41 protein-coding genes, 3 pseudogenes and 1 riboswitch (1 of these 45 running past the window's edge) are annotated in these 57,671 nt (G+C 71.1%); of the genes and pseudogenes, 21 read left to right on the forward strand and 23 right to left on the reverse strand.

Translation table 11 applies throughout. The features are described from left to right. The first annotated feature begins 88 nt into the window (after nucleotides 1-88). A complete protein-coding gene (locus AC3EN4_RS28590) occupies nucleotides 89-1,012 on the forward strand; it encodes an NAD(+)/NADH kinase (protein WP_435209368.1) in 924 nt (307 codons plus the stop codon). 125 nt (nucleotides 1,013-1,137) lie between these two features. On the opposite strand, the gene pgm is transcribed toward AC3EN4_RS28590, so the two are convergent. Then, entirely contained in the window at nucleotides 1,138-2,784 is a 1,647-nt protein-coding gene (pgm, locus tag AC3EN4_RS28595; protein WP_435209316.1) for a phosphoglucomutase (alpha-D-glucose-1,6-bisphosphate-dependent), read from the reverse strand. A 31-nt stretch (nucleotides 2,785-2,815) separates the two neighbouring features. Further along, a complete protein-coding gene (gene glgC / locus AC3EN4_RS28600) occupies nucleotides 2,816-4,048 on the reverse strand; it encodes a glucose-1-phosphate adenylyltransferase (protein ID WP_278138510.1) in 1,233 nt (410 codons plus the stop codon). Nucleotides 4,049-4,120: 72 nt separating this feature from the next. On the opposite strand from glgC, the gene glgA reads away from it, so the two are divergent. Further along, nucleotides 4,121-5,326 (forward strand): glycogen synthase, encoded by a 1,206-nt coding sequence (gene glgA / locus AC3EN4_RS28605; RefSeq protein WP_435209318.1) that lies wholly within the window; start codon nucleotides 4,121-4,123, stop codon nucleotides 5,324-5,326. Between the two features lie 4 nt (nucleotides 5,327-5,330). Beyond that, the gene (locus tag AC3EN4_RS28610) at nucleotides 5,331-5,837 is read left to right on the forward strand and encodes a hypothetical protein (protein WP_435209320.1); all 507 of its coding nucleotides are present in this window, start codon (nucleotides 5,331-5,333) and stop codon (nucleotides 5,835-5,837) included. Nucleotides 5,838-6,025: 188 nt separating this feature from the next. Here AC3EN4_RS28610 and AC3EN4_RS28615 read toward each other — a convergent pair whose 3' ends face one another. Further along, nucleotides 6,026-6,433 (reverse strand): type II toxin-antitoxin system VapC family toxin, encoded by a 408-nt coding sequence (locus tag AC3EN4_RS28615; protein WP_435209322.1) that lies wholly within the window; start codon nucleotides 6,431-6,433, stop codon nucleotides 6,026-6,028. A gap of 37 nt (nucleotides 6,434-6,470) precedes the next feature. After that, nucleotides 6,471-6,710, reverse strand: a complete 240-nt coding sequence (locus AC3EN4_RS28620) for an AbrB/MazE/SpoVT family DNA-binding domain-containing protein (protein WP_151492799.1) — start codon at nucleotides 6,708-6,710, stop codon at nucleotides 6,471-6,473. Between the two features lie 135 nt (nucleotides 6,711-6,845). Between AC3EN4_RS28620 and AC3EN4_RS28625 the strand changes: the two are divergent. The 4 genes and pseudogenes from AC3EN4_RS28625 to AC3EN4_RS28640 form a co-directional block, all read left to right on the forward strand. After that, a pseudogene (locus AC3EN4_RS28625) lies at nucleotides 6,846-8,894 on the forward strand (alpha-1,4-glucan--maltose-1-phosphate maltosyltransferase); the annotation flags it as partial. Between the two features lie 347 nt (nucleotides 8,895-9,241). After that, a complete protein-coding gene (gene glgB, locus AC3EN4_RS28630) occupies nucleotides 9,242-11,344 on the forward strand; it encodes a 1,4-alpha-glucan branching protein GlgB (protein WP_435209324.1) in 2,103 nt (700 codons plus the stop codon). Nucleotides 11,345-11,404: 60 nt separating this feature from the next. Continuing rightward, complete coding sequence (locus tag AC3EN4_RS28635; protein WP_435209326.1) at nucleotides 11,405-11,797, forward strand: hypothetical protein; 393 nt, start codon at nucleotides 11,405-11,407, stop codon at nucleotides 11,795-11,797. 284 nt (nucleotides 11,798-12,081) lie between these two features. Then, a pseudogene (locus AC3EN4_RS28640) lies at nucleotides 12,082-12,303 on the forward strand (1,4-alpha-glucan branching protein GlgB); the annotation flags it as partial. Here AC3EN4_RS28640 and AC3EN4_RS28645 read toward each other — a convergent pair. Next, nucleotides 12,263-12,948: pseudogene (locus AC3EN4_RS28645) on the reverse strand (transposase family protein); the annotation flags it as partial. The pseudogenes AC3EN4_RS28640 and AC3EN4_RS28645 sit on opposite strands and share 41 nt — an antisense overlap. A gap of 845 nt (nucleotides 12,949-13,793) precedes the next feature. Further along, nucleotides 13,794-20,159, reverse strand: coding sequence for an RHS repeat domain-containing protein (locus AC3EN4_RS28650; protein WP_435209327.1), 6,366 nt, complete (start codon nucleotides 20,157-20,159; stop codon nucleotides 13,794-13,796). 341 nt (nucleotides 20,160-20,500) lie between these two features. Between AC3EN4_RS28650 and AC3EN4_RS28655 the strand changes: the two genes are divergently transcribed. Beyond that, a complete protein-coding gene (locus AC3EN4_RS28655) occupies nucleotides 20,501-24,946 on the forward strand; it encodes a LamG-like jellyroll fold domain-containing protein (RefSeq protein ID WP_435209329.1) in 4,446 nt (1,481 codons plus the stop codon). A 70-nt stretch (nucleotides 24,947-25,016) separates the two neighbouring features. Here the strand turns inward: AC3EN4_RS28655 and AC3EN4_RS28660 are convergent, their stop codons facing one another. Continuing rightward, nucleotides 25,017-26,057, reverse strand: a complete 1,041-nt coding sequence (locus AC3EN4_RS28660) for an App1 family protein phosphatidate phosphatase (RefSeq protein ID WP_422740644.1) — start codon at nucleotides 26,055-26,057, stop codon at nucleotides 25,017-25,019. Nucleotides 26,058-26,253: 196 nt separating this feature from the next. Between AC3EN4_RS28660 and AC3EN4_RS28665 the strand changes: the two genes are divergently transcribed. From AC3EN4_RS28665 to AC3EN4_RS28680, 4 genes are all read left to right on the forward strand, one after another. Beyond that, nucleotides 26,254-27,897 (forward strand): ArnT family glycosyltransferase, encoded by a 1,644-nt coding sequence (locus tag AC3EN4_RS28665; protein ID WP_435209370.1) that lies wholly within the window; start codon nucleotides 26,254-26,256, stop codon nucleotides 27,895-27,897. A gap of 52 nt (nucleotides 27,898-27,949) precedes the next feature. Continuing rightward, nucleotides 27,950-28,747, forward strand: coding sequence for a peroxide stress protein YaaA (yaaA, locus tag AC3EN4_RS28670; protein WP_435209331.1), 798 nt, complete (start codon nucleotides 27,950-27,952; stop codon nucleotides 28,745-28,747). Nucleotides 28,748-28,854: 107 nt separating this feature from the next. Beyond that, entirely contained in the window at nucleotides 28,855-29,547 is a 693-nt protein-coding gene (locus AC3EN4_RS28675) for a hypothetical protein (protein ID WP_435209333.1), read from the forward strand. Between the two features lie 73 nt (nucleotides 29,548-29,620). Further along, nucleotides 29,621-30,574 (forward strand): TAXI family TRAP transporter solute-binding subunit, encoded by a 954-nt coding sequence (locus AC3EN4_RS28680; RefSeq protein ID WP_435209334.1) that lies wholly within the window; start codon nucleotides 29,621-29,623, stop codon nucleotides 30,572-30,574. 75 nt (nucleotides 30,575-30,649) lie between these two features. Here the strand turns inward: AC3EN4_RS28680 and AC3EN4_RS28685 are convergent, their stop codons facing one another. From AC3EN4_RS28685 to AC3EN4_RS28695, 3 genes are all read right to left on the reverse strand, one after another. Further along, the gene (locus AC3EN4_RS28685; protein WP_435209335.1) at nucleotides 30,650-32,077 is read right to left on the reverse strand and encodes a sensor histidine kinase; all 1,428 of its coding nucleotides are present in this window, start codon (nucleotides 32,075-32,077) and stop codon (nucleotides 30,650-30,652) included. Between the two features lie 9 nt (nucleotides 32,078-32,086). Then, nucleotides 32,087-32,743, reverse strand: coding sequence for a response regulator transcription factor (locus AC3EN4_RS28690; protein ID WP_422739361.1), 657 nt, complete (start codon nucleotides 32,741-32,743; stop codon nucleotides 32,087-32,089). An 83-nt stretch (nucleotides 32,744-32,826) separates the two neighbouring features. Next, the gene (locus AC3EN4_RS28695) at nucleotides 32,827-33,138 is read right to left on the reverse strand and encodes a hypothetical protein (RefSeq protein ID WP_354862099.1); all 312 of its coding nucleotides are present in this window, start codon (nucleotides 33,136-33,138) and stop codon (nucleotides 32,827-32,829) included. A gap of 96 nt (nucleotides 33,139-33,234) precedes the next feature. On the opposite strand from AC3EN4_RS28695, the gene AC3EN4_RS28700 reads away from it, so the two are divergent. Continuing rightward, a complete protein-coding gene (locus AC3EN4_RS28700; RefSeq protein WP_435209336.1) occupies nucleotides 33,235-33,573 on the forward strand; it encodes a DUF952 domain-containing protein in 339 nt (112 codons plus the stop codon). 79 nt (nucleotides 33,574-33,652) lie between these two features. On the opposite strand, the gene AC3EN4_RS28705 is transcribed toward AC3EN4_RS28700, so the two are convergent. The 3 genes from AC3EN4_RS28705 to AC3EN4_RS28715 all read right to left on the reverse strand — a co-directional run bounded on the left by AC3EN4_RS28705 (nucleotide 33,653) and on the right by AC3EN4_RS28715 (nucleotide 38,526). Next, the gene (locus tag AC3EN4_RS28705; protein WP_435209337.1) at nucleotides 33,653-35,410 is read right to left on the reverse strand and encodes a CDP-glycerol glycerophosphotransferase family protein; all 1,758 of its coding nucleotides are present in this window, start codon (nucleotides 35,408-35,410) and stop codon (nucleotides 33,653-33,655) included. 269 nt (nucleotides 35,411-35,679) lie between these two features. Then, a complete protein-coding gene (locus AC3EN4_RS28710) occupies nucleotides 35,680-37,791 on the reverse strand; it encodes a DUF6077 domain-containing protein (protein WP_435209338.1) in 2,112 nt (703 codons plus the stop codon). Between the two features lie 135 nt (nucleotides 37,792-37,926). Then, complete coding sequence (locus AC3EN4_RS28715) at nucleotides 37,927-38,526, reverse strand: TetR/AcrR family transcriptional regulator (RefSeq protein WP_435209371.1); 600 nt, start codon at nucleotides 38,524-38,526, stop codon at nucleotides 37,927-37,929. A 217-nt stretch (nucleotides 38,527-38,743) separates the two neighbouring features. Here AC3EN4_RS28715 and AC3EN4_RS28720 point away from each other — a divergent pair, with 217 nt between their 5' ends. The 4 genes from AC3EN4_RS28720 to AC3EN4_RS28735 all read left to right on the forward strand — a co-directional run bounded on the left by AC3EN4_RS28720 (nucleotide 38,744) and on the right by AC3EN4_RS28735 (nucleotide 43,818). Continuing rightward, on the forward strand, nucleotides 38,744-39,637 hold the full coding sequence (locus tag AC3EN4_RS28720) for an ABC transporter permease (RefSeq protein ID WP_435209340.1): 894 nt from the start codon (nucleotides 38,744-38,746) through the stop codon (nucleotides 39,635-39,637). Nucleotides 39,638-39,641: 4 nt separating this feature from the next. Further along, a complete protein-coding gene (locus AC3EN4_RS28725; RefSeq protein ID WP_435209373.1) occupies nucleotides 39,642-40,451 on the forward strand; it encodes an ABC transporter ATP-binding protein in 810 nt (269 codons plus the stop codon). Between the two features lie 145 nt (nucleotides 40,452-40,596). Next, on the forward strand, nucleotides 40,597-42,105 hold the full coding sequence (locus tag AC3EN4_RS28730; protein ID WP_435209342.1) for a D-ribitol-5-phosphate cytidylyltransferase: 1,509 nt from the start codon (nucleotides 40,597-40,599) through the stop codon (nucleotides 42,103-42,105). Between the two features lie 42 nt (nucleotides 42,106-42,147). Next, a complete protein-coding gene (locus AC3EN4_RS28735) occupies nucleotides 42,148-43,818 on the forward strand; it encodes a CDP-glycerol glycerophosphotransferase family protein (protein WP_422739355.1) in 1,671 nt (556 codons plus the stop codon). 4 nt (nucleotides 43,819-43,822) lie between these two features. Here AC3EN4_RS28735 and AC3EN4_RS28740 read toward each other — a convergent pair whose 3' ends face one another. The 5 genes from AC3EN4_RS28740 to AC3EN4_RS28760 all read right to left on the reverse strand — a co-directional run bounded on the left by AC3EN4_RS28740 (nucleotide 43,823) and on the right by AC3EN4_RS28760 (nucleotide 49,227). Next, a complete protein-coding gene (locus AC3EN4_RS28740; RefSeq protein WP_435209343.1) occupies nucleotides 43,823-44,569 on the reverse strand; it encodes an alpha/beta fold hydrolase in 747 nt (248 codons plus the stop codon). A gap of 125 nt (nucleotides 44,570-44,694) precedes the next feature. Then, nucleotides 44,695-45,543 (reverse strand): C39 family peptidase, encoded by an 849-nt coding sequence (locus AC3EN4_RS28745; protein WP_435209344.1) that lies wholly within the window; start codon nucleotides 45,541-45,543, stop codon nucleotides 44,695-44,697. Between the two features lie 231 nt (nucleotides 45,544-45,774). Then, a riboswitch (cyclic di-AMP (ydaO/yuaA leader) is annotated at nucleotides 45,775-45,915 on the reverse strand. Nucleotides 45,916-46,200: 285 nt separating this feature from the next. After that, nucleotides 46,201-46,971 carry a hypothetical protein gene (locus AC3EN4_RS28750; protein ID WP_435209345.1) on the reverse strand — a complete coding sequence of 257 codons (771 nt, stop codon included), beginning with the start codon at nucleotides 46,969-46,971 and terminating at the stop codon, nucleotides 46,201-46,203. A gap of 220 nt (nucleotides 46,972-47,191) precedes the next feature. Next, a complete protein-coding gene (locus AC3EN4_RS28755; protein WP_435209347.1) occupies nucleotides 47,192-47,842 on the reverse strand; it encodes a hypothetical protein in 651 nt (216 codons plus the stop codon). Nucleotides 47,843-48,042: 200 nt separating this feature from the next. Next, complete coding sequence (locus AC3EN4_RS28760) at nucleotides 48,043-49,227, reverse strand: acyltransferase family protein (RefSeq protein WP_435209348.1); 1,185 nt, start codon at nucleotides 49,225-49,227, stop codon at nucleotides 48,043-48,045. Nucleotides 49,228-49,474: 247 nt separating this feature from the next. On the opposite strand from AC3EN4_RS28760, the gene AC3EN4_RS28765 reads away from it, so the two are divergent. Further along, on the forward strand, nucleotides 49,475-50,638 hold the full coding sequence (locus AC3EN4_RS28765) for a glycosyltransferase family 2 protein (RefSeq protein WP_435209350.1): 1,164 nt from the start codon (nucleotides 49,475-49,477) through the stop codon (nucleotides 50,636-50,638). A gap of 100 nt (nucleotides 50,639-50,738) precedes the next feature. Then, nucleotides 50,739-51,791 carry a pseudaminic acid synthase gene (gene pseI, locus AC3EN4_RS28770; RefSeq protein ID WP_435209352.1) on the forward strand — a complete coding sequence of 351 codons (1,053 nt, stop codon included), beginning with the start codon at nucleotides 50,739-50,741 and terminating at the stop codon, nucleotides 51,789-51,791. Nucleotides 51,792-52,040: 249 nt separating this feature from the next. On the opposite strand, the gene AC3EN4_RS28775 is transcribed toward pseI, so the two are convergent. The 4 genes from AC3EN4_RS28775 to AC3EN4_RS28790 are packed head-to-tail and all read right to left on the reverse strand — an operon-like array spanning nucleotide 52,041 to nucleotide 54,714. Beyond that, nucleotides 52,041-52,472, reverse strand: a complete 432-nt coding sequence (locus tag AC3EN4_RS28775; RefSeq protein ID WP_435209353.1) for a hypothetical protein — start codon at nucleotides 52,470-52,472, stop codon at nucleotides 52,041-52,043. Beyond that, nucleotides 52,456-53,211 (reverse strand): SDR family NAD(P)-dependent oxidoreductase, encoded by a 756-nt coding sequence (locus AC3EN4_RS28780; RefSeq protein WP_435209354.1) that lies wholly within the window; start codon nucleotides 53,209-53,211, stop codon nucleotides 52,456-52,458. The genes AC3EN4_RS28775 and AC3EN4_RS28780 overlap by 17 nt, the downstream gene beginning before the upstream one ends. Beyond that, entirely contained in the window at nucleotides 53,204-54,466 is a 1,263-nt protein-coding gene (locus tag AC3EN4_RS28785; RefSeq protein WP_435209356.1) for an AMP-binding protein, read from the reverse strand. Before AC3EN4_RS28785 ends, AC3EN4_RS28780 begins: the two co-directional genes overlap by 8 nt. Beyond that, nucleotides 54,463-54,714, reverse strand: coding sequence for a phosphopantetheine-binding protein (locus AC3EN4_RS28790; protein ID WP_421475597.1), 252 nt, complete (start codon nucleotides 54,712-54,714; stop codon nucleotides 54,463-54,465). Before AC3EN4_RS28790 ends, AC3EN4_RS28785 begins: the two co-directional genes overlap by 4 nt. Nucleotides 54,715-54,849: 135 nt before the next feature. Here AC3EN4_RS28790 and AC3EN4_RS28795 point away from each other — a divergent pair, with 135 nt between their 5' ends. Beyond that, nucleotides 54,850-55,323 carry a GNAT family N-acetyltransferase gene (locus AC3EN4_RS28795; RefSeq protein WP_435209358.1) on the forward strand — a complete coding sequence of 158 codons (474 nt, stop codon included), beginning with the start codon at nucleotides 54,850-54,852 and terminating at the stop codon, nucleotides 55,321-55,323. A 98-nt stretch (nucleotides 55,324-55,421) separates the two neighbouring features. On the opposite strand, the gene AC3EN4_RS28800 is transcribed toward AC3EN4_RS28795, so the two are convergent. After that, nucleotides 55,422-57,155: a hypothetical protein gene (locus AC3EN4_RS28800; RefSeq protein ID WP_435209360.1), complete on the reverse strand. Its 1,734-nt coding sequence runs from the start codon at nucleotides 57,153-57,155 to the stop codon at nucleotides 55,422-55,424. A 353-nt stretch (nucleotides 57,156-57,508) separates the two neighbouring features. On the opposite strand from AC3EN4_RS28800, the gene pseB reads away from it, so the two are divergent. Then, nucleotides 57,509-57,671, forward strand: partial view of a UDP-N-acetylglucosamine 4,6-dehydratase (inverting) gene (gene pseB / locus AC3EN4_RS28805; protein ID WP_355050345.1) — the 5' portion only. It continues 821 nt past the right edge of the window; the window shows 163 of its 984 coding nt (coding positions 1-163); its start codon is at nucleotides 57,509-57,511; its stop codon lies off the right edge, out of view.

Consider the following 57,671-nt stretch of genomic DNA (forward strand, 5'->3'; position numbering starts at 1 on the left):
CCCCCCCCCCCCCCCCCCCCCCCCCCCACCTTCGGGTGTACGCCGGACGCGTCCGACACCTGTGTGGTGAGCTGTACGGGTGTCGGGGCTGGGTCTGGTACTGCACCCCACCCGGGATGTCACCGAGGTGGTCGGGGTCATCGAACGGTGGGCCACGCGCCACCACAAGACGCTCTACGTGCGCGCCCAGGACAAGCACCGGGTGCCGGCCACCGTCGAGCCCCTGCCCGACAAGGAGGTGGCCGCCCGCGCCGACGCGCTGATCAGCATCGGCGGCGACGGCACCATGCTGGGCGCGCTGCGCTCCGCCATCCTGGACCCGAAGCCGGTGCTCGGCGTCCACCTGGGTCGGCTCGGCTTCCTGGTCGAGATCGAGCCGCCGGAGCTGCCCGAAGCGCTGGGCCGGCTGCTGTCGAAGGATTTCACCGTCGAGTCGCACGCCTGCCTCGCCTGCGACGTGTGCGGCGACGACGTGGTGGCCTTCAACGACATCGCGTTGGTGCGCCAGCCGGGCGCCGGCTTCGTCAGCGTCACGCTCGCCATTGACGGCCAGCAGTACGGCTACTACCGCAGCGACGCCGTGGTGGTCAGCACCCCGATCGGCTCGACGGCGTACAGCTACGCCGCCGGCGGTCCGCTGATCTCCCCGGCGGCGGACTCGGTGGTGATCACGCCGGCAGCGCCGATGGCCGGCATCTCGCGGGCGGTGGTGCTCTCCCCGGACGAGAAGATCCGGTTGGAGCTACAGCCCAACTCGTCGCCGGTGGTGGTGGAGATGGACGGGCTGGTGTTCCGCGACGCGGCGACGGAGGGGGCGGTGGACATCTCGTACCGCCGCGACGCCGGTCTGGTGGTCCGCTTCGACCCGCTGCGTTACCAGGAGCGCAACCAGTTGAAGATGACGCTGCTCGACCTGCCGTTCCTCCCCGAGCAACTGCGCGAACTGCTCCCCGAAGAGCTACGCCGACGAGGCCAGCAACTGCCCCCACCAGCCGACCCCCCACCCTGCTGAAGACCACCCATCCTGCTGCCCCCGCCCCCCGCCCTCACCGCCGTTGATCAAGAGGTATGCGTCATGCCGTCCGGCGTGTCGTGACGCAAACCTCTTGATCAGCTGGAGTGGAGGGGGCCGGGGGGTTAGGGGGTTTGGGTTAGGGCTTGGTCCACCAGGGTTTTGGCTTCTTCCTGGATCTTCTTGAGGTGGTCGGGACCTTGGAAGGACTCGGCGTAGATCTTGTAGACGTCCTCCGTGCCCGAGGGCCTGGCGGCGAACCAGCCGGACTTGGTGCTGACCTTCAGGCCGCCGATCGGGGCGTTGTTGCCAGGGGCGGTGGTCAGGGTGGCGGTGATCGGTTCGCCGGCCAGCTCGGTGGCGGTGACCTGGTCCGGGGAGAGCTTGGCCAGCACCGCCTTCTGCTCGCGGGTCGCCGGGGCGTCGATGCGCGCGTACGCGGGCGCGCCGAAGCGCTCGGCCAGCTCCGCCCAGTGCTCGCTCGGGCTACGCCCGGTGGTGGCCAGGATCTCGGAGGCGAGCAGGCAGAGCAGGATGCCGTCCTTGTCGGTGGTCCAGGTCGAGCCGTCGCGGCGCAGGAACGACGCCCCGGCGCTCTCCTCGCCGCCGAAGCCGACCGCCCCGTCCAGCAGGCCGGGCACGAACCACTTGAACCCGACCGGCACCTCCAGCAGCGGCCGGCCCAGGTCGGCGGCCACCCGGTCGATCATCGAGGACGACACCAGGGTCTTGCCGACGGCGGCGGCCGGACCCCAGTCGGCGCGGGTCCGGAACAGGTGGCCGATCGCCACCGCCAGGAAGTGGTTCGGGTTCATCAGGCCGCCGTCGGGGGTGACGATGCCATGCCGGTCGGCGTCCGCGTCGTTGCCCGTGGAGATCTGGTAGTCGGCCCGCGCCGCGATCAGCGACGCCATCGCGTTCGGCGAGGAGCAGTCCATCCGGATCTTGCCGTCGCCGTCCAGGGTCATGAACCGCCAGGTCGGGTCGACCGTCGGGTTGACCACCGTCAGGTCGAGCCGGTGCCGCTCGGCGATCTCCCCCCAGTACGCCACGCTCGCCCCGCCCAGCGGGTCCGCGCCGATCCGGATGCCGGCGTCGCGGATGGCGTCGATGTCGATCGCCGCCGGCAGGTCGTCGACGTAGTGGGCGAGGAAGTCGTACTCCCCGGTGGTGTCGGCGGCGCGGGCCCGCGCGTACGTGATCCGCCGGACCTCCTTGAGCCCGGCGGCCAGGATGGCGTTGGCCCGGTCCTGGATCCACCGGGTGACGTCGGTGTCGGCGGGCCCACCGTTGGTGGGGTTGTACTTGAAACCGCCGTCGTCCGGCGGGTTGTGCGACGGGGTGATGACGATGCCGTCGGCGAGACCGCTGGTACGACCCCGGTTGTGGGTGAGGATCGCGTGCGACAGCGCCGGCGTGGGGGTGTAGCCGTCCCGGCTGTCCACCAGCACGGTCACGCCGTTGGCGGCGAGGACCTCGAGGGCGTCCACGGCGGCCGGCGCGGAGAGCGCGTGGGTGTCCCGAGCGAGAAAGAGCGGCCCGTCGAGGCCCTGCTCCCGCCGGTAGTCGCAGAGCGCCTGGGTGACCGCGACGATGTGGTCGGAGTTGAACGCGTTGCGCAGGCTGGAGCCCCGGTGACCGGAGGTGCCGAAGGAGACCTGCTGCGCCGGGTCCGCGGGGTCCGGATGCTCGGCGTAGTAGGCGGTGACCAGGCGCGGCACGTCGACCAGGTCGGCGGGCTCGGCGGGCTGGCCGGCACGGGGATGGGTCACTGCGGGATCCTCCTCGAAGAGTGCCTGTCGGTCACGGCTCGACCTTCTGGCCCTTGCCGATGACCACGATGCCGTTGTCGGAGACGGTGTAACGCTGGCGGTCCTTCTCCAGGTCGACGCCGATCTCGACGCCCTCGGGGACGAACACGTTCTTGTCCAGGATCGCCCGTCGGACCACCGCGTGTCGGCCGATCTCCACGCCCTCCATCAGCACCGAGCCCTCGACGTGCGCCCAGGAGTGCACCCGCACCTTCGGCGAGACGATCGAGTTCTCCACGAGCGAGCCGGAGATCACCACGCCCGGGGAGACCATCGAGCCGACCGCCCGGCCGACCCGCTCACCCCACTGGTGGACGAACTTGGCCGGCGGCCACGGCGGCTGCTCGGTGTAGATCGGCCAGTCGAAGTTGTAGAGGTTGAACACCGGGTGCACGTTGATCAGATCCATGTGCGCGTCGTAGAACGAGTCGAGCGTCCCCACGTCACGCCAGTAGCCCCGGTCCCGGTCGGTGCTGCCCGGCACCTCGTTGTCCCGGAAGTCGTAGACGTTCGCCTCGCCCCGCTCGACGAGCATGGGGATGATGCTGCCGCCCATGTCGTGCTTGCTGCTCTTGTCGGCGGCGTCGCGTTCGACCGCCTCGCAGAGCGCCCGGGTGGTGAAGACGTAGTTGCCCATCGAGGCGTAGATCTCGTCCGGCGCGTCGGGCAGGCCGACCGCGTCGGTGGGCTTCTCGCGGAACGCGCGGATCTTCCGGCCGTCCTCGCCGACCTCGATGACGCCGAACTGGTCGGCCATCGACAGCGGCTGGCGGATGCCGGCGACGGTGACCGCGGCGCCGGAGGCGATGTGGTCCTCCACCATCTGCCGGGGGTCCATCCGGTAGATGTGGTCGGCGCCGAAGACGATCACGTAGTCGGGCTGCTCGTCGTTGATGAGGTTGAAGCTCTGGTAGATGGCGTCGGCCGAGCCGGCGAACCACCACGGACCACGGCGCTGCTGCGCCGGCACCGGGGTGACGTAGTTGCCGAGCAGCGTGGACATCCGCCAGGTCTTGGTGATGTGTCGGTCGAGGGAGTGGGACTTGTACTGGGTCAACACGACGATCTTGAGATAGCCGGCGTTGGCCAGGTTGGAGAGGACGAAGTCGACCATGCGGTACATCCCGCCGAACGGGACGGCCGGCTTGGCCCGGTCCGTGGTGAGTGGCATCAGGCGCTTGCCCTCCCCACCCGCCAGGACGATCGCGAGCACCTTGGCAGCCATGCCCCGACGCTATCCACCCGCGTGCCACTTCACCACTCGTACGGGGAGTCTTCTGCACTAGGGTGCGGGGTCATGACGGAACCCACCCCGCTGCGCGTCGACCTGCTCACCCGCGAGTACCCGCCGGAGGTCTACGGCGGCGCGGGCGTGCACGTCGAGTACCTGGCCCGGGAGCTGCGTCGCCTCGCCGACGTCCGGGTGCACTGCTTCGGCCTGCCGCGTACCGAGCCGGGTGTCACGGCGTACGCCGATCCGCCGGGCCTGACCGGCGCGAACGCCGCGCTGCGGACGATGGGCGTGGACCTGGAGATGGCCGCCGGTACCGCCGGCACCGACGTGGTGCACAGCCACACCTGGTACGGGAACCTGGCCGGGCACACCGCGAAGCTGCTGCACGGGGTCCCGCACGTGGTGACCGCGCACAGCCTGGAGCCGCTGCGGCCGTGGAAAGCCGAGCAGCTGGGCGGCGGCTACGCGCTCTCCTCGTGGATCGAGCGCACCGCGATGGAGGCCGCCGACGCGGTGATCGCGGTCAGCGCGGGCATGCGCAGCGACGTGCTGGCCGCGTACCCGCAGATCGACCCGTCGAAGGTCCGGGTGGTCTACAACGGCATCGACACCGTGCAGTACGCCCCGGACTCCGGCACCGACGTGCTCGACCGACTCGGCATCGACCCGGCGCTGCCCAGCGTGGTCTACGTGGGAAGGATCACCCGCCAGAAGGGCCTGCCCTACCTGCTGCGGGCCGCCCGGGAGCTGCCCGCCGACACGCAGCTCGTGCTGCTGGCCGGCGCGCCCGACACGGCGGAGATCGCCACCGAGGTCGAGGAGCTGGTGGCCGAGCTGCGGGCCAACCGCTCCGGCGTCGTCTGGGTGGCCGAGATGCTGCCCAAGCCCGAGGTGATCCAGGTGCTCACCCACGCCACGGTCTTCGTCTGCCCGTCGGTGTACGAGCCGATGGGCATCGTCAACCTGGAGGCGATGGCCTGCGAGACGGCCGTGGTGGCGACCGCCACCGGCGGCATCCCCGAGGTGGTGGCGGACGGCGAGACGGGCCTGCTGGTGCCGATCGAGCAGGCCACCGACGGGTCGGGCACGCCGCTGAAGCCGGAGACGTTCGTGGCCGACCTGGCGGCGGCGATCAACACGCTGCTCGCCGACCCGGCGCGTACCGAGCGGTTCGGTCTGGCCGGCCGGCGGCGCGCGGTGGAGCACTTCTCCTGGGACGCCATCGCCCGGCAGACCCTGGACATCTACCGCTCGGTCATCGCGGGCTGAGGACATGCGGTACGACGAACTCGAAGCCGCGATCCTTGAGTTGGTCATCGCGGCGGGCGAGGACAACCTGCGCGCGTTCGGCCTCGACACGGTCACCCGACTGACCCGCGAGGACCTGCTCGACACCGCCGTCGACGACGAGCTGACCGGGGACGCGTGGGCGGCGCTCGCCACTGCCCGCGAGACCGTCCGGACGGCCGACGCGGCGGAACTGCGCGCGCTGCTGGTACGGATCGACGAGGGCGTCCTCGCCGACGGCGACCTGGATCAGGGGCTCCTGACGGCCTTCACCGCGCTGGAGCACTGGACCACCTACCTGGAGGAGAACCGGCGCGGCGAGATCTACGAGCTGGCCATCCGCTCGATCGAGGAGGTCGACTTCCAGGTCTCGGTCGACCTGGACGACGTCCTCGCCACCCCGGAGATGACCGCCGAGTACGCCCGGATCGAGCGCCTGCTCACCGCCGGCCGCAGACCGCCGTCCCCGGAGGGAATGCGACGGGCGCGGTAACCACCGCGCCTGATCCGGAGAGCGCTGAAGGCCCCCGGCCTCAGGCTGACGCGCCCCCCGGGGGGGGAATCCCTTCAAGGTCACGCTCGAACCAGGATCTAGTGGCATCGGTGACGCACCGATGCCACTACAACCAGGATGTTGCGCGATGTTGCGGCCTGCGGACCGTCCCAACCTGCAGAGCGGTGTTAGTCGTCCGGCGTGATCAGCGTCAAGGTTGGGAAGTACGTGCGGTAGCGCGCTCCGTCACGGGTCAAGAGGTGGTATCGGCAGACGGCAGCGTGTGCACCGATGTAGAAGTCGGCCACCGGCGAGCGCTTGGTGCCGCCGAGCTTCCGGTACCGCGCATATGCCTTGCCCGCAAGAAAGCCGGCCAGGTAGGGCAATTCCTCGCGGAGGAATTCCCCGGCCGGCAGTGCCTCGTCCAGTTCCTCGATGCGGGCGAAACGGACCGACACTTCCGCGTACACGATGGGGTTGATCACTAGGTGGCCCGCGTCGCGGGTCTCGGCGAGGGCGGTGGCAGACCACTGGGCCCACTTAGGGTCGTCGGTGAAGACGTCCAGCAGCACGTTGGTATCGACCAGGGTTGTCACTACGCCGGTTGGACGCGATGGCACTGCGCGCAGCCTCTCATTCGCCACGCAGCAGCTCCATCAGTTCCTCGGTGGACATGTGCTCGGTCTCCTTGGCGCTGCCCCGCCCGCGCATGTGTCGGACGAGGCGTTGACCTCGGGTTTCGGCGCCCTGCACGCGCACTATGCGCAGGGCCCCTCCCTCCTCGACCACGTCGACCTCATCGCCCTCATGCAGGTTGTAACGGGCTCGCAGCGCGGCCGGGATGGTCACCTGGCCCTTGCTGTTCAGCCGCATGCTCGGTACCTCCGTCACGTAATACCAACGATACGTGACACCCCTCGTTACGCGGCGCGTCCTGGCGAGCCGCGCCAGGGACTGACCGGGGTGCTTGGCCGCGCGCGAGCCGATCTCGCACAGTAGGTTGGCGGGGTGACAGGACGGTTCCCGATCGAAGACGTCTCCCCCGTCGTCTCGTGCGGGCGGTACCCGGCCAAGGCGGTCGTCGACGAGCCGGTTCCGGTGTCGGCGCGCGCCTACCGGGAGGGGCACGACGCGCTGGGTTGCAACGTGGTGTGGGCCGGACCGGACGGCGAGCAACGGCCGTTCACGCGGATGCGCCCCGGCGAGCCGGGCCAGGACCGCTGGCACGCCACCATCGTCCCGGACGCCGTCGGCGCGTGGACGTTCGCCGTCGAGGCGTTCCAGGACCCGTACCTGACCTGGCAGAACGCGGTCACCAAGAAGATCGCCGCCGGGCAGGGCGCGGTCGACCTCGCCAACGACCTGGCCGAGGGCGCCCGGGTGCTGGCCGCCGCCCGGGACCTCGTACCGGCCGCCGACCGGGCCCGCGTCGCCGACGCGTTGACCGCCCTCGCCGACACCGACCTGTCGCTGGGGCAGCGCGTCGGGCCGGCGCTGGCGCTGGCCGACCTGCTCTGGGAGCACCCGGTGCGTGAGTTGGTGACGGTCTCTGACGCGTACTCCCTCTGGGTTGACCGCAAGCGGGCCCTCTTCTCGGCCTGGTACGAGTTCTTCCCGCGCTCCGAAGGAGCGGCGGGTGGTCGCTCCGGGACCTTCGCCACCGCGACCGAGCGGCTGCCGGGTGTCGCCGCGATGGGCTTCGACGTGCTCTACCTGCCGCCGATCCACCCGATCGGCCGGATCAACCGCAAGGGCCGCAACAACGCGCTCACCGCCGGACCGACCGACGTGGGCTCGCCGTGGGCCATCGGCGCCGCCGAGGGCGGCCACGACACCATCCACCCCGATCTGGGTACGCCGGCGGACTTCCGGGCCTTCATCGAGGCGGCCGCGGCGCAGGGCCTGGAGGTGGCGATGGACCTGGCGTTGCAGTGCGCGCCGGACCACCCCTGGGTGACCGAGCACCCGGAGTGGTTCACCACCCGGGCCGACGGCAGCATCGCGTACGCGGAGAACCCGCCGAAGAAGTACCAGGACATCTACCCGATCAACTTCGACAACGACCCGGAGGGCATCCGGGCCGAGGTGCTGCGGGTGGTGCTGCACTGGGTGGGCGAGGGCATCCGGATCTTCCGGGTGGACAACCCGCACACCAAGCCGTTCGACTTCTGGCACTGGCTGATCGCCGAGGTCAAGAAGGTCGACAAGGACGTGCTGTTCCTGGCCGAGGCGTTCACCCGGCCGGCGATCATGCACGGGCTCGGCAAGATCGGCTTCACGCAGTCGTACACCTATTTCACCTGGCGCACGACGGCCGCGCAGATGCGGGAGTACTGCGAGGAGCTGGTCGAGTCGGCCGACTACATGCGGCCGAACTTCTGGCCGAACACGCCGGACATCCTGCACGAATCGTTGCAGCACGGCGGCCCGCCGATGTTCAAGATCCGGGCGGTGCTGGCCGCGCTGCTGTCCCCCTCCTGGGGCCTGTACGCGGGCTACGAGCTGTTCGAGCACGTGGCCCGCCCGGGCGCCGAGGAGTACCTGGACAACGAGAAGTACGAGCTGCGCCCGCGCGACTGGGCCGCCGCCGAGGCGCAGGGCCGCTCTCTGGCGCCGTTCCTGACCACCCTCAACCGGGTACGCCGCGACAACCCGGCCCTGCACCAGCTCCGCAACCTGCGCTTCCACGAGATCGACAACCCGGCGCTGCTGTGCTGGTCGAAGCACGACCCGGAGACCGGCAACACGGTCATCGTGGTCTGCTCGTTCGACTCGCGTGAGGTGCAGTGGGGCAACACGACGCTCGACATGCCGGCGCTCGGGTTCGACTGGCACGAACGCTTCACCGTGTACGACGAGCTGACCGGCGCCAGCTACGACTGGGGGCAGCGCAACGCGGTACGCCTCGACCCGTACCTGCAACCGGCGCACGTGCTGACCGTCCGCCGCCCGACGCCGCCCGCCGTACCCGAGCCGGCCGGTGTCGAACCGGCGGACCTCACCGTCGCCGACGTCCCGGACGAGATCTCCGGCGGCACCTCACCGACGACTCCGGCACCGACATCCGCCACGGGCACGGCGGCGGGCGCTGGCTCGACGGCCGACGCTGGACCGACGGCCGACGCTGGCTCGACGCCGCCCCCGGTTACGGCCCCGGCGGCCCCGGCCAGCGCGCCGCCGCCCCGGGCCAGCGCTGCGCCGCCTCCGGTCGCCGCGCCCGTGAACCCGGCCAGCAGGCCGGCGGCCCCGGCCAGCGGGGTGGCGACGCCGGCCACGCTGGCGTTCCGTGCGGCGGCCCGTGCGGCTGCCGCCAACTCCTCGGGCGGTCGCCCGTCCGCGCCCCGCCCGGCTGCCACCCGCCCGCCCGCCTCCGCACCGACCGACGCCGCCCCGAAGGACGACCGATGGACCAGCTGATCACCGGTGTGACGCACGACCCGCACGCGCTGCTCGGGGCACACCCCGCCGACGGGTCGACCACGATCCGCACGATGCGCCGGGGCGCGGGCGACGTGGCACTGCTCGTCGGCGACGAGCGGCATCCAATGAAGCGGGTGCACGACCTGGGCGTCTTCGAGGCGCAGGTCGAGGGCACCGTGCTCGACTACCGGGTGGAGGTCGACGGCACGGCGCACGACGACCCGTACCGCTACCCGCCCACCCTCGGCGAGCTGGACCTGCACCTCATCGGCGAGGGTCGGCACGAGCGGCTGTGGGACGCGCTCGGCGCGCGGGTCTTCGACGAGGGCGTGGCGTTCAGCGTCTGGGCGCCGAACGCCCAGGGCGTGCGCGTGATCGGTGACTTCACCGGCTGGGGTGCCGACGACGGCTGGCCGATGCGGTCGCTCGGCTCCAGCGGCGTGTGGGAGCTGTTCGTGCCCAACGCCCGGGTCGGGGCCCGCTACAAGTACCGGGTGCTCGGCGCCGACGGGCAGTGGCGGGACAAGGCCGATCCCCTGGCGGCGTACGCGGAGGTGCCGCCGGCCACCGCCTCGGTGGTGCACCACTCGACGTACCGGTGGAACGACGCCGACTGGTTGGCCCGGCGGGCCGGGCGGCAGCCGCACCAGGAGCCGATGAGCGTGTACGAGGTGCACCTCGGCTCGTGGCGGCCCGGCCTCGGCTACCGTGAGCTGGCCGACCAGCTCACCGCGTACGTCACCGAACTGGGCTTCACGCATGTGGAGTTCCTGCCCGTGATGGAGCACCCGTTCGGCGGTTCCTGGGGCTACCAGGTGACCGGCTACTACGCCCCGACCTCCCGGTTCGGCGACCCGGACGAGTTCCGGCACCTGGTCGACGCCCTGCACGCCGCCGGCATCGGCGTGATCCTCGACTGGGTGCCCGCCCACTTCCCGAAGGACGAGTGGGCCCTCGCCCGCTTCGACGGCACCCCGCTCTACGAGCACCCCGACCCGCGGCGCGGGGAGCACCCCGACTGGGGCACGTACGTCTTCGACTTCGGCCGCCGCGAGGTGCGCAACTTCCTGGTCGCCAACGCGCTCTACTGGTGCGACCAGTTCCACGTCGACGGGCTGCGGGTCGACGCGGTCGCCTCGATGCTCTACCTGGACTACTCCCGCGAGGAGGGCCAGTGGGCCCCCAACCAGTACGGCGGTCGGGAGAACCTGGAGGCCATCGCGCTCATGCAGGAGGTGAACGCGACGGTCTACAAGCACCACGCCGGGGTCGTGATGATCGCCGAGGAGTCGACCGCCTGGCCGGGGGTCACCCGGTCCACCGCCGACGGCGGGCTGGGCTTCGGGTTCAAGTGGAACATGGGCTGGATGCACGACACCCTGCTCTACACGTCCAAGGACCCGATCTACCGCCAGCACCATCACCACCAGCTCACCTTCTCCCTGGCGTACGCCTGGAGCGAGAACTACGTGCTGCCGATCAGCCATGACGAGGTGGTGCACGGCAAGGGCTCGCTGGCCGGCAAGATGCCCGGCGACACCTGGCAGCGCCTGGCGAACGTCCGGGCACTGCTGGCGTACATGTGGGCGCACCCCGGCAAGCAGCTGCTGTTCATGGGCTCCGAGTTGGCCGACGACCGGGAGTGGAGCGAGGAGCGCGGCCTCGACTGGTACCTGCTGCACGACCCGGCCCGCGCCGGCGTGCAGCGGCTCGTCGGTGACCTGAACCGCGTCTACCGGGGCACCCCGGCGCTGTGGGCGCAGGACACCGAACCGGCCGGCTTCCGGTGGATCGCGGGCGACGACGTCGCCAACAACACCGTCTCCTTCGTCCGGATCGCCCCGGACGGCTCGACGCTGGTGTGCGTGGCGAACTTCTCGGCCCAGCCGCTGCACGACTACCGGATCGGGCTTCCGGCCGGCGGTACGTGGACCGAGGCGCTCAACACCGACGCCCACCACTACGGCGGGTCCGGGGTGGGCAACCTGGGCGCGGTGCACGCCGAGGACGTGCCGTGGCACGGGATGGTGGCGTCGGCGGCCCTCCAGGTGCCCCCACTGGGCGTCATCTGGCTCCGCCAGAGCTGACTGTCACCGCCAGCCAGGGCTTACGGCTGATCGGCGCGGACCTGTACTAGCGTTGACGCCGTGAGCAATCGTGCTGCGAGGTACGAACCGATGACGATCGCCCGGCTGGGTGTTCTGCTCGTCGGGAGCGACGACACCAGGCGGTGGCGTCTGGTGGCGGAGTTCCTGGAGGAGTACGGCTGGGAAGCATCCGAGCATCGCGCTGACCTGCTGATCCAGGAGCCAGCGCCAACCGGTGACAATCATTGGGATGTCTTCCTCGCGGCATTGGCGGAGTATCTCTCCGCCCGCGACGGGCGCGGCGCACCCTCGTGGGTCGAGACGCGGTCGCTACGGCAGTTCTGGTTCCCCTTCAACACGCGCGCCGCCCGCGTCGACGCGGTGGTGCACGCGCCTGCGGCATTCCGGCGCCGTGGGGTCTTCATCTCCCCGCAGGAGTTGAAGGTCGCGTGAGCGCCGATGGCCCGCTGCTGGATCGAACTGCCATCGAGGACGCCTTCCGCAGGCTCGGCGACCGGCTGGCAAAGCGGGGTGTGGTCGCCGACCTGTACACCTTCGGAGGAACTGCCATGGCGCTGGCCTACGACGCCCGCCGGGCGACGCGGGACATAGACGCCGTTTTTCAACCGCACGGCATCGTCCTCGACGAAGCGCGGGCCGTCGCGGACGAGCTAGGGCTGCCGCAGTGGTGGCTGAACGAACAGGCGAGCGTGTACGTCGCCGCTGGCGGGGACTCCGAGCTGGCCGACGACCGGGAGTGGAGCGAGGAGCGCAGTCTCGACTGGCACCTGCTGCACGACCCGGCCCGCGCCCGCGTGCAGCGGCTCGTCGGTGACCTCAACCGCGTCTACCGGGCCACCCCGGCACTCTGGGCGCAGGACACCGAACCGGCCGGGTTCCGCTGGATCGCCGGAGACGACGTCGCCAACAACACCGTCTCCTTCGTCCGCATCGCCCCCGGACGGCTCGGATCTTGGCGTGGTGCCGGTTGACGGACTTCTACCGGCGGGACAGGCGGGTGCGGCGGCGTTTGAATGGGGTCCAAACGGTGCCGCGGGCGCCTTGGTAGCCCTTGTCCGCGAAGCTCAGCACGTTGGGTGCTGGTCAGGGCGTCGATCAGGCTGTGGGTGCGGGCTGCGGTGAAGTCGTGGACGGAGCCGGGCAGGGCGGGTGAGGCCCAGACCAGTCGCCCGGCCGCGTCGGCGAGGACTTGCACGTTCATGCCGTGGCGCTTGTGCTTGCCGGAGTAGTAGGGCCGCTGGTCGGCGACCCGGTCGATCGGGATCAGCGTGCCGTCGAGGATCGCGTAGGCCAGTCGGGCGGCTCGACGCATGACGACGGTGAGGTCGTCGGCGCGGGCGGCGATCAGGCCGACGGCCTCGCGTAGGTAGCGCCACAACGGGGGCCACCGACACGGCGAAGCCGGCGGCCAGGCGGGTGAGGGTGTCGCCGTTGCGCAGGTGGGCCAGGGCCATCAGCGCCTGCTGCTACGCGGGCAGCCTCCGCCAGCGGGTCCCGAGCGCACGTCGTCGGTCGCGGATCAGCTCGGTCAGGCGGGTCAGGCTGCGCGTGGACAGCGGGATGCTGGCAGGATAGCTCAGCAACGAAACTCCCGTGCTGGGCGGTGCGTCTTGGTCGACTGCTGTCGGGAGCTTCATCCTATCTGGAGTAGCGACACGCCGCTGAGTGCCTGCTCAGGCCCCCTCATCACGATGAAAATGGATTGGTGATGGCGCGCCCTGCTCGACAACCCCACATCGTCGAGTTGGAAGGACCGGCAGACTTGTCCTCGCTGCCTTACCAATCACTCTCCCAAATCACGCAGAGCTGGGGCGACTCCAAGGCTATACAATCCAGGTGACACTACATCTTATAAACGCGGTCCAGCGCCTATCACGAAGGACAAAGCATGCCATCATCGGAAGCTAACGAACGGCTCATTCTCGACCACGCCCTCTCGATAACACAGAAAGATTCGACGGCACAACTTGGCGACGCCGGCCGACTGCGACTAATTGATGTAGGTGAGGAGATATTTGTAGCCTTGAGCGATGGTCGATACCATGGATCCCCAATACAAATCCAAGCAGGGGACAACGCCGACGCTATCGTAGCAAGTGTCGCCGAAGCAGCTCAGGACACTATTATGGGTGTTCTCTGGAAGGCTTGGCCAGAATGCCCGGACCATCGCACCGTCGCACATGTCCACAGACCACTGGAACAGCAGGATGGAGCATCGCCACTCAGGCCTGAGGGGATGAAGGAAGTTAGCTGGCTCTGCTATGCGAAAAAGGTACCGCATATTATAGCCCGCGTGGGCTGCCTACAAGGCCCGGGACATTCAGAATTGAACGAAGGCGGCTAGCTTCAATCGAAGCTAGCAAACCCTCTTGTTGGACAGTGGCGGGCGGCCGCCCCAAAGACCGCGGACGCGCCCGCCACTGTTCACTCAGAGATTCCAGGAACCTCCCCCCTCAAGTACTCCTGGTTGACCACCAGGTAGAACCACAGTTCCATAAATCCGGATCGAAACGTTCTTGCCGCGGGTCAACTTATTGCGCCCTTCAACGCCCCGCTCTCGACTGCCATCGGAGCTGGGCGCCCCCCAAGGCCCATGGAAGATGTACGTTCCCGGCTCTGCATGGCCATAATGGCGGTTCGATACCACCGGCTTTCCGTTAATAAAGATCGAGTAGCTAATGTCGACGGAGTATGCGGTAGCTGCCTCGCCGTGCAGCCTCATACCCCACTGAAAAGAGCATCGCTGGGACTCCCACTCGCAAACAGCCTGACCAAACACACACCCTGCGGTACGGCATTGAGTTTCAAGTCCCATCCCGTAAACATCCGAGCGTCCCTTGGGGATGTAGGGGATCGGGTCCAACGCGTCGTCGTGGGTGTACTCCAGTTCCGGCGGCAGCGGTTGCTCAGACTTGCCCTTTTCCGGACCAGCATCGTTACTACGGCAAGGCTTCCAACTCGGGCACCCCTCGTGGCCCTTAGTGTAGAAAGGCGGCGCATTGATGCCCTCCGTTTGCTTGCGGGACCTGGTGGTGCTCTTTCCGCTGGCTTGGCCCCACTTTACATTTTCTGCACTACCGCACCCCTTGTAGCAGCCCTTGCTGGGGCTGTAGCCATAGCAGTCAAAGTGCATGCAATCCTCAGGAATCATCCCGGTGGAGTCGCTCGACGAGACTGGCGTGTTGTTGGCGTAGGAGTAGCCGTTCCACTGTTGCGGTTGCGCCGCGTCTTGTAACGGGTCGACCGAGATGAAGCGGCCGAGAGTCGGATCGTAGGCGCGAGCACCCACGATGCTGATTCCGGCGGGGCTGATCGGCTTGTCGAGGAAGCCGTGGTTGTCGGGTGCGGCGACGGCGGCACCTCGGGCACCGCCGTACGGCGTGTACTGCCGCCAGGTCGGATTCTGGGCGGTGTTGTCGAGGTAGAGCGATGGGGTGCCCTGGTGGTCGACGATGGCGAAGGTGTACGCCGTGCCGCTGCCGGTGCGGATGCAGGTGCCGCCGCCGGGGAGGGCGTAGTAGCGGCTGCCGGTGACGACGGTGGACGTGGTGTTGAGGGTGTGTTGTTGCCCGGGCAGGTAGAGGGTGTTCTTGCCGGGCTCTTTTTGGAGCAGCAGGTTGCCGTCGGCGTCGTAGATGAAGCTGTTGTCGCCGCTGGTGCCTCCGGTCACGGTGGCGAGTTTGCCGGCGTCGTCCCAGGTGAGGGTCTGGTTGCCCTGGGCGGCGTTGCGGCCGGTGGTGTTGCCGGCGTTGTCGTACGAGTACGACGTGGTGCCGGTGGTCCCGCCGGTTGTGGTGGTGGAGGTCAGGGTGTGGGGCTTGTTCTGACCGTTGCCGTTGTACGCGTAGACGGTCTTGGTGTCGGCGCCGCCGGTGAGGTTGTGCTCGGTCTGCTGGGTGCGGTTGCCGATCAGGTCGATCTGCCAACTGGTCCAGTACGCGCTACCCGCGCCGATGGTGTTGCCCACCATGGACTTGTTGGCATCGGTGGGCGTGGCGGCGCAGGCGTCGGTGCCGGTCCAGGCCTCGGTGAGTCGGGCCAGGCCGTCGTAGCCGTAGCACTGGGTCTCCGCCGGGGTGGTGACGCCCAACCTCTTGCTGATCTTGCGGGTGATGTTGCCGACCAGGTCGTACTGGTACTCCTGCTCGTCGACGTTCGACGGGGTCGCCGTCGAGCGGGTGACGAGCTGGTTGGTCAGCCGGCTGGTGTGCGGGTCGTAGGTGTTGGTGACATACGCCAGGTTCGTGTTCATGCCGAGGGTCTGCTGGTCGACCCGACCGTAGGCGTCGTAACTGACCGTGTTGGCGTAGCCGTGCAGCCCGCCGAGCGTCGAGGGCAGATCCATATCCGCCGAGTAGCCGTGTACCACGACTTCTGCGGGCAGCCCGCCCTTGGCGGGATAGGTGTCGGTCAGGAGCAGGCCCAGCGTCGCGGAGTAGGTGTGCCCGAACGCGTACGAGCCGCCGAGGGCGCCCTCGGTGCTGGGGATGGTGACCGTTGTGCCCAGCGAGCTACCGAAGACGTTGAACGCCTTCTGCTGGGTGGTGTACGCCTGCCCACCGCGGTAGGCAATGGTGGTGGTCAGCTTCCCGAGCGCGTTGGTGACCCCCGAGACGCCGTTGCTGTTGTCGTACACCCATGCCGCGCGTTGGTTTGCCGACGACTGGTTCGCCGTCGTGGATGCGTACTCCCCGGTCTTGCGGTCGAGGGAGTCGTAGGTGAACGACAGGGTCTTGCCGCGCCCGTCGGTGGACTGCTGAAGGTTGCCGTTGGCGTCGTAGCTCATGCTGCTGCTACCGGCATCCGGGTCGGACTTCGCCACGACCTGACCGAGCAGGTTGTACGTCGAGGTCCACACGTTGTTACTGGCGTCGGTGAGCGTCGACTGGTTGCCGTGCTGGTCGTAGCCGTACTTACTGACCGTCGCCGTCCCGCCGGAGACGGCGAACGTGCCGGTGAACGTGTCCGACGGCGTCGTCACCGTGGGACGGACGCTGTACTCCTGCAACTCCTTCTTCCGACCGAGCGGGTCGGTGAGCGTGGCAGAGACGACACCGCCGGCCGGCGGCACGACAGTGGTGCGGTCGCCGCCGTACACCGTGGTCGTCGTCGAAACGGTCACGCCGTTCTTGGCCGCCGCCACGATCACCGCACGACCCAGGCCGTCGTAGGTGGTGAACGTCTGATTCGGCACCTGCTTACCCAGATCCACCGCCGACACCGGTGTGCTGACGGCCGGCAACGAGGCGTCGTCCCACCAACCGTTGTACGACGCGCGGGTCCACCCGCGCGTGTCGTAGAAGGTGTCCGTGATCATCCGCCCACCCGCTGGGGTGATCGACTGGGTCTGGCGGGTGCGCAGCAGCGCGTCGTAGATGGTGATCGACGTCTGGTAGCCGCCGGATTCGGTCAGTTTCTCCGTCGTGGTGGCGGACACCCCCGTCTTCGAGACGGCGTACTTGAACTTGTAGTCCGCCCCGACGCTCGTGGCACGGGAGTTCAGCCACACCGACGTTCCGCGGCCGAGCGCGTCGTACCGCTGGGTGGTGACGACGCCGTTGGCGTCGGTGCTGACCAGCGGGATGCCGCGCTTCGTGTCCAGCGTGACCGACCCAGCGTGCCCCGCCGGGTTGGTGCTGGAGGTGGCGGTGACCAATTTGGCGCTGTTCATGGTGTAGCCGCTGCTGGTCTTGTTGCCCTTGGCGTCGTACGAGTCTGTCACCCGGCCGTAGCTGTCGTAGGTCGAGCGTTCGGTGGTCTGCCAGACGTACGCGCTGGAGGTGTAATCCTTGGCGGTCTGGGTGAGGGTGACGTCGCCCTTCGACGGGGCGTCCGTCTGCGGGAACGTCGTGGAGAAGTCGGTGACGTCGTAGAAGGTACGTTCGGCCTTGACGACCTGGGCGGGTCGGTTGACGCTGCCCGGGGCGGTCAATGTGTTGACGCTACCCGGCACCGACGCCGGGCTGCCCTGGGTGAACCCGCCGCAGGCCACGGCCACGGTTTCGGTCTGGCTGACCAGGCCGGCGAGGTTGTTGCTGGTGTTCGCCGGGGCGTAGGTGTAGGTGGTGCACTGGTTGTACGCCGTGTCGACCGGGACGGTGTAGGTGTAGGTGTTCTTCAGCTCGCCGAACGTGGCGCTGGTGGTGTTCGCGTCGTAGCTGTTCTCGGACGCGGTGGTGCGCCAGGTCACCGAGCCGCTGCTGGTGACGGCCTGGCGGGTGTACGTCTTGACCGGCGCGACCCACTGCGCCGTCAACGCCGACAGTCCGGTCCTGCTGCGGGTCGCGGTGGCCGCCGACACCCAGTAGGAGGTGATGGTGGAGGAGTCGACACGGCCGTTCTCACCGAGGTACTTGGTGGTCTCCAACTCCTTGCCGGCGAGTTCGTCCACGTCCTCGTGGTTACCGCCGACGGAGTCGGTCAGGTTCAGCACGATGCTGTTGTTGTTCTTCGACATGCCGCGGTAGTAGGCGGTCTCGGACTGGGTGCGGCGGTCGTTGACACCGTCGCCGGTGAACGTCTGCACCTTTGCGTAGCCGCGGAACTGGCCGTAGCTGCGGTACTTGCTCTTGACGACCTCGTTCTCGTCGTAGTGCCAGGCCGCGCCGCCGAGGTACTTGTAGCTGGTCGACAGGGCCGCTGCGCCGCCGGTCGGGTCCGTGGACGTCACGCGAGTGACGGCGTACTTGTTGAACCAGTCCTTGAACGGGTTCACGTAGCCGTCCGGGGTCCAGTAGACCGGGTAGCAGGACTTCGTGTTCGTCGCCGGGTCGGTGCTGACCGGGGCGGTGCACGGCACCGGCAACTCGTAGCTGGGGCTGATCACCGAACCGGTCTCGGTGGTGATCGTGGCGATGCGCTGCCGGTAGAACGACGGCAGGCCGCCGGTGATGTCGACCCGGTTGGGCAGCTTGATGCCGGTGAACGACACCGACGGCAACGTGATCGCCTCGGTGGACCCACCCGCGCTGGTGTCGTGACCGGTGCGCGCGATATCGCTGAGCCACAACGTCGGCGAGGTGCCGTCACCGGTGGCCGGCATGCTGTGGGACAGGGCGTACGAGTCGACCTTCTCGTACTGCTTGGTGGCCGTGTTGTACTGCTGGGCCTCGATCGAGGTCAGCCGCACGGTGGAGAAGAACGACGGGCTCCAGTCATCACAGTCGGTGCCCGAGCCGCAGATCAGGTCGAACGGCACGTCCGGCCAGTTCGCCTTGTTCGCCGAGTTCAACGGCTGACACGTCCCCGACAGGCAGCGGTTACCGGTGTTGAAGACCACCCGGTTCGCCACCGTGCCGTACGCGCCGCCGTCGGTGAAGCCGTAGTCGATGCGCGCCAGGTTGCTGTCCCGGATGTAGGACTCGTCCGAGGCGCCCTTGTTACGGCCGTAGAAGTTGGTGGCCTGGTCGTAGTAGTAGGCCATCGCGTTGCCGTGGGTGTCGGTGACGTAGTCCAGGTTCCACCGGTACGCCATCGTGCACACCGACGAGGTGAACCCCGCCGCCTTGTAACACGGGTCGCCGGAGTGCGGGGAGTACACCGGCGTGTGGTCCACCGACTTCGTCTCCGCCTTGTCCGAGGCCCACCCTGGCAGCCGGTTACGGCCGAACTCGTAGCTCGTGCCGTCGCGCAGCGTCACCCGCCAGTAGTCGGTGTTGTACGTCCCCGAGCCGTTGTTGGAGTTCTCGACGTGGGTGATCACCTCGCCGTTGTCCGACTCCGGCTTCCACACCTCCTTCGCCGCGTCCCACACCAGGGCGGTCGACGAGCCATTCAACGACAGCGTCAGCATCGGACCGTCGTAGCAACGGTCCGGCGTCTTCACCGGAGACGCGCTGCCACCCGGTTCGTCCATGCACGACGCGAACGTCTGCTCCACGAACGAACGCGGCGTGGACCAACCGTCACCCACCCACGAAGCCTGCGCGTTCGTCGACGCCGTCTGCCCGTCCACACTGCCCGAGTCGTACGACAACGCCACCGTCGGCACCAGATCCGACGCCGCCGGCGGCACGCTGATCGGATACGAGTACGTGAACGACCCTGTACTCCCACCACCGGTCCACGAACCCGACGGCTTCAGATCCGTGGCCGCGTACGTGCCACCCTTACCGCCCTCCTCGCCGGCAGCCGCGACGGCCGCCAAGACGGTCAGGCCACCCGCCGCCCGGGAACCCGCGTCGGTGGCCATCGGCACCTCCGCCGACACCGACCTCGCCCCGGCGTCATTCGTCGAGGCCAGCGGTGAGGGCACCCGACACTCACTCGCCGCCGGCGTCGTCAGGACACACGACGGCAGGCGTACCAGGCGCAACCGCGATCCGTAGTTGCCGCCGAACGCCTCGGCGAACCCCGCGTAGTCCACACCGACCCGGACCGAACCGGCGCTGGCGTCCGGTTCGACAGACAGCAGCACGCCATCTACCCCGGCGGCCTCGGCGGCCTTACGATTGGCGACCGTCACCTTCAGGCTGCGCGGGCCGGCCTTTTCTCCTGCCGGCTGAACCCACACCGGCGCATCCGCCACGCGTGCCTTCGCCGCAGCCGCGCCCCGCGCCCCGGCAACCGGTGCGGCCGGCAGGTCGACCTTCGCCGACAGCGCCTTCGGCCACGCCGTATGCGTCGGACGGTACGTCGACTTCGCGTCATCCGGCGGCGTGACGAACTTCGTCGGCAACGGCTTCACACCTTTGACCGACTGCCCCGGCGACGTCGCCGGCGCCTTCGCCACCTCCGGCCCCTTCGGCTTGGCCAGTGCTGGCGCTCCCGACAACAGGCCCGCCGCCACAGACATGGCCACGACAGTCGCGGCCAGACGTCTAGGACGTGGGAGCAGGCGTAATCCCCCGTAGACGGTCATGCAGACCTCACCTCTGCTCGCTGAAATAGAAACCACGCAGGGTGATGGGTCGCGCACCCCCGTGGCGCGAACAATGTTTCACGTCCGACCGCCCACGAGGTCACGACACGGTAACGATGATCACGTGCCAAAGCCATCAAATGCGTTCCACTGACCGCCAAAGGGACGGCGTCGAGGGCGCTCGGGCGTTTCCCGCAGCCAGTCACGCCTGCTTCACTGTGGCCGCTCGATTGGGCGCACCCGCGCGCTCACGTCACTCACGGGGAGTACTTGACATGATCAGGAGACGACTGCGCCTACGCGCCGTCGCATCGGGCGCGGTGGCCGCCGTCGCCATCGCCACGGCCACGGTGCCGCTCACCCCACCAGCCGCGGCGGCGCCGGCAGCACCGAAGCCCGCCGTCGAACCGAAGAAGGCACTCGGAGTCGACGCGGCCCTGGACCAGGCCAGGCGCACCGGCAAGCAGGTCGAGGCGACCGCCGCCGGCACCTCGACGGAGAAGCTGACCGCTCTTCCGAACGGCCAGATCCTGCTCAGCCAGAGCGCGGTGCCGACGCGCAAGCGCGTGGGCGCCGACTGGAAGCAACTGGATCCCACCCTGTACCGCCGGGCCGACGGCGCCATTACGCCGACGACCACGACGCACGACATCACGTTGTCCGGCGGTGGCACAGGACCGATGGCGCACTTGGTCAGTGGGGACCGGTCACTGACCCTGACCGCCCCCATCGCGCTGCCGACGCCCACGCTCACCGGGCCGACGGCGACGTACCCCAACGTTCTGCCCGGTGTGGACCTGACCGTGACGGTCAACGCCCAGGGTGGGTTCTCCCATGTCTTCGTGGTCAAGGACGCGACGGCGGCGAAGAACCCGAAGCTGGCCACGCTTGAGCTGGCCACCACCGCCAAGGGTTTCACCCTCGAGGCCGACGCGGTCGGCAACATCAGCGGTCGGGACCGCACCGGCGATGCGGTCATCACCGCGCCGGCCCCGACCATGTGGGACTCGTCGGCGGGTGCCAGCACCGCCCCGACCGGGCGCAGCGGCGCCGCGTCGACGACCGCGGCCCCCGGCCGGGCGGCTCGCACCGCCGCCATCGGGGTCTCCGTCTCCCCCGGCAAGCTCGGTCTCAAGCCGGACCGCAAGCTGCTCACCGATGCCACGACCGTCTACCCGGTCTACATCGACCCCAGCTTCAACTGGAGCGTCACCGGACCGAGGATGTCCGGCTGGTCCAGCATCTCGTACATGCACCAGACGACCAATTACTGGAACAACACCCCCGACCCGGAAGGTCGGATGCAGGTGGGTAACTCCGGCGAGCAGCGCTCGAACACGCTGATCAACTTCCCGGTGCCGTACGGCACCCTCACGGGCGCGACGATCAACGACGCCACCTTCAAGATCAAAAATACTCGATCGTGGAGCTGCACCAAGAAGACGGTAAACGTCTACGCCCCCTCGGCGACGTTGTCGAAGTCGAACGCCACCTGGAACTACTGGGAGGACCAGAGCAAGGGCCCCCTCGCCGCCTCCGGGAGCTTCGCCTACGGCTACAGCGGCTGCGACGCCGCAGGCGTGTCCTTCAACATCACCGACCAGATCAAGACCGACGTCGCCGACAAGAAGGCCACCCGGACCCTCTGGATGATCGGCGGCAACGAGGCCAGCGACGCCGAGAGCTGGAAGGAATTCCTGGAGACCAGCCCCACGCTGGAGATCCGCTACAACCACAAGCCCAACAAGCCGACCGGCATGACCACCTCGCCGCGCACCGCCTGCGCCGGTGGGTCGATGGTCGGGGACAACCCGGTCTACCTGTACGCCCCGGTCTCCGACCCCGACGGCGGCACCCTCGGAGTGAGCTTCAAGCTCTGGAAGACCTCCGACTCCGCGCAGACCGCCCTGGCGTCCTCCAACCCGAACCTGCTCACGTACTCGTCCGGCAGCACGGGAGTGCTGATCGTGCCGGTCGCCACGCTGCGCGCCGCCGCTGGTGGCGCCATCACCAACTTCTCCTGGAAGGTCCAGGCGACCGACTTCGGGGCGTCCAGCGACTGGTCGGCGACCTGCAGCTTCACCTTCGACCCCACCCGGACCGGCGCTCCGGACATCAGCCAGCCGCAGGGACAGTCGAAGATCGGCGAAGAGGTCACCTTCGCCGTCACGCCGCCGAGCTCCGGCACTCAGCCGGCCAGCTACAGTTACCAGCTCAACGGCCTGCCCCCGGTCAACGTCTCCGCGTCCGCCGGTACCGCATCCGTGGTCGTGACGCCGACCCGGTTCACGAACACTCTCGCCGTGACGAGCCTGTCGACCGGTGGGAACTTCGGCGAGACCGCCACCATCACCTTCAACGCGGATCCCGCCGACACGGCGGTTGACGCGGACCTCACCGGTGACGGTGTCGCCGACCTGCTGACCGTCGGCGCCCGCAACGGGCTGCCCTCCGGCCTCTGGCTGGGCACGGGCATGAACAGCGGCGCGGTACGCACCACGGTCAACGACCTCGGTGCCCGGGGCAACGGTGTCACCGGTAACGAGGACCCGTCCGACTTCAACTACGGCCAGGCGATCTCCGGCCACTTCTTCGGCTCCGGCCTGCAAGATGTCCTCGTCTACTACACCGGAGGCGTCAACGCCGGTAACGGCATCGTCCTGCGGGGCAGTGGCGACGGCTCGGTCATCCAGCCGTACAACAACCAGGTCAGCGTCTCCGGCGAACTGCTTGTCGACAGCAACGGCAACGCCCCGTCGCAATTGGCCAACGCCGGTGACTCCCGAGGCACCGGAAGCACCATCCCAGACCTGATCGGCACCAGCGGCGACGCGACGAACGGGTACTTCCTCAACTACTACCCGATGGCCTTCGCAGCCGGCCTCTACTACTACGGGGGCAGCACCACGACGCTGACCCCGGCCGGTGGCGTGGATTGGAACAACTGGACGATCGCCACTGCCCAGGTCAGCGGCGGCACCGCGATGTTCCTCTGGAACAGCAGCACCGGCGCCCTGCACCTGTGGACGAATCTGGCGTACAACCAGGACACCAACCAGCTCACCTACACGCCGTACACGCTCTCGACCAACTGGAACCGCGGCGCGGCGCTCACCCTGAGGGCGGCGGACGCCAACTCCGACGGCACCCCCGACCTCTGGACCGTCGGCGGCAACGGCCTGACCACGGCGTACCTGGTGAGCGGCCTGGGCACCACGCCCACCATCGCCACCCAGCAGGCCCAGGGTCTGGTCACCGCGAAGCACACCTGGCCGCTCAACGACGGCGGGGCAGGGGGCACGGCGGCGACCGCGGCCGACACCTCCGGCGGCATCACCCTCACCGGCACCGGCAACGCGAAGTGGCACGAAGGTGACCTCTTCAGCCCGGACCTACGGCTCAACAGCGATGCCACCGGCACGGGCGTGGACGCCAGCGGCACCGGCAGCCTGGTCAGCGCCGCCAGTCCGGTGCTGATCGACACCACGAAGTCGTTCAGCGTCGCCGCCTGGGTGAAGCCCACCACCGCCGGCAAGATCATCCTCTCCGAGGAGGGGTCGCGCTCCGCCCGGTTCATCCTCTGGCAGGAGCAGAGTGACAACACCTGGCGGTTCGGGATGGCCCGCTCCGACAGTGACGGCTGGTCGTACGACCAGGCCGTGAGCGCCCCCAACGCCCAACTCGGCGTGTGGACGCACCTGGTCGCGACCTACAACGCGACCACCAGCACGATGGCCCTGTACGTCAACAACAACCTCGCGGGTACGGCACAGCACCCCGCCGCGGTGTCCTGGCCGAGCACCGGGCGCTTCGTGATCGGTCACTACCGCTACAACGGCGCACCGAGCTCGTACTACTCGGGCCAGATCAGCAACGTCCAGCACTGGGACCGCGCCCTGAACCCGGCCGAGGCCAGCGCCCCGGGCAACTACGCCCAACAGGTCATCGCGCCGAACATCCGCGACGTCACCGGTGACGGCCGGACCGACATGCTGATCAAGCAGGGCAACGGCGACGTGCTCCTGCGCCGCGGGACGAACCTGGACGGCAACCTGACGTTCGACGCCGGCATCGTCGTCTGCGCCAGGTGCGGTGGTTACGACTCGTTCAACATCGGCGACGCCAACAACGACGGCAAGCTGGACCTCCTCATGCGCCAGAAGAGCACCGGCGACATGTACGTCTATCCGAACACCGTCGCCACCGGCGACCCGGTCTGGGGTACGCGGCAGCTGGTCTGTGGCGGCTGCTTCAACTTCGGCACGTCCGACCTGGCCGACGTGAACAAGGACGGCAAGACCGACCTGTTCGTGCGGGAGAACAGCACCGGCGACATGTACGCGTACCTGGGCAACGGCACACCTGGTGGCGCCATCACCTGGAGCAACCGGATCCTGCTCTGCTCCTCCTGCGGTGGGTACGACCACGTGAACATCGAGGACGCCAACAACGACGGCAAACAGGACCTGGTCATGCGCAACGCGGGCACCGGTGACATGTGGGTCTACCCCAACACCGCCGCCAGCGGGACCCCGGTCTGGGGTCCCCGCGTCCTGGTCTGCGGCCTGTGCCGGGACTTCGACATCAGTGGCCTTGGCGATGTCACCAACGACGGAAAGGTCGACCTGGTGGTCCGTCGCAGAAGCAACGGCACCATGACCCTCTACCCGGGCAACGGCGCCATCGGCACCGTCACCTGGGGCGCCCCCTCGTTGATGTAGTACGCGCAGAAGAACCCCCGGGTGCCGCAGGAGTCGCGGCGCCCGGGGGTTTCGCGTTCCCGGTGGAGGGTCAGACCAGGCCGGCGTCGCGGAGCAGCTGCCACAGGCCGGCGCCGTCCGGCGCGGACAGCCACTTCTGCCCCACCGGCCCCGAGGATGGGCGGCCCGCCGGGGCGGGCAGGCTACCGGCCAGCACCGACTGGGTCGGGGACAGCCTGCGGATGGCCACCCCGGCGACGTTCTCCGGGTGGGCGGCGGCGAACTCCCGGTAGATCTCCTGGTCGTGCTGGCCGTCGTCGCCGACCAGCAGCCAACGCACGTCGGGGAACTCCTTGGCGAGCCGCGCGAGGGTGGAGCGCTTGTGTTCCATGCCGCTGCGGAACCAGCGGTCGGCGGTCGGACCCCAGTCGGTGAGCAGCAGCGGCCCGGCCGGGTAGAGGTGCCGGGACAGGAACCGGGTCAACGTGGGCGCGACGTTCCACGCGCCGGTGGAGAGGTAGAAGACCGGCGCGCCGGGGTGCGCGGTGACCAGCCGCTCGTAGAGCACCGCCATGCCGGGTACGGCGGCGCGGGCGTGCTCGTCCAGGACGAAGGTGTTCCACGCGGCGAGCAGCGGTCGGGGCAGCGCCGTCACCATGACCGTGTCGTCGATGTCGGAGAGGATGCCGAACTTGACGTCCGGGTCGAGGATGCGCACGGGGGCGTCGACGGGCTCGGCGTCGGGGACGCTGAGCCGTACGGTGCCCCAGCCGGGCGGCAGGTCGGCTTCGACGAGCGTGTCGACGAAGCCGCTGCGGTCCGCCTGGGCCTCGTGCCGTACCCCGCCGGCCTCGATGTGCACGGTGACGTGCTTGGCGGGCAGCGTGGTGAAGCTGCGCCAGCCACGGACCTTCTCCAGCCGACCGCGCTGGCGGGTGTCCGGACGACCGAGCAGCACCCGGCACATCACGCGCACCCAGCCGGGGCGGCCGTAGCCGGTGTACGCCACGATGTTGATCCGCCAACCGGTCCGGCGCAGCCGACGCTCCACGAGCTGGTGCACGGCGTCTTCGATCCGCGCGGCCCGGTGCAGGTTCGGCACGGCAAGTTCGCCGGCGGGTGTGGGTGGCACCCGCCAACCCTGCCACACGTCGCCGGAGTCGGCCACGCGAGCACGGCCCGAACCCCGGCCACCGAGCCGGCCCGCACCCCGGGCCCGCGGGCACGCCCCGAACCCCCGCCACAGAGCCGAGCCGAGCCGGCTGAGCCGAACCGGCCCGACCGACCCGCCGTCCGTGAAACACTCCGGTCGGGACGACGACGGGGGCGTGGTCGTGTCGCATCCAGAGCAGCACCGCGGGCGGTGGCGTCCGCGACTCGACCGGCCGGCGCTCGTGGCGCTGCTGTTCGGGCTGGTCGGCGTCGGGTACCGGCTGGTCCTGACGTTGTACACGGTGCCGGTGTCGAACAGCGACGAGGCGACCTTCGGGCTGGCCGCCCTGCACATCGGGCAGGGTCGGGAGCATCCCGTCTTCCTGTACGGCCAGCACTACATGGGGATGTTGGAGTCGTACCTGGCCGCGCCGCTGCTCGCCGTGTTCGGGCCGAGTTGGCCGGTGCTGCGGCTGCCGATGCTCGCCCTGTACGCGATCTTCCTCTGGCTCGGGTACCGGCTCACCCGTCGCCTCTACGCGCCGTGGTTCGCCGTCCTCGTGGTCGGCCTGCTGGCGTTGGGACCCGAGCGGGTGGTGCGTGACCAGCTCACCGTGGTCGGCGGCCGGCCGGAGGTCAAACCGGCGGTGCTGTTGATGCTGCTGATCGTGGTGGGGTTGGCCGCCGGGTCGGTACGCCACCGCCGGCTCGCCGTCGCGCTGTTCGGGCTGCTGGCCGGGCTGGCCGCCTGGTCCGACTGGCTGATCCTGCCGTACCTGGCGGTCGCCGCGTTGGCCCTGCTCTGGGCGGTGCGGCGGGAACTGCTCGGCTGGTCCGGGCTGCTGCTGGTGGCGGGGTTCGTGGTCGGGATCGCGCCGATGGTCGTCGACAACCTGCGGGCCGGGCCGGGTGAGGACTCGCTGACGGTGTTCCGGGAGGTCAGCACCAAGGCCGGCCCACTGCCGCCGTGGTCCGACCGGATCTCCGGCGGTCTGCTGGAGGGGGTGCCGCTGGCGCACGGACTCTGCCCGGTCGACGGGTGCGGCCGCTGGCAGCAGTGGTTCGGGCTGCTCTACCCGGCGCTGCTGGTGGCCGCCGCGGTGCTCGCGCTCGTCGCGTACCGCCGGGCCGCGGGCACGCCGGCCGCCGGGGGCACGCCACGGGCCGCGCGGGTCGGCCCGGTCGTGCAGCTCGCGCTGGTCGTCGGCGCGGCGTTGACCCTGCTGTCGTACGTGCGCAGCCCGCTCGCCGCGACCAGCCCACTGGACAACGCCCGCTACCTGTCGGTGCTGCAACTGTCGCTGCCGGCGGTGCTCTGGCCGCTCTGGGCGGCGGGCGTGGCCGGCGGGCGGGGCACGGCGGGCGTGCTCGGCCGGCTGACCGGCGCGTTGGCCGCCGCCGTGCTGGCGACGCTGGCCGCGACGACGCTGGTGGTCACCGTGCTCTTCGCGATCGGCGGCACGGCCGCGTCGCGCACCGAGGAGCGCCAGGCCCGGGAGTTGGCCGCCGCGCTGCGCGCCGACGGACCCCACGAGGTGTACGGGGACTACTGGACCTGCAACCGGCTGATCTTCAACACCGACGAGACGGTGGTCTGCGGGGTGCTCGACGGCGACCTGTCCCCGGGGCAGAACCGCTACCGGCCGTACTGGCGGCAGGTCGGGCGGGCCGCGCGGCCGGGCTACGTGGTGGAGGTCGACTCGCCGATGGAGCGGCGGCTACGCCGGCTGCTCGCCGACCGGCCCGACGCCGCACCGGTCCGCGAGGTGGGCGGCTATCGCGTGTACCACCCCGACACCCCGGTGCGGCCCTGGCGGTGAGGACGGGTCGTACGCTGGCCGGGCCGCCGCCGTACCCGTCCGAGGAGACCCGATGCTCATCCTGCTGCCGCCCTCGGAGGGCAAGGCCGACGCCGGCACCGGACGGCGGTGGACGCCGGACAAGCTATCGCTGCCGGAGCTGAACCCGGCCCGCGAGCGGGTGCTCGACGCGCTCGTGGCGCTCAGCGCGGGGCCCGATGAGGCGGCGGCGTTGGCCACGCTCGGGCTCAGCGACGGTCAGCGGGGCGAGCTGCGCCGCAACGCCCGGCTGCGGGAGGCGGCGACCGCACCGGCCGAGCGGCTCTACACCGGCGTGCTCTACGAGGCGCTGGAGCTGTCCACGCTGCCACCGGCGGCGCTGCGGGCGGCCCGCCGGTCGATCCTGATCAGCTCCGGGCTGTGGGGCGCGGTACGCCTCGCCGACCGGATCCCGCCGTACCGCTGCCCGATCGGGGTCCGCCTGCCGGACGTCGGGGCGCTGTCGGCGTACTGGCGCAGGGAGTTGACGCCGGTCCTGGCCGGCGCGGCCGGTCCGGGCCCGGTGCTGGACCTGCGCTCCGGCGCGTACGCGGCCACCTGGACGCCGCGCGGTGAGCTGGCCGAACGGACGGTGACCGTGCGGGTGCTGCACGAGCGGGAGGTCGACGGCGTGCCGGTCCGTTCGGTGGTGAGCCACTTCAACAAGGCGACAAAGGGCCGGCTGGTCCGCGATCTGCTCCTCGCCGACGCCCGGCCGCGCACCGCCCGCGAGCTGGTCGGCATCCTGCGCGAGCTGAAGCACACCGTGGTGGAGGAACCGTCCGCCGCCGGGCGGGTACGGCAGGTGGATCTGGTGGTCACCGACCTGTAGCGGAGCGAGAGCCGCAAGATTTCCTCAAGGCTGGGCAGGACACGTTCCGTAACGGCCGCGCAGGGGCCACGGTAGGGGAACCCAGACTCCGACGAGGGAGCCTTCAGTTGGCCCGCGACCCCGCCCTGCTCGACCGGCCCCGCCCGCCGGCGACACCACCCCCGCTGGACTGGCTGACCCTGGGCGACGCGTTCGAGGCGGCCTGCCTGCTGCGCTGCACCGCGCCGCCGCGGGGCGGCCGGTCGACCGCCGCGCTGCCGTCGCACGCGCCGGGGGTCGAGTTCAACCGGGAGGACGCCGCGCAGCGGATGCGGCAGTTGCTCGCCCGCCTCGACATCCCGGTCAGCCAGGAGGTGGCGGTCGGTGGACTGCGCCGTCGCTACGAGCTGCACCGGCTCTGGGTACCGCCGGAGCACCGGGGCGCGTACACCCGGCTGATGGACGCCGGTTGGTGGCAGGGGCGTCGGGAGCTGCTGGGCGGTCCCGTGCCGGGCGCCTCGCCGGCCCGCCGCCGGTGGGTGTCCCGCCTCGCGGCGGCGGCGTGGCGGTCGGCGCTGCTGGCCGGCGGGCGGCACGTACGGCGGCACATCCTCGGTGTGCGGCTCACCGACCGGGAGCTGGCCGCCGTACTGATCCGCAGCGCGGCCGTGCTCGACGTGCCGGCCGCGCTCCGCCCGGGCACCGGCTGTTTCCTGGTGAGCGTGGCCGACGGACCGGACCGGGAGCGCATCCTGCGCAGCGCGTCGATGGAGCCGGCGCGCGACGGGGTGCCGACGCCGGACCGACGCCCGGCCTGCTGAGCGAGAGCCCGCACCGGCGGGACTGACAGGTACGGGCTTGCGCGGGCCAGCCGGAGCGCGCACAGTGCACCGCGTGAGTCGTACCTCGTCGCCTCGGGCCCGTCGACGCCACGGGTGGGCGGCGGCGCTGGCGCTGGTCGTGGCCCTGACCGTCGCCGGCTGCCGGGACGACAGGGGCGAGCCCGTGGAGATCCGGATCGCCACCGGCAGCCCGACCGCCGTCTACTACGCGTTCGGGCAGTCCCTCGCGACCATCCTCAACCGCGAACTGCCCGGGGTACGGGCCAGCGTGGTGGTCACCGCGGCCTCGGCGGAGAACGTCCGCCTGGTCGGCTCGGGCGCCGCCGAACTGGGTTTCACCCAGGCCGACGTGCTGCCGACCAACCCCGCGGAGAACCCGTCGGTGGACGCGGTGGCCCGGGTGTACGACGACCAACTGCACCTGGTCACCACCGACGGCGGGCCGATCCGTACGGTCGGCGACCTGCGCGGCCGGCGGGTCTCCGTGGGCGCGGCCGGCTCCGGCACCGAGATCACCGCCACCCGGCTGCTGGAGGTGGCCCGGCTCGGCGGCGACGCGGTACACCGCGAACGGCTCGGCCTGGACGACTCGGTCGACGCCCTGCGCTCCGGACGCGTCGACGCGTTCTTCTTCTCCGGTGGTCTGCCGGTACGGGGCATCGAGGAGTTGGCCGGGCGCAGCGCCACCCGGATCGTCGACCTGGGCGAGTGGACGGAGCCGCTGCGCGCCCGCTACGGGCAGGTCTACGTCTCCCGGGACATCCCCCGCTCGGTGTACGGGATGAACCCGGTGACCACGGTGGCCGACCCGAACTACCTCATCGTGCGGGCGAACCTGCCGGAGCCGCTGGTCCGGGACGTGACCCGACTGCTGATGGAGCGTCGGGCCGAGTTGGGCGCGGCGCATCCGGCGGCGGGACGGATGAGCCCCCGCTCGGCGATCGCCACCGCGCCGCTGCCGCTGCACCCGGGCGCCGCCGCCTGGTACCGGGCGGCGAAGCCCTGAGAGGCCGGGCTGCCGGGGCGCCCGCGCCTGAGCTGCCGGTCGCTCGCGGCGGCTGCGCCCTGAGTCGCCGGACCGCTAGCGCGCCGGGGTGGGCCACCGGTCGGCGGCCGGGTCACCCTCCGCCGGCTCCGCCACCGGCTCGGCCGCCGGGAACCACAGGCCGGCCACCAGCCCGCGCGGGGTGCCGGCACGCATGGTGAGCCGCCCGTCGGAGGCGTCCACCAGCACGGCGACGATGGTCAGGCCGAGCCCGGCGCCGTCGACGTTCTGCGCGTCCGGGGCTCGCCAGAACCGCTCGGTGGCCTGGCGGAGCTGACTCTCGGTCATTCCCGGGCCGGTGTCGCGTACCTCCAGCAGGACCCCGTCGTCGCGGCGGGCCACCGTCACCGTCACCGCCCCGCCGGCCCCGCTGAACTTCACCGCGTTGTCGATCAGGGCGTCCAGCGCCTGGTCGACGGCGGTCGGCACGGTCCGCGCGTACGCCGGGGCGTCGCTGGTGGCCAGGCGCAGCGCGACCGACCGGTGGCGGGCCAACGGCGCCCACGCGGCCACCCGGGAGGCGGCCACGGCGGCGGCGTCCACGGTGAGCCGCTCGTTCTCCTCGCGCTCGGCCCGGGCCAGGGTGAGCAGCGCGTCGAGCACGAGCGCCAACCGGTCGGTCTCCTCCAACGCCAGCCGGTGCTCGGCGCGTCCGTCCGGATCGGTGAGGCTGGGACCCAGCTCCTCCACCCGCAACCGCAGCGCCGTGAGCGGATTACGCAGCTGGTGGCTGGCGTGCGCGACGAACGCCCGCTGCCGGTCCATCACGTCGGAGACCACGTCGGCCATGTGGTTGAAGCTGGCCGCGAGGCGGCGCAGCTCCGGCGGACCGAGTCGGTGCTGCACGCGGGCGCCCCGGTCGCCCTCGGCGATCTCGTGGGTGACCGCGTCCAGCTCGGTGACCGGGCGCAGCACCCAGCCGGCCAGGCCGAACGCGGTGAGCACGCAGGCCAGCACCACGAGCAGGCCGGCCAGGGTGAGCAGCAGCCACCAGGTGGTGACGGCCCGGCGGATCTCGCCGGCCGGCGTCACGATCACCACCGCGCCGAGGACCTCACCGCCGTCGTTGATCGGCACCGCCACCACCACCGGGCCGGCGGACCAGGGCCAGACCGATTCGGGTGCGCTGGACTGTTGCCCGGCCAGAGCGACGTCCAGCACCGTGGCCGTCCCGGTGGACCGCCAGCTCGCCGAGTCGACGACGATGCCCCGGTCCCGGTCGACCACCGCCGCGCCGATCCCGTACAGCTCGTCATAGCTGCGCAGCTCCGCGCCGATCGGGCCGGGTTCACCCCCGCGCAGCGCCGGACCGGCCAGCGAGGCGAACCGGGTGGCGTCGGCGAGCCGGTCGGCGCGTACCCGCTCGGTCTCCCGACTGGCCAGGGTGACCGCGAGCGGGCTCTCCAGCGCGACGAGGACGAGCACCATCAGCAGCAGGTAACTGATCACCAGTCGGCGGCGCACGGCGTCCCCTCACGCATCGCGCAGCCGGTAGCCGACCCCGCGGACGGTCTCCACCAGCCGCGCGTCGCCCAGCTTGCCGCGCAACGAGCCGACGTGCACCTCGACGGTGTGCGGATCGCCCCAGGTGGTACCCCAGGCGTCGAGCAGGATGCGGTCGCGGGGCACCGCCACCCCCGGCTGGCGGGCGAGCGACAGCAGCACGTCGAACTCCTTGCGGGTCAGCGTCACCGCGCGCCCCGCCACCGTCACCGTGCGGGCGGCCACGTCGATGCGCACCGCCCCCGCCTCGATCAGGTGCCGCTCGGGGGCGGCGTTCGCGGCCCGGCGCAGCACCGCCTCGATCCGGGCCTGCAACTCCACCATCGAGAACGGTTTGACCACGTAGTCGTCCGCGCCCAGGCGCAGCCCGAGGACCCGGTCACGCTCCTCACCCCGCGCGGTGACCGCGATGATGCCGAGTTGGCTGCTGCGCCGGCGCAGTTCCCGGCACACCTCGGTGCCGTCGCCATCGGGCAGGGTCAGATCGAGCAGCACCAGGTCGCAGGGGGCGGCGGAGAGCGCGGCGGCGACCGTGGCGGCGTGCTCGACCTGGTAGCCACGACGGGTCAGTGCGGCGGAGAGCGCGGCGGCCACCCGGCGGTCGTCCTCCACCAGCAGGATCCGCACCGTGCCCCCATCCGTCGCAGCCGTCCTGCGAATGGTGGCAGAAGCCCGTCCCGAGCGGGAGAGCCGCCTCCCGGTCGGATCCGCTACAGACCGAACACGTCGTCGGCGACCGCGTCCCGGACCCCGTCGGCGAAGCCCCGGAAACCGGGATCGTCGTGCCGGGCGGGCACGCTGGTGACGTTGACGCCGCTGGCCTGGGTGACGGCGTCGACCAGGGGCGGGAAGTCGATCTCGGCGTCGTCGAAGGCGTCGTCGTCCGCCTCGGCCAGGTTGATCACGTGCTGCACGTCGTCGGACGGGGTGTCCGGGTCCTCGGCCCACTCGCCGCCGGCCCGGTAGCACTCGTCGTACAGCCCGCGCTGGGTGTCGGTCCAGTCGTCGTCGTAGCTCGCCATCGTCCATCCCTTTCCGGCCGGTCCACCTGAGCATGCCGGGCGGCGACCGGCGTCGGCGGCGGTACGGCCGAAACGCGGGCAACGTAGTCTGCGGAGGTGATCTACAAGCTCTTGCCGACCGTGGAGTGGGATGACGCCCAGGCCGCCGGTGTCGTCGCCGGCTCGGCCGTGGACCGCCAGGACGGTTTCATCCACCTCTCCGCCGCCGACCAGGTGGTGGAGACGGCCCGCCGGCACTTCTCCGGCGCCACCGGCCTCACCCTGCTGGGCGTGGACGCCGACCGCCTCGGTGACGCCCTGCGCTGGGAGCCGTCGCGTGGCGGGCAACTCTTTCCCCACCTGTACGGGCCGCTGCCGCTGAGCGCGGTGGTGACGGTACGGGCGTTGCCGGTGGACACCCCGGTCGCCGACTCGGTCGCCGCCCTGCTCGACTGAGCCACCGTCTTCGCCCCGGACCGGACCGCGCCCGGTCCGACGGGTGTCGGGCCGGGCGCGGGAACGCGGTGCGTGAAGGTCAGCGGCAGAGCCGGGTGATCTCCTCGGCGAACCGGTCCATCGGGTTGGCCTCCGCCGGACCCAACAGGTAGGTCTTCAGGTCGCGGCGCGCCTCGGTCATCGGGTCGTCGCCGGCCCGGGTCACCGCCACGATCTTCTCCAGCTCACCGCAGTCGGCGGAGAGCAGGTACGCGGCCCGCGCGGTCGGGTACTCCCGGCGGAACTCGTCCTCCGGCAGGCCGGCCGGGTTGGCCACCACGTACGGCCGCTGACTCTGCACGAAGTCCGAGACCACACTGGACACGTCGCTGATCAGCAGGTCGGTCTGGTTGAAGCAGTCGAACAGCGCGGGCGTACGGCCGGTCACCACCAGGTGCGCGGTGCCGTCCAGGGACGCCGCGTTGGGGTTGCCGCCGGCGGCCCGGATCGCCTCCACGATCCGGTCGTGCACGGCCCGGGCCGCCTTCGACCGGGACCCGGTGAGCGGGTGCGGCTTGTAGACCAGACGCACCCGGGGGTTGCTCGCCAGCAGGCCCTTGACGATCCGCTCACCCATCAGCACCAGCGAGGTGTGGTACGGGTCGTCGTCGAGCCAGCCCTCCCAGGTGGGCGCGTAGAGCACGGTGAACGGACGGTCCACCGACTCGGCCCCGAAGGTGTGCACGCCGGCCAACTGCGGCCGGCCGATCTCCACGATGTCCGCGTCGAGCACGCCCACCCCGGCACGGGCGTACCGCTCCCGACCGGCCAGACCCGCGACCCAGACCTCGTCGTACACCTTGCTGTAGGGGTTGACGCTGGCCTGCTTGTCGCTGTCGCCGTGCCCCACGAAGACGTGCTTCATGCCGGGCTCGCGCAGCATGTGGATGTTCGCGCCGACGTTCGCGGCGTAGAGGGCTGCGCGGACGCTGCCGAGTTCGAGGTTCATGAAGTCCACCCCGGCCGGTACGCAGAGCACCGGCAGCCGGGTGTCGGCCAGTTCGGCGAACGCCTCCCGGCTGCGCATCAGCACCACCGCGCGCTGGTTCAGCGCCTCGGTCGGTGCGAGCCACATGTTGGCCTGGTAGACGTCCTTGGCGGGGCCGGCGAAGTAGAGCGCCACCTCGGGCCGGTACGTGTCGAGCCAGCGCTGCACGGCCGGCAGCAGCGGACCCTGGCCGGAGCCCCGACCACGCAGCCAGGTGAGGGCGATGATCGCGCCCACCACCCCGGTCGCCGCCACCGTCACCGCGGCGGCGATGAAGTACGGCGTCGTCTCGTGCCGCACCGCCGCGACCACTGCGGCCGGGACGAGCAGCAGGTTGAGCAGGGGCATCCGCTCCCCCGCGACCGCTGCCGCCCAGGCCGGCGGGCGCGGGGCCGAACGCAGCGGACCCAGCTCGATGTTGCGCACCAGCGCGGACTGCGGGTTACGACGGTCGATCATGGTGGAGAGCGCGCCCGCGAAGACCGAGACGACCCACACCGCGGCCGGCAGGATCAGCAGCAGGCTCAGCTCGACGCCGTCGAGCGCGACCTGGGCGGCGACCAGCAGCACCGCCGACAGGTCCCGGGTCAACTGCCGGTATGCCCAGGTCAGGCCGACCTTCTCCAGCAGCGCCTGGGACGGCGGGGACCAACGGGCGACGGCGAATTCGCCGACCACCGCCGCCAGTCCGGCGACGGCGAACAGGCCGACCCAACCGAAGGCGCCTGCGACGAGCATGACCAGGTAGGCCAGCACCAGCAGCGCGCTGCGGGCGGCCACTCCGATGCGTCCTGTCAACGTGCCGAACAACGAGTTCGCTCCCTACGATTTCCGTGGTGGACGCATGCCCGCGGTGCGTCGGTGACACTCCCCGTCGTGCATGACCTACCGCGCACCCGCAGCGGCAGGCCACGGATCCGGTGATCCAGACCCCGTGCGGCGGGCGGTGGTGATGACTGCGACCTTAACGCGAAGACACCCAGCGGTGTCGCTCGGGTATCGGGCGCACATATCGGTCACCACGCCGACCGGTCGGTGCCGCACCGTTGCGGCACCGACCGATTTCTGGGACGACTTGTTCAGCCGAGCCGCCGGAAACAGGTCATCGCTCCGGGTTTGCGGCGCTTCGCGAACTCCTGGTAGCCGAGCTGCGGTGCCAGGTCGCGGGCGTACTGGTTGCCGTTGTAGACGCAGATGGTGCCCACGTCCAGCCGGTCCAGCGCCGGCGCCAACTCGGCCGGCGTCGCGGTGGTGGCGCCGTCGGCGAAGCCGGCGAGCAACAGCCGGTCCTTGGCGAACTGGGAGTTGAGGTCGTACTCGACGAGGTAGAAGTCACGCGGTAGGACGACCCGGACCTGGCTGGTGACGACCAGGGAGGTTCGCATGATGGTCTTCGGGGCCAGCAGCAGGCCCGGCGGTCGATCCAACCCCTTGATCCAGAAAGCGATCGACTGGCGCTGCTGCGGCAGCTTCCAGGTGGGCCGCTCGTGCACGTCGACCCAGCTCTTGGCGGACCACATCGGAGTGGCGAAGAGCGCGAACGAGGCGACCAGCAGGACCGCGATCCCTCCGGACGCCGCGCGGCGCAGCACCGGCGTGGGGGCCGGCACACGAACCGTGCAGAGCAGACCGATCAGGGTCGGTAGGGCGAGCAGCCACGGCACCCGCCACAGCACGACCGAGATGCCGCTGAGCGCGCTCAACGTCTCCAGCACGCCGGGGACGAACAGCACACTCAGCGCCAGGGTCGCACCGGCGGTGAGCAGCGCGGGCGTCCGTCGACGGGCCAGCAGCGGGCCACACCAGAGCGCCAGGCCGGAGATCACACCGACCACACCGAACAGCAGGGTCCGCTTGTAGGTGTACGCCGCGTCGAAGAAGGCGTCGTCCGCGCCGTCGGCGGCCAGCGCGCCGAGCAGGAGGCGGGACACCACGAGGGAGCCGATCGGGTACGTGAGGGCGGCCACCGCCGCCACCACGGCGACCTTCCAGCGCCCGACCAGCAGCATGGCGAAGCCGGCCGCGCCGACCAGCATCGGCAGGATGATCGCGGCGGTGGTGGTGAGGCCGATGGCGGTGATCGAGAGCGCCACGATGAGCAGCAGGCTCCGCCGGGTACGCCGGTCGAACCACTCGGTCAGGTAGAGCCACATCAGCGGGATGACCGCCGAGACGAACATGCCCTTGCCCTCGTAGAGCCGGGGCAGGTGGAACGTGCCCAGCGCGGCGTCCCCACCGGCGACCAGGTACAGGTACGCGACGGCGACCGTGAAGGCGAGCACCGGCCGCCGGGGCGCCCAACGCTGGGTCAGCCGCCAGAGCGCGAGCACCGCCACCACCGCCATGATCGGCAGCATCACGTACCAGGTGGCCGAGGCGCCGTGGATCCCGAGCACGTTGGCGAGCGCGCCGTCGAACACCTCGATCGAGGGGATCGGCGGTTGCGAACCCATCGCCGGCAGGACGTTCTCGGAGAACAGGAAGTCGTTGAGCGGAATCAGGTCCCGCTCGGCGATCCAGACCGACTTCCCGACGTAGTAGACGTCGTCCGGGGTGTTCCGGGCGAGGAAGAACGAGGAGATCCCGACCAGCACCGAGATGACCAGCGCGTACGCCGACTGCCCCGCGGTGGGCAGCGGCGCGATCGAGGTGGGCGTCGGGCCGTCCAGCCAGACCCGACGCAGCAGCAGGATCCCACCGGCCGCCGCGAGCAGGCCCGCCACCGCCGGGATCCACCACGAGAGCCCGGCACCGGTACCGACGACTCCGGCGCTGACCGCGGCCACCACGGCGGCGACGAGCACGCCGATCAGCAGCCGCCGGTCCAGGGGAGGCGGCGTGCCGGTCGACTCGGCCGGCTCGGCCGGTCCGTTCTCCTCTCGCAGGGCAGCCCGGCGTCGGCGACCGCGCAGGATCGCCACCACGGCGAGCAGCACGCAGGCGACCAGCCAGATCCGGAAGGTCACCGACGGCCGCAGGTCCGCCAGGAAGGCCGCGTGGTAGAGGACGGTGAAGAGCGCGAACGCGACCACGGCCCCGTCGGTGAGCAGCGTCGGGGCGGCGGCCACCAGCGCGCGCACCCGGGCGGCGGGACTACGGTCGGGGCCCTGACCCGCCCGGGACACCGGCTCGGGGCGCGGCGTCGGGTCCGGGTCAGTGGGCGCGACGGCGATGCTGTCGACGTTGGCCACGGGCGTCCTTCTCGTCAGGCGGATCTGGGGGCGAAAGGTGCATGTCGGCTCGGTGACGGCCGGGTGTCAAGGGGGCAGCCTAGCGGAGGCGATCGGCCCGCCAGGTCCCCGTCGCGGGTGGTGTCGCGGGCCCGGTCAGCCGGATACCGGCGTCGCCCGAGGCAGCGGCACGATGCCGGTCGCGCCGAGTCCGGCGGCCACGGATTCGACCAGGTTGTCCAGGTAGCTGTCGGTGAGCGGCTGCCGGGCGATGGCGAGCCGCCAGTAGAGCGGGCCGACGATCAAATCGACGGCGGCGTCCGGATCGGTGTCGGCGGGCAGCTCGCCGCGCTGCACGGCACGGGTGACCAGGCGACCGCCGATCTCCTGCTGGCGGGTGCGCAGCACCTGCCGCAGGGTCGCGTCGATGGCCGGGTTACGGGCCGCCTCGGCCAGCAGGTCGGGGATGATCTGCGACGCCAGTGGGTGGCGCAGCGCGTGCGCCACGGCCTGGAACAGCAGCGCGAGGTCGCCGCGCAGGGTGCCGGTGTCCAGCACCGGCAGCTTGCCGTGCGCGGCGGCGGCGACGATCTCCACCACCAGGTCGAGCTTCGAGCTCCACCGGCGGTAGACCGCCGTCTTGCTGACGCCAGCCCGGCGGGCCACCGCCTCGATGGAGAGCCGGCCGTAGCCGACCGCGGCCAGCTCCTGCATGAGGGCGCGCCGGATGGCCGTGGTGATCTCGTCGCGCAGCACCGCCGCGCCGGCCGGTGCGCGCCTCTTCTCGGTCGTCACCGAGGACTCTTCTCGCAGGTCACGCCCGCTACAGTAGCGCAACGACGGTACGGTTGCGTCCCGACGTGTTTCGGACTACTGTCCACGCAGCGACGAGGCGGCGTCCCGCGCACAACTCCCACTAGGATTCCATCGTCGCGAGCAACCCGTCTGCACGAAAGATCGGAGTGCCATTTCCATGGCCACCACCGCGCTGGTCGACCCTGACACGGGCCTGACCCAGGCGCAGCTGGCCGCTCGGCACGGGCTACGGGTCGCCGGTGAGCGACCCACCCTCGTCGAGTACAGCCGCCGACTCTGGGCCTACCGGCACTTCATCGCCGCGTACGCCAACGCCAAGCTGGTCGCGTCCTACAGCAATGCCAAGCTGGGCCAGCTCTGGCAGGTGCTCACCCCGCTGACCAACGCCGCGGTCTACTACCTGATCTTCGGGGTGGTGCTGGATCAGAAGAGCATCCCGAACTTCATCGCGTACCTGACCACCGGGTTGTTCATCTTCAACTTCACCCAGAGCGCGGTCCTGGCCGGCACCCAGTCGATCAGCAGCAACCTCGGGCTGATCCGGGCCCTGCACTTCCCCCGGGCCAGCCTGCCGCTGTCCACCACCGTGACCCAGTTCCAGCAACTCCTGGCGTCGATGGTGGTGCTGATCGGCATCGTGCTGGTCACCGGGGAGCCGATCACCTGGGACTGGCTGCTGCTGGTGCCGGCGCTGCTGCTGCAGGCGGTCTTCAACGCCGGCGTCGTGCTGCTGGTCGCCCGGCTGGGTTCCAAGGCCAGCGACCTCAAGCAGGTCATGCCGTTCGTCATGCGCACCTGGATGTACGGCTCCGGCGTCCTCTACAACGTCAGCCTCTTCGAGCGGCTGCCCGGCTGGGCGACGACGCTGGTCCAGTTCAACCCGCTGCTGGTCTACATCGAGCTGGCCCGGTACGCGCTGCTCGAGCAGGCGCCACTGCTCAACGAGTCGCTGACCCAGCTCTGGCTGGTCGCCGCCGGTTGGGCGCTGGTGGCCGGGGTCGGCGGCTACATCTACTTCTGGCGCGGCGAACAGGAGTACGGCCGTGGTTGATTCCCTGTCGGCCGCCGACGAGGCGACCGTCTCCCTGCCGGTGCTGACGCCCGAGCGGATCCCCACCGTGGTGGTGGACGACGCGCACATCATCTACCGGGTCCACCAGGGCGCCACCGGTGGCACCACGCCGGTGGCGGCGCTGCGCCGGCTGGTCAAGCGCACCAACGCGCCGAACGTGCGGGAGGTGCACGCCGTCAAGGGCGTGTCGTTCACCGCGTACCGGGGCGAGGCGATCGGGCTGATCGGCAGCAACGGCTCGGGCAAGTCCACCATCCTGCGGGCCATCGCGGGTCTGCTGCCGGTCAACCGGGGCGCGATCCACACCCAGGGGCAGCCGTCGCTGCTCGGGGTGAACGCCGCGCTGCTCAACGACCTCTCCGGTGAGCGCAACGTGGTGCTGGGGTGCCTGGCGATGGGCATGCACCCCGACGAGGTCGCCAAGCAGGCCGCGGGGATCATCGAGTTCTCCGGGATCAACGAGCGGGGTGACTTCGCCAGCCTGCCGATGCGCACCTACTCGTCGGGCATGGCGGCCCGGCTGCGGTTCTCCATCGCCGCCGCCAAGAAGCACGACGTGCTGCTCATCGACGAGGCGCTCGCCACCGGCGACAAGGGCTTCCGCAAGCGCAGCGAGCAGCGCGTCCGTGAGCTGCGCGAGGGCGCCGGCACGGTGTTCCTGGTCAGCCACCAGCTCTCCTCCGTACGGGACACCTGCGAACGGACGATCTGGCTGGAATCGGGCCTTATCCGGATGGACGGCCCCACCGACGAGGTCATCCGCGCGTACGAGGCGTACGCGAACAGCAAGTAGAGTGCCGGCCAACCCCCGGCATCGACACGGCAACCAGGACCGCGTCGCCCGCGTTGGGGCGGCGCGGTCCGCGCGTTAAGGTTCATTCCGTCGCCGCTCGGGCGGAACCTTCCGTTAACGCAACCCTGAGAGTGAGGATCCGGCAATGACGCAGGACCAGACCACTGGCCCGGACGCCGCAACGGAGACCCCCGCACCGTGGCGGCCCTCGCGGACAGTGGCCGTGGTGCTGGCCGGCGGCACCGGGACCCGGCTGGGCCTCGGCATCCCCAAGCAGCTCCTCAAGATCGCCGGTAAGCCGATCATCGAGCACACCCTCGCGGTCTTCGAGGCCGCTCCGGAGATCGACGAGATCATCGTGCTGATGGCGAGCGGTCACGTCGACGAGGCCCGGCAGATCGTCGAGAAGGCCGGCCTGCGCAAGGTCACCAAGGTGATCGAGGGCGGCGACACCCGCAACGCGACCACCCGGATCGCGCTCGACGCCGTCGGCCCGGCCGACTGCAACATCCTCTTCCACGACGCCGTCCGCCCGCTGCTCAGCGGCCGGATCGTCCGCGAGTGCGTGAACGCGCTCTGGACCTACTCCGCCGTCGACGTCGCCATCCCCTCCGCCGACACGATCATCCAGGTGGACGAGAACGACTGCATCACCGACATCCCGGTGCGCTCCCGGCTGCGCCGGGGACAGACCCCGCAGGCGTTCCGCTCCCCCACCATCCGCGAGGCGTACCGGATCGCCGAGGACGACCCCGACTTCGCCGCCACCGACGACTGCGGCGTGGTGCTGCGGTACCTGCCGGGCACCCCGATCAAGGTGATCGACGGTTCGGACGAGAACATCAAGGTCACCCACCCGGTCGACGTGCACCTGGCGGACAAGCTCTTCCAACTGGCGGCGGCGCAGGCGCCCCGGCTGACCGACCACCGCAGCTACACCGAGGAGCTGACCGGCCGGACGATCGTGGTGTTCGGCGGCAGCTACGGGATCGGCCACGAGCTGACCGAGCTGGCGCGACGCTACGGCGCGCAGGTCTTTCCGTTCAGCCGCTCCACCACCGGCACCCACGTCGAGCGCGCCGAGGACGTCGAGGCCGCGCTGACGACCGCCTTCGAGGCCACCGGCCGGATCGACCACGTGGTGGTCACCGCCGGGATCCTGGAGCGGGGCGCCCTGGCCGAGATGGACGAGGAGACGATGGACCGGGTGTTGCAGGTCAACTTCGTCGGTCCGGTGACCATCGCCCGGCAGGCCCTTCCGTACCTGCAGCAGACCAAGGGTCAGCTCCTGCTCTACACCTCCAGCTCGTACACCCGGGGTCGGGCCCGTTACGCCCTCTACTCGTCCACCAAGGCCGCCCTGGTCAACCTGACCCAGGCGCTCGCCGACGAGTGGGCCGACGTCGGCGTACGGGTCAACTGCATCAACCCGGAGCGGACGGCCACCCCCATGCGTACCCGGGCCTTCGGCGAGGAGCCGGAGAACACCCTGCTGGCGGCGGAGGCCGTCGCCCAGTCCTCGCTCGACGTGCTGATCTCCGACCTGACCGGTCAGGTCATCGACGTACGCCGGACGCCCGGTGACGGCCCGTCCGTGCCGGCCCAGGCCGGTCCGGACCGGTCCGAGACGCCGGCCGCGGCGTCCGCGAACTGACGCCGGCGGCACCGCGACACCGAGGGCGGCGAACGGAGCGACATGCGTGGTGACCTGGTTCGCAAGCTGGCCGCCCGGTGCCTGAGCACCGGGCTCGCCGTACTGGCCTTCGTGGTGCTGGCCCTCACCGGCGGCACCGGGTGGGGCCTCGCGCTGGCCGTCGCCGCGCTGCTGGCGGCGGCCGCCGAGCAGCGGATCCGACCGGGCGCCGACCTGGTGGCCGAGACCACGCTGATCGCCGCGGCGGTCCTGGTCGGCTACTCACGGCGGCTCGACGACGGGTTCGATCCGGCGCTGGCCGCCACGGCGCTGGTCCTGCTGGGGCTGGTGCTGCTGGTGGGGCCGCTGCGCACCGCGGGCAACCTGGAGATCCGGGCGGCCAACCTGCCGGTACGCGCCTGGACCCCGCTGATCGCCGACCGCCTCGGCGTCGCCCTGCTCGGGCTGCTCGCCGTGGTCGCGGTCGCCGCCGCGCTGACCCTGCCGGCCGTGGTGGCGCTCGCCGCCAGCCTGCTGCTGGCCGCCGGCGCCGGGGCGGTCGCACTGGACCTGGCCAAGCGGCGGTTCCGTCCGGCCGCCGGCGGTGGGCAGGTCGCCCGCGCGCTACGCCGGCACCAGCCGGAGTTCCTGCTCTACTTCTCCGCGCCGCCCGGCTCCGAGTACCAGGTCACCATGTGGCTGCCGTACCTGGAACGGATCGGCCGGCCCTTCCTGGTGCTGGTCCGTGAGCCGGAGTTCCTCGCGCCGCTCGCCGCGGCCACCGACGCGCCGGTGGTCTACTGCCCCACCCTGCGCGCGATGGACGAGGCACTGGTGCCGAGCCTGCGGGTGGCCTTCTACGTCAACCACGGGGCGAAGAACAGCCACTGCATCCGGTTCACCCAGCTCACCCACGTCCAACTGCACCACGGCGACAGCGACAAGGCACCCAGCGCCAACCCGGTCTCGGGAATCTTCGACCGGATCTTCGTGGCCGGACCGGCGGCGATCGACAGGTACGCCCGCGCCGGCGTACGGATCCCGGCGGAGAAGTTCGTCGTGGTGGGCCGTCCCCAGGTCGAGTCGATCGAGGTACGCCAGGAGCCGGCGCGGGGCCTCGCGCACCCCACGGTGCTCTACACCCCGACCTGGACCGGGCACCACGCCGACGCCGACTACTGCTCGCTGCCGGTGGCCGAGGAGTTGCTGCGGCGGCTGCTGGAGCGCGGCGCGACGGTGATCCTTCGGGCGCACCCGTACACGACGCAGAACCCCGCGTCGGCGCGCCAGTTGGGCCGGCTCACCGAACTGCTGGCCGCCGACCGCGCCCGCACCGGCCGGCAGCACGTGTTCGGCGCGGCGGCCCGTGAGCTGAGCCTGACCGAGTGCGTCAACCGCTCGGACGCGCTGGTCTCCGACGTCTCCGGGGTGATCTCCGACTACCTCTACTCCGGCAAGCCGTACGCCGTCACCGACATGGGCGGCGAGGGCGACCTGTTCACCGAACGCTTCCCGCTGGCCGGTTCGGGCTACGTGCTGCGGCGCGACATGTCCAACGTGGACGCCGTGCTCACCGCCCTGCTGGACACCGACCCGCTGGCCGACGCCCGCTGGGTCACCCGCCGTCGCTACCTGGGGGACTTCCCCGCCGAGTCGTACGCCGAGGGGTTCCTGACCGCCGCCCGCCAGGAGCTGGCATCGGCGCGGGAGGTACCCGCGCCCGCGCCCGCCTAGCCGATCAGCGGTACGGCTCCAGCAGCTCCAGCACGGCCGCCGGGTCCTCCAGGTGCGCGTTGTGCCCGAGACCGGGCAGCGTGGCGACCGGTACGCCGTACTCCTTGAGCTGCGCGTCGGTGACCATCGGGTCGTGCTCCCCGCGGGCCAGCACCACCGGCACGTCGGTCGCCGCGAGCAGCGCGGCCAGGTCGGGCGCACCGACGGCGAACGCGGCGGTGTCCATCGCGAGCCGCCACCGGCCGTCGACCTGACGCAGACCGGCGTCGACCATCGGGTGGTCCGGGGCGACCAGACCGGTGAGGCCGGCGACCCGCAGGTACCGGCGGGCGGCCTCGGTGCGGCTGGTGAACCAGCCCACCGGCCGGGCGGCGAGGTCCGCCGCGCGGGCCAGCTCGGCCGGTGACCAGACGGCCTTGATGCCCAGCCCCACCACCGCGTCCACCGGCAGCCCGGCGGCGCGGGCCGCCAGCGCCAGGCCGACCACACCACCGAGCGAGTGTCCGAGCACGACGAGGCGGTCGTCGGAGGTCAGGCCGTGCGCGACCCGCTGGGCGAAACCCTCGAAGGAGTACGACGACAGCGGCGCCGACCAGCCGTGACCGGCCAGATCGGGCGCCAGCCACCGGCCGGGCCAGTGCTGCTCGAGCAGAGGTGCCCAGGGCAGCCACACGTCACCCGTCGCCCCCATGCCGTGCAGCAGCAACAGGATCGGCTCACGGCCGGCTTGACCACCCGATTCATCCACCACGGCCGCAGTCTCCCACGGTTCACGGCCCGGTACGAGAGCCGTTCAGCGGCGTGGTCCGCACAACGCAACGGGCGCCGCCCCTCGTGGGGACGGCGCCCGTGGCGTCGTGGGTGTCCGCGCCTCGATCAGGCGGAGTAACCCCGGGTGGCGATCCAGTTCGCCAGGTCGATCGTGGTGATCCAGTAGGCCGGGTCGGCGGCGTTCGCCGAGTCGGCGATCCGCACGGTACGACCGTTGTCCTTGTAGCCGACGACGGCGATGTAGTGCCCGCCGCCGTAGGAGTGCCAGCCGCCGTTGGTGTCGGTGGCGTCGCCGACGACGTTGGCCACCACGCCGCGACCGTCGGTGATGGCCTTGACGACGTCGGCCTGGAGGCGGTCGATCTGGGCGGAGCTGGGGGTACCGGCGAACATCCGGGTGCGATACGGGGAGCCCTTCACCTCGGCGTTGAGCACCCGGGTGGTGTCCTCGGCCGAGTTGGTGCCCATCTCGGTGGTGCCCAGCTCCGCGCCGAGTTCCTCCTGGGTCCGGTCGATGCCGCTGGCGCTGAGCGCGTTGCGGGTGGCCGCCGGGCCGCAGTTGTAGTAGGTGTTCTGCGCCTCGTAGTCGTAGTCCAGGACCTTCGTCGCGGGCGGCTTGGGCGGCGTCGGCTTCCGGGTCAGGTCCGGGTTGCTCGTGGCCTTCGCGGCGGGGGACGCGGCGCTGGTGGCCGGGGCGGCGGTGCTCGGTGCGGCGCTCGCCGACGGGGGCGCGGACCGGAGTTCGCCACGGGAGGCGACGGTGTCGCTGCGCATCTCGGCGACGGTGGTCGGGGTGCGCGCACCGGCCGGGGCGTCGTCGGCGCCGGCGACCAGGGCGCCGGTGGTAGAGGCGATGACCAGGGCCGCGGCGGAGGCGGCGACGATCTGGTACGGGCGCTCGGTCGCCAGGCGACGGAGCTGGCGCTTCAGGGTGTGCTTCACGAGGTCCTCCACGGTTCACAGGGAGAGCGGCACACCGGGGCTCGACCGGCATCCGGGCAGGCGTCAGCGCACGGGCCGTGGCCCGCGGATGATGAACCGCTCAGGGAACGCCCGGCGTGGCCGGGCGGGAAGTGCGATGACCCGGGGGTCAGCTCACCGTCACGAGGCGGATGAGCGGGGACACCGCTACGCCGTGGAGGCGGAGGAACAAAACGGGGGGCGAGGGGTGCTGCACGAGGATGGAACTCCTTCCGTCACCGCCTACCGGGTTAGCTGACGGATTCGGGCGGGAAGATCGCCCTACCGCGGGCCGTGGCTCGCGGATTCACCCCGGACTTACTGTGGGTCCCCGGTTCGTTGATCACGATTGAGCGGGTCGGCGCGGCGTCGCCTGTTGCGATCGGTTACCGCACCGGACGGGACGACAGTACTGGTCGGTCCGCACTCTGCCAAGCCGCTCCAACCTGCGTAAACATCATTTGGCACCGCAATTTCTGCGCGTTTGGCCGCTGACGTGACTCGATGGGACAACCGGTTCCGGCGGCACCTGCGGGCGACAACCGGACAGGGCGCCGAGAACGCCGCCGCAATCGCGAGAACAATGGCCGCCGATGATGCCGGTCGCCCGATTTTCGCCGCCGGTGACCCGCCTCACATAACGGATCGGGCTCAACCGGCGCGGACCGGACGCCAGCGTGCCGCCACGGCCGTAGGCGACACCCGGGTCACCGTACGCCGGGAGGGCACCGCGACCGGCCGTGACCGCACCGCCGCCGCGTACGCCTCCTCGGCGAGGGCGCGTGCCGACGAGGCGGCCACCTCCGCGTCCCGCCAGGCCGTCCGCTCGCGCTCGGCGGCCGTCCGGTGCTCGGCCAGCCTCGCGTCCCGGATCGCCCGGATGAGCAGCACCTCCTGCTCGACCGGGTGCCGGCGCGGATCCCAGCCGCGCCGGTGCCCGAACACGTCACCGAGCTGAGCCATGGTCAACTCCCCGCGCCAGTACGCAGCCGTCGCGGCCCGGTGCAGGTAGCGCTCCCGGGCCGCGTACTCGGCGGGGGTGTGCGGGGTACGCGGTGTCGGCAGCGCGCCGGCGGTGGCGACCCGGCGGGCCGCGCTGTCCGCCTCGTCGTACGCCGTCCAGGCCCGCTGGGCCTCGTCCTGGGCGACCAGCCAGTCAGCGCGCCGCCGCCGGGCGGTCCGCGCCGCCCGGGCCGAGGCCACGGCCACCTCCTCGGCGTACCGGCGCAGGTCGGCGATCTCGGCGGCGGCCGTCTCTCGGGCGGTGGGCGTCGGCGGCGTGTGGTCGGCCGGGGGCGAGTCCCGCTCCGGGCGGGCCACCAGGACGGCGAGGACCGTCAGCGCCAGCAGGAACAGGGCCGACCAGATGGCGGCGGCCCGGGGCACCTCGGTCAGGAACTGGTAGAAGACGACGGTTTCCATGGTCGGCTCCTCGGCATGAACACGTCAGCGATGGGATGCCGCACGGCGAGGGTGCGGGCGATGTGTCGTCAGATGCGGTGACGGGTGCGCTCGGCCTGGCGACGCCGCCGGTGGTGGACCTGGCGGCCGGTGTGGGCTCGGCGCGTGCCGTACGACTCGGCGCTTGCCGTACGACTCGGCGCTCTCGCCGGATGGCGCGCCGGCCCCGGCGGGTGACCCGCTAGGCCGGCGGTGCTCGGGGCGTCCGGCCGGCCGAGCCGGCGGCTCGGAGGGAGCGCTCCGCGCCCGTGCCCACCGAGGTCACCGCGGTCGGCGGGCCGGGCAGGAGACCCGGAGCACCGAGCAGCGCGGGTTGCGGGTCGACGGGCCGCGCCGGCAGAACGCCTGCGGCGGCGGCGTCGGCGGCGCTTACTCGACTGACCGGTCCGGCGGCGGCCTCGGCGACGCTTGCTCGACTGACCGGTCCGACGGCGGCCCGCCGGGCGGCTTGCTCTGCGCCGGCCCGCTGCGTGGTGGCCTGGTCGGCGCTGGCCCGCTGCGAGGCGGCCCGGTCCGCGGCGGCCCGGTCCGCGGCGGCCCGGTCCGCGGCGGCCCGGTCCGCGGCGGCCCGGTCTGCGCTCGCCCGCTGCGCGGCGGTCCGGTCGGCGAGTAGTCGGCCGGCGGTGGCCGTGACGGTGACGGCGGTCGTCCGGACCAGCCGGTCTGCGAGGGCGGGCGACTGCACGGTGGACGGCGACACGGGAGCGGCCGAAGCCGGCAGCAGCGCCGGGGCCGCGCCGAGGGCGAGCGACAGGACGGCGAGGCTGGTCAGCACCCGGGTCGCCCAGCGCGCCACCCACCACAGGGGACAGGTGAGCGCGACCGGGAACACCACCTCACGCTACCGTCGTGGCCTGCCGGGACGCATCCACGACGGGCGTGTCGACCCGCGCCGCGCCGACGTCCGACCAGCGTGGACAGGGCACGCCGGCCGGTGCGGGTCGACTGCTCGTCGCCCGGGTCGGTGCCGCGGCGCCGGCCATGATCGTGCTCAATCGTTGATGTAGTGGCCTCGGTCGGCTGACGACACCACTACAACCAGGATCGAGCACGATCTTGCGCGGGCGCGGGCGCGGGATCCACCGGCACGTCGGCCTCCGGGGTGCGCTGCCGGGGGACGAGCGGCGGCCGGGCCGGGCGGCGGGGCGCGAGCCGGCGCATCAGCGGGGTCTCGACCCAGCGGTGCAGCAACCCGGCGAGCACCAGGTTCACGAGCAGGAATCCGAGCACCACCGCCGGACCCCGCCAGCCCCGGAACCCGGTCCCCCAGTCACCGCTGAGCCGGAGCACGCTGGTCATCACCAGGACGTGTACCAGGTAGAAGGCGAAGGAGACCTCGCCGAGCCAGACCAGCGGACGGGAGCGCCACGGCGAGCGCCGGTTCCGCACGTCGGCGTCGGCGGCGGCGGTGATCACCAACAGGTACGCGACGGCGAGCAGGGTGGTCCACAACTCGGCGCGGATCCACTGCGCGGCGGCCACCCAGGTGGCCACGAAGATCGCGGTGGCGACGGGCAGTCCCGGGCCGCGCCAACGGCCCCGGAGCATCAGCTCGGCCGCCACCGCCCCCAGCCAGAACTCCAGGGACCGCACCGGCGGGAAGATCTGGGTGAACCACCAGCGGCTCACCTCCGGCACCAGTTGCTGGGCCGGCCAGAGCGCGAGGATCAGCAACGGCAACGCGACGACGAGCGTCCAGAGGACGGCGGGCCGGGCCCGGCGCAGCAACGGCAGCGCCAGCGGGAGGCAGAGGTAGAAGAAGAACTCGCAGGACAGTGACCAGCTCACCGTGTTGACGCTGTAGAACCAGCCCAGCCTGGGGTCCCAGGCCTGCAACAGCAGCAGGTTCTCCAGGGCGACGGCCGGCAGGACGGGATCGGCGAACCACCAGGCGACCAGCAGCGCGGCGGCCCACAGCACCACGTGGTTCGGGTAGATCTTCGCGACCCGCCGACGCCAGAAGGTCAGCCGCGAGTCGCCCGGGCGGGCCGACCAGACCAGCACGAAGCCGCTGAGAATGAAGAAGAACTGCACCCCGGACAGGCCGAGGGTGAACAGGGCGTCGACCACGGCCTTGTAGTCCGGCTCGGCGATGATCCGCATCGTCCCGGCGTGGAACCCGAAGACCAGCAGCGCGGCGATCCACCGCAGCCCGGTCAGCGACGGCAGCCGGGCGGGGGCGGGCGGCGCGGCCGGCGCGTCGGCGGTGCTCGTCATGCCGGGGTCCCGACGCTTCGCAGGGTCACCAGCACGTACGCCTCCTCCTCGGCCCGTGGCGTCGGACGGCGCGACGACGACGCCCGCGACGGCCCGGCAGGACCGCACCGAGGCACCCTACCGGGTCACTCCCGGGTGAACCGGGCGGCCGTTATTAACCTTCCGCTTCGCGGGTGTTCAGGGATTCCACCATCCGCGGTCACGTCTGGTTCCGGGGCTGGCCATCCGGGTCGTCGAAGGTGGCGACGTGGTCAATGAGCCGACGCACGCGCCGCTGCTGAGCATCGTCGTGCCCGTCTACGGCGTCGAGGCTTACCTGTACCAGTGCCTCGAGTCGATCCGGGCGGACATCCCGGTGGGCGAGTCGGAGGCGGTCGAACTGATCGCCGTGAACGACGCCTCCCCGGACGGCTGCGGCGCGATGCTGCGGTCCTACGCCACCGGACGCGACGGCTTCCGCGTCGTACACCTGGAAGAGAACGTGGGTCTCGGCCTGGCCCGCAACGCGGGCCTCGACGTGGCCACCGGCCGGTACGTCTGGTTCGTCGACAGCGACGACTGGCTGCCGCCGGGCACCATCGCCGCGGTGCTGGACCGGCTGCGTGAACACCAGCCCGACGTGCTGATGCTGGACCACCTGCGGGTGCACGAGGACGGCCGGCGGGAGGTCGACGCGAGCAGCCACCTGCTGCGCGGGGTGCCGGGCGTGGCCCGCCTCGCCGACCAGCCCCAACTGCTGCGGGTGCAGCACACGGCGTGGAACAAGGTGGTACGACGCGCCTTCCTGGACGAGTTGGAACTGCGCTTCTTCCCCGGCTGGTACGAGGACATCCCGTTCAGCCACCCGCTGCTGATCGGCGCGGAGAAGATCTCGGTGCTAGACCGGGTCTGCTACCTGTACCGGCAGGGCCGCCAGGGCGCGATCACCTCGACCCGCAGCGGCCGGCACTTCGACGCGTTCGGTCAGTACGAGCGGCTGATGGACTGGGTGGCCCGCCGGCACCCGGACGAGGGCCTGCGGGCCGAGCTGTTCCAGTTGATGATCAGCCACTACCTGGTGGTGGTCGGCAACGACGACCGGCTGCACCCACACCTGCGGCGCGCCTTCTTCCACCGGGTCGCCGAGCACTACCGCCGATACCTGCCCCCCGGGGGTTATCCGATGCCGGCGGGCGTCACCGGGCTCAAGCACCGCCTGGTGGGGCGCGGCGACTGGCTGGCGTACTCGGCGCTACGGCAGGCGCACCGGGTCACCGGCCGGTGGCGTCGCCCGGTCCCGGCCGGTGGCGGCGACGCGTCGACGGCCGACGACCCCTCCCGAGCGGCGGGGTCGGCGAGCAGGCCGGACGGCGGGCACACCGCGCGCACGCCGGACCGGTCGGACGCGTTGGCCGGTGGCCGCCGGTCGTGAACCGTCCGGCGGGTGCCGGAGTTTTTCAGGTCGTCCGCCCGTCGGGGGACGACGACAGCACCACCGCACGTCGGTGCGGGCGTAGGGAACAGAGGTCGGAATGACGGCGACAATCAAGATCGGACCGCACGCGGTCGGTGCCGGGGAGCGACCCTTCGTGGTGGCCGAGATGTCCGGTAACCACAACGGGGACCTGGATCGGGCGCTGGCCATCGTCGACGCGGTCGCCGAGAGCGGTGCGCACGCGCTCAAGATGCAGACGTACCGGCCGGACACGATCACGATCGACGTCGACACCCCCGCCTTCCGCATCTCGGGCGGGCACGAGCTGTGGGGCGGGGAGAACCTGTACCGCCTCTACGAGCGGGCGCACACCCCGTACGAGTGGCACGCCCCGATCTTCGCGCGGGCCCGCGAGCGCGGGCTGACGGTCTTCTCGTCACCGTTCGACGCCACCGCCGTGGAATTGCTGGAGTCGCTGGACGTCCCGGCGTACAAGATCGCGTCGTCGGAGCTGGTGGACCTGCCGCTGATCCGGTTGGTGGCCAGCACCGGCAAGCCGATGGTGATATCGACCGGGATGGCGACGGTGGCCGAGATCGACGCCGCCGTGCGGACCGCCCGCGACGGTGGCGCGGCGGGCATCGTCCTGCTGGCCTGCACCGCGTCCTACCCGGCGCCGCCCGCCGACAGCAACCTGCGCCGCCTGCCGGTGCTGTCCGGCGCGTTCGACCTGCCGGTCGGGCTCTCCGACCACACGCCCGGTATCGGCGTGGCGGTCGCCTCGGTGGCGCTGGGCGCGTGCTTCATCGAGAAGCACGTCACCCTGGATCGGGCCGACGGTGGCGTGGACTCGGACTTCTCGCTGAACCCGGCGGAGTTGACGGCGCTCGTCGAGGAGTCGGGCCGGGCCCACGCGGCGCTGGGCGGCACCGCGATCGGCCCGACGCCGGCCGAGCGGGAAGGGCTGCGGTTCCGCCGTTCGCTGTTCGTGGTCGAGGACGTCCGGGCCGGCGACCCGGTGACGGCGCAGAACGTCCGGTCGATCCGGCCGGCCGGCGGCCTGGCCCCGGTCGAGATCGACACGGTACGGGGCCGGACCTTCACCACCGACGCCCCGCGCGGCACCCCGCTGAGCTGGGACCTGATCTGACCGGCTGACCGGGCGAGCCGGCGGACAGAGCGCCGGGCGGCCGCGCGTACCTCAGGTTGGCAGTGCCTTGTGCGCGTCCTGTCGAGCTGCCCCGGAAATGGGGCGGGCCGCCATTGAGGCCGTCACGCCCCAGATGTGGGGCAGCTCGACAGGCACCGCCGACACCACCCGCGCCCCACCGGTCACCATCTCGCCCCAGATGTGGGGCAGCTCGACAGGCACCGCCAACACCAACCGCACCCCGACCGGTCAGGCGCGGCCGATCGGCCCGCCGCCCTGCCCGGGAGCGAAGCCGACGGTGACCACCAGGTCGGCGACCCGCAGGGTGCGCCAGAGGGTGGCGCCGTCGACCGGAGTGCCCAGCCCGTGCCGACGCCACCAGGTCGCGATCGGCACGTCGGCCAACTTGCAGCAACACTCGGCCCGGGTCCACCGGGCCCAGAAGTCACCAGGACCGAAGCGGCGGGCCAGCGCCGGGGGCACCGGGGCGTCGGCGCGTTCCGCGTCGACGGCCACCCGCCAGCCCGGCACCGGCGGGCCGTACCAGCCGACGCAGCGCCCGTCGTCGAGGTGGCTGCGGGTCGTCGCCGCGGCCACCTCGGCGGGCGTACCGATCCGGAGGTGCCGTTCGGCGGCGGCGAGCAGCCCCGGCACCGGCCGCAGGTCAGATGGAGGCGGCACCGTCCACCACGATGACCTGACCGTTGATGTTGGTGTGCTCGCGCACCAGCATCCGCACCACCGGTACGACCTCCTCCGGCTCGGTCAGGTGACCGGTCGGGGTACGGCGCACGATCTGGTCGAGCTGGGTCGGGCCGAGCACGGCGGACATCTCCGAGGCGAAGAAACCGGGCGCGACCGCGTTGACCAGCATCCGGCCGCCGAGTTCCCGGGCGAGCGAACGGGTGGCCGCGTCCATGCCGCCCTTGGTGGCCGAGTACGCGACCAGGCCCGGAAAGCCGCGCTGCGCGCAGATCGAGGTGATGTTGACGATCCGGCCGCGCAGTCCCTTGCCGAGCATCCGACGGATCACCAGCCGGGTCAGTTGCAGCGGCGCGGTCAGGTTGGTCTCGATGATCCGGGCGATGTCGTCGGTGGCGGTGTGCACGTGCAGGGAGTCCTGCCCGACGGCGGCGTTGTTGACGATGCCGTCGATCGGGCCGAGACGCTGCTCCACCTCGCGGACGAAACGCTGCGCGGCGCGCAGGTCGGTGACGTCGACCGAACCGACGTGCACCCGGTCGGGGTGTTCGGCGGCGACCTTCTCCAGCTCGGCGGTGACGGTACGGGCGAAGGCGGCCACCCGTGCGCCCGCGTCGAGCAGGTCGGTGACGATGGCCAGACCCAGCCCTCGGGAACCGCCGGAGACGAGGACCACGGAGCTGGGGGGTACGAGCTTGGTGTCGGCGGGGTCAGACATCGCTCTTCAGGGTCTCCTTGACGGGAATTTCGGTCAGCACACGGATCCGGCGGGGCACGGCGTGCTCGGGCAGCCGGTCGGCGCACCAGCGGACCAGTGCGGCCTCGTCGGGCAGCGGGGCGGCGGCGGGCGCGAGGACCACGTCGGCGACGACCATCCGGCCGAGCACCGGGGCCCGGCGGCCGGTGACGCGGGCCCAGGCCACGCCGGGATGCTGGGTCAGTACGCCCCGGACCACACCGGCGGAGACCTTGCTCCCACCGACGTTGATCTCGTCGGAGTCCAACCGACCCGTGATCAGCACCCGCCCGTCGAGCACCTGCACCCGGTCCCCGGTGCGGACCGGGCCGGCCAGGCCGACCCCGTGGTACGGGGAGGTCACGACCAACTCGTCGTCGCGTACGGAGAGGGTGGGCCGGCCCGGGGTTTCCCGGTCCAGCCACTCGACGGGGAACCCGGCCCGCCCGTCGTGCACCACGATGGACGCGCCGACCTCCGAGGACGCGTAGATCCAGGAGATCCGCGCGGCGGGAAAGACCTCGCGGAGCTGGTCCAGGATCGCCTGGTCCACCGGCTCCCCACCCAGGGTGATCTGCCGCAGCGGGACCCGGGCCAGCGCGGCGACGTCCCGGTAGAGGGTGCGCCGCCAGAAGGTGGGCGTGCCGGACGCGGCGTCCACCCCGTGCGCGGCGGCGACCACCGGCCAGTCGTCCAACTCGTCCGGGTCGACCACCACCAGGTGCTGATCGGGCTGGGTCAGCGACAGGGTCACCACCTGCCACCAGGCGTACGTGCCGGGGGCGTAGGGGCACAGCCAGGTCCGGTCCGGCTGGTCGGCCCGGACGGTGGTCAACGTGGCCAGGGTGTGCCCGACCCGCTTGGGACGGCCCGTCGAGCCGGACGTCAGCAGCCACAGCCGGCCGGGTTCGGCGGCGCGCGGCCGGGCCGGCGCGCTGGGGTGCGCGCCGTCGTCGTCGAGCAGCGTCACGGCGAACCCGGCGTCGCCCAACTCCGCGCGCATCGTCGCGTCCACCCGGCTCGCGGTGCTGAGCAGCAGCTCGGTGCCGTGCACGGCGTGCTGCCGTGCGGCGGCGAGCGCGTGCCGGGCGGAGGTCGCCAGCACCGCCGCGGGGTCGGGCAGCTCCGGCGACGGCAAGGTACGCCAGGTCAGCGGGGCGCCGCCCACGACGATCCGGTTGTCGACGCCGGCCGGCTCCGGGCCCGCGGTGGCCGGCTGGGTTGTCGCGACGGTCACCGCTGTTGGAGCTCGACGAGGAAGTCGAGGACGTCGCCGACGGTGGCGATGCGGCGCAGGCCGGGAGCGTCGAAGTTGAGCTCCTCCCCCGTCTCGTCCTCCACCCGCAGGGCCAGCTCGGAGAAGTCCAGCGAACGGAAACCGATGTCCCGCAACTGCGCCGCGTCGTCGGCGGGCAGTTCCTTGTCCTGGTTCTTGAGCACCTGCGCCATGAGGTCGCGGATCTGCGCGCGACTCAATTCGTTCATGCGGCGGAGTCTACAACCCGGCGAATGGATAACTGCTTTCCCGGTGGCCCCGGGTAAGGTGCCGGGACCGGTTGTGTTGAGACAGGAAAGCGGGAGCACGTGCTGCGTGAAACGACGACGGACGACGTTCATCTGATGTTGTCCTGGCGTAATCAGGAAACCAACCGTCAGGTCAGCAAGACCAGCCACGAGATCACCGCCGAGGAGCACGCCCGGTGGTGGTCGGCGGTGCGCGAGGACCCGACCCGACGGGTCCTGATGTACGTCCACGACGACCGGCCGTGCGGGGTCGTCACCTTCTTCGACCTGCGGCTGGACGGCCCGCGTACCGGGGCGTGGGGCTTCTACCTGGACGCCGACGGGCTGGCCGAGCGGGGCGAGACGCTGCCGGCCTGGCTTGGCGTGATGTCCGAGGCCGTGGAGTACGCCTTCGACGGACTGCACCTGCTGCGGCTGGACGGCGAGGTGTTGGCGCACAACACCGTCGTGCGGCAGATGAACCGGCGTTTCCGATTCGTCGAGGGCACGCCACGACAGGAGGTGTCCGACGGGCGGGAAATCACCGTCATCCCGATTTCCCTGGCCCGCCAGGATCGCCGCCGGCGCTGATTACCGCCACCATTTGCGCAGTGGCCGACAAGCATTAACCCGGTGGACATCCGCCGTTCACGCAATTGCGGTGTCCACCGGGCGGAACGAATCTCGGATCAGGCCCGCCGCCAGGCCGCCCAGTGCTGCCGCTCGTTGCCGCCGAGCCGGACGAAGCCGTACTTCGCGCCGTCCCAGTCGTCCGGCTGGCCGGGCGCCCAGCGGGCGAACACCACCTGCGCGGCGGCGGGTGGCTGCTCGCGGAACCACCGCACGTCGGTCCAGGTCACCTGGTGGCTCAGGTTGAACCGCAGGATGTAGTGCACCCCGGTGGAGGCCCAGACGCGCTCGCCGGGGCGTACGCCGACGTCGGCGACCCACGGGGTCGGCGCGGTGCTCGCCGCCATCGGACGCACCAGCCGTTGGTCGATCACCTGCATGGTGAGCAGGTTGGCCACGACCAGGACGCCGAGCACCGGCAGCCGTAGCCGGGGCACCCGGACCGCGGCCACCAGCAGCAGGCACGCGCCGATACCGATCAGCGACCCGAGCACCGGACGCATCTCCCGCCAGCCGTTGGTCAACGCCATCAGGTCAGGTGCGCCGAACCCGCCGTAGCGCAGCGAGTGTCCCCGGCTGGCCACGTACGCGAGCCGGCCGGCGACCAGCGCCCCGCCGGCCACCAGCAGGCCCACCGCGACCGCCGCTCGGCGCAGCACCACCCGGCGCTCCTCGGTGAGCAGCACCCCGAGCCCGACCAGCAGCCAGAACGGGGCGAGCATCTGCACGTAACGGCCGTAGATCGCGTCCAACGATTTGCCGGTGATGCCGGCCAGGATCACCGACGCGCCGCTGGCGACCCCGACGCTCACCACCAGCGCGACACCCATGGTCCAGCGGGTGGCGTCGCCGTGGCGCGGACGCCAGAGTTCCTTGACTGCGGCGGCCCAGGCGACCCCGGCCATCCCGAACGTGATCACCACGAGGTACCAGAGCTGGGTGGTGACGGCCGCGCCGACGCGGACCACCCCCTGCGCGGAGGCGACGGCGGCCGCGGTGCCGCCGCCGGGGGTGCTGCCGAGCAGGTAGACCTTGTCCCCGAGGAAGCGGATGCCGGCCTCGTTGACCAGGGCCAGGGCCAGCACCGGCAGCAGCGCCGCGAGCACCGCGACGGGGTCGATCCGGCGGCGGACGAACAGCAGCAGGACCAGGCCGGCGTGCACCGCCACGATCACCAGAGCCCGCGAGTGCAGCAGGTGGAACGCGCCCACCAGCAGGCCGACGGTGGCCGCGGCGAGCGGACCGGGCCGCTCGATCCACCGGTGTACGGCGAGCAGCCAGGCGACGACGAGCGGGGCCATCACGGTGTCGATCATCGCGACGCCGGCGTAGAAGGCGGTGGCCGGCAGCGTGGCCGCCACCACGGCGGCGAGCAGCGCCGACGCGCGGGGCAGGCGGAGCACCCGCCGGCCGAGCAGGTACGCCAGGGGCAGCAGCGTCGAGTTGACCATCGCGTTGATCAGCTGGACGAGGCGGTAGCTGTCGGTGAAGTCGTGGTGGCCGAGGAACGCGGGCGAGATGAGCATCGGGTACCCGACCCGGCGCAGCAGGTCGTTCTCGCTGCTGAAGCCGCCCGGACCGCCGACGAGGGCGCGGGCGGTGTTCAGGTAGCTGTCCTCGTCGGTGTGCGCGATGGGCAGCGCGATGTGCCGCGACAGCCACATGCGCCAGGCGACGCTCAACACCCAGCCGGCGAACAGCAGCAGCGGCACCAGCCACCGGCGTTCGGGTGTCGCAGGCGGTGTCCCGGCCGGGACCGTCGGCCGTTCGATCACGTCGCTGCCGGTTGCCATCAACGCCTCCTGAACTGCCGGCCGGGCGGCCGCCGGGCAGGGCGGCGCGGCCGGTGACGCCCGGGGATGACCCGCTCGCACCGAGGCGGTGCGGATGTCGGGTGAACGCGGTACCGACGACACGCGCACGGCGGCCGGGTCGCTCGCGCGGCCACTGTAGCGGCCGGATCTCCCCTGGTCAGCCCGCTTCCCGGACGGTCGGAAGTGTTCGCCTGCGCGGTGCCCGCCATTCACGACAGCAGGGGGAGCGGTTAACCCGCGAGCGCCGGTGCGTTAACCCGCCGCCGTTAGCGTCTCACCCCGGTCGGCCGGCCGAGGGCCGCCGGTTCATCCACGATCACGGGAGCACCAAATTGAGTGAGTTGAATGGATCGTCCATTCTGATCACCGGGGGAACGGGTTCCTTCGGCAGGACCTTCCTCCGGCACATCCTCACCGAGGCCGACCCCGCCCGGGTGGTGGTCTTCTCCCGCGACGAGCTCAAGCAGTACGAGCTGCGCCAGCAGCTCGGCGACG

Source organism: Micromonospora sp. bgisy143 (genome assembly GCF_057708145.1).

Excerpts from the sequence above, each read along its gene's own strand:
- AC3EN4_RS28800 (WP_435209360.1), bottom strand. The coding sequence starts at position 57,155 with ATGGCAACCGGCAGCGACGTGATCGAACGGCCGACGGTCCCGGCCGGG.
- AC3EN4_RS28650 (WP_435209327.1), bottom strand. The coding sequence starts at position 20,159 with ATGTCTGTGGCGGCGGGCCTGTTGTCGGGAGCGCCAGCACTGGCCAAG.
- yaaA (WP_435209331.1), top strand. The coding sequence starts at position 27,950 with ATGCTCATCCTGCTGCCGCCCTCGGAGGGCAAGGCCGACGCCGGCACC.
- AC3EN4_RS28620 (WP_151492799.1), bottom strand. The coding sequence starts at position 6,710 with ATGCGGCTGAACAGCAAGGGCCAGGTGACCATCCCGGCCGCGCTGCGA.
- AC3EN4_RS28610 (WP_435209320.1), top strand. The coding sequence starts at position 5,331 with ATGCGGTACGACGAACTCGAAGCCGCGATCCTTGAGTTGGTCATCGCG.
- glgA (WP_435209318.1), top strand. The coding sequence starts at position 4,121 with ATGACGGAACCCACCCCGCTGCGCGTCGACCTGCTCACCCGCGAGTAC.
- glgC (WP_278138510.1), bottom strand. The coding sequence starts at position 4,048 with ATGGCTGCCAAGGTGCTCGCGATCGTCCTGGCGGGTGGGGAGGGCAAG.
- AC3EN4_RS28780 (WP_435209354.1), bottom strand. The coding sequence starts at position 53,211 with ATGTCTGACCCCGCCGACACCAAGCTCGTACCCCCCAGCTCCGTGGTC.
- AC3EN4_RS28730 (WP_435209342.1), top strand. The coding sequence starts at position 40,597 with ATGACGCAGGACCAGACCACTGGCCCGGACGCCGCAACGGAGACCCCC.
- AC3EN4_RS28795 (WP_435209358.1), top strand. The coding sequence starts at position 54,850 with ATGTTGTCCTGGCGTAATCAGGAAACCAACCGTCAGGTCAGCAAGACC.
- AC3EN4_RS28695 (WP_354862099.1), bottom strand. The coding sequence starts at position 33,138 with ATGGCGAGCTACGACGACGACTGGACCGACACCCAGCGCGGGCTGTAC.
- AC3EN4_RS28790 (WP_421475597.1), bottom strand. The coding sequence starts at position 54,714 with ATGAACGAATTGAGTCGCGCGCAGATCCGCGACCTCATGGCGCAGGTG.
- pseI (WP_435209352.1), top strand. The coding sequence starts at position 50,739 with ATGACGGCGACAATCAAGATCGGACCGCACGCGGTCGGTGCCGGGGAG.
- AC3EN4_RS28735 (WP_422739355.1), top strand. The coding sequence starts at position 42,148 with ATGCGTGGTGACCTGGTTCGCAAGCTGGCCGCCCGGTGCCTGAGCACC.
- glgB (WP_435209324.1), top strand. The coding sequence starts at position 9,242 with ATGGACCAGCTGATCACCGGTGTGACGCACGACCCGCACGCGCTGCTC.
- AC3EN4_RS28760 (WP_435209348.1), bottom strand. The coding sequence starts at position 49,227 with ATGACGAGCACCGCCGACGCGCCGGCCGCGCCGCCCGCCCCCGCCCGG.
- AC3EN4_RS28720 (WP_435209340.1), top strand. The coding sequence starts at position 38,744 with ATGGCCACCACCGCGCTGGTCGACCCTGACACGGGCCTGACCCAGGCG.
- AC3EN4_RS28655 (WP_435209329.1), top strand. The coding sequence starts at position 20,501 with ATGATCAGGAGACGACTGCGCCTACGCGCCGTCGCATCGGGCGCGGTG.
- AC3EN4_RS28750 (WP_435209345.1), bottom strand. The coding sequence starts at position 46,971 with ATGGAAACCGTCGTCTTCTACCAGTTCCTGACCGAGGTGCCCCGGGCC.